Raw genomic sequence first — 57,671 nt, 5'->3', positions numbered from 1 at the left:
GTCACGCCGCCCCACACCACCTGGCCCGCCGCGGGGAGCAGCGCGCCGTCGTAGCTCCAGCCGCCGCCGTCGAAGTCGCCCTGCGCCGAGTCGGCCACGGTCGCCGCCCCGTCGTGGTTGCGCTCGCGCGCCAGGTCCACCGCGCACTGCCCGTCGACCACGGTCGCGCAGCTGCCCGCGGCCTTGATCTCGATGGTGGCCATCCGGGTCACGGTGCCCGCGGTGGCCTGCACCCGGTAGGTGCCCGCCGCGGTGTTGGCGGGCACGGTGACCGGCACCGTGACGGTCTTCTGCACGGGCAGCCGCTTCGACTCGATCAGCAGCGGCGCGCGTTGCACCGTCACGCCCCAGCCCTTGGGCACGGTGACCTTCAGCGGCACCGACAGCGTGCCGGGGGACTGGCCGAGCACGTCGACGTTCAGCGTCACGGTCTGCGCGGCGGCCTTGGTCGGCACGATCACCGACGCGGGCCGCAGCGAGGCGTCCACGTGCTCGCGGCCGTCGGCGGGGGCGGAGTTGACCGACGGCGGCTCGTCACCGGACCTGGTGCCCCACGCGGACGGCTTGGAGCCGACCTGGTGGGCGAGCGTGCCGCCGCGGGCGAGCGCCTTCCAGTCCAGCCACGTCCTGGACTGGTCGGCACCGTTGAACTTCAGGCTCTGCACGTACCGGTTGGTGTCGCTGACGCCGGGCGCGGTCACGGTGAGCGTGCCGCCCTGCGACGACTTGTACGACCCGATGCGGACGGTCGCCGACTCGAACTGCGGGCTGGACAGCGCCATGAAGTCGCCGCCGCTCATCGTCGGGTACAGCCCGAGCGAGGAGAACACGTACCAGGCCGACATCGTGCCCAGGTCGTCGTTGCCGGTCATGCCGTCCGGGCCGGTGGTGAACAGCGTCATCGCGGCCCGCACGACGGTCGCGGTCTTCGCGGGCGCGCCCGCCCACAGGTAGACGTAGGGCGCGAGCAGGTCGGGCTCGTTGTTCGGGTTGTAGGTGGGCTTGCCGTAGTAGTCGTAGGGCTGGGTGATCCAGTCGGTCCGCGCGGTGCCCGCGGGGTCGGTGAGCAGCTTGTCGTAGACGAAGAAGTCGTCCAGCCGCTTCTCGGTGGCGGCCTTGCCGCCCATCAGCCCGACGAGTCCCTTCGGGTCCTGCGGGACGAGCCACTGGTACTGGTAGGCGCCACCCTCGTGGAACTGGTGGGAGGCCTCGACGGGGTTGTACGGCGCGAGCCAGGTGCCTTCCTTGGTGCGCGGCCGGAACTGGGAGATCGAGGAGTCCCACAGGTTGCGGTACCACTGGCCGCGACCGGCGAACATGGTCGCGTCGGCGGTGTGCCCCAGGCCCTTGGCCATCAGCGCCAGCGCGGCGTCGGCGGCGGAGTACTCCAGCGTGGCCGAGGCCGGGTGCACGCAGTCGTTGTCGCCGCCCTTGTGCGCGCAGTCGGTGCCGAGGGTCAGACCGGACGGGACGTAGCCGCGGTCGTTGTAGTAGGCGACACCGGACCGGCCGTTGTACGGCGAGTCGGCGGGCGGCAGGCTGGTCGCGTTCTTGCGCAGCAGCGCGTACGCCTCCTCCTCGTGCCCGGCCAGCAGCCCCTTGGACCAGGCCTCGACGAGGAACGGAGTGACCGGGTCGCCGGTCATGATGTTGGTCTCGCTGTTGGCGAGCGCCCAGCGCGGCAGCCACCCGCCGTCGCGGCCGCTGGCGACCAGCGACAGCGCGACGTCGCGCGCCACCTCGGGCCGCAGCATCTCCAGCAGCTGGTTCTGCGGCCGGTAGGTGTCCCACAGCGAGAAGTTCTGGTACGGCGTGTACCCGTCGGCGGTGTGCACGGCCCCGTCGAACCCGACGTACTTGCCGTCCACGTCACCGGCGACGTTCGGGTGCAGCAGCGAGTGGTAGAGCGCGGTGTAGAACGCCGTGCGCCGCTCGGTGGTGCCGCCGCCGATCCTGATGGAGCCGAGCTGTTCGACCCAGGAGTCGTGCAGGCGCTGCCGCACGGCGTCGAAGTCGTAGTCGGTCGTCTCGGCGGCGAGGTTCTTCCGCGCCCCCTCGGCGCCGGTGTAGGACAGCCCCACCTTCACCACGACGTCGCGGTCGGCGTTGGCGTCGAACGTGACCCACGCGCCGTTCCCGCCGGTGCCCGCGGCGTCCCGGCCGCCACCGGTCGTCGTGGAGCCGCGCCAGGTGCCGAACGACGCGAACGGCCGGTCGAACGTGGCCGTGAAGTACACCGTGTGCTCGTCGTGGCCCGCGCAGAACTGGCCCGCCCGGACGCGCCCCTCGACCGTCCGGTCACCGACGACGTGCACCTCGGAGTCGAACACGTTCTGGTTCGCCTTGCCGGTGTTGAACAGGATGTTCGCCGCGCCGGTGGCGGGGAAGGTGTGCCGCTGCCACCCGGTCCTGGCGGTCGCGGTCAGCTCGGAGCCCACGCCGTACTTCGACAGCCCGACCCGGTAGTAGCCGGGTGTGGCCTGCTCGTCGGAGTGCGAGTACGGGGACTTGTAGACGTTCGGGTCGACGCTGCTCACCGCGCCGGTCGTGGGCATCATGGGCAGCTCGCCCGCGACCCCGCAGCCCACGCCGGACAGGTGCGTCTGGCTGAACCCGTAGATCGTGCCCTGCTGGTAGTCGTACCCGCCCTGGCCGCCGGTGTCCGGGCTGACCTGCACCATCCCGAACGGCGCGCTGGCGCCGGGGAAGGTGTTGCCGAAGTTCTGCGTCCCGACGAACGGGTTCACCAGCGCCGTCGGGTCGTCCTCGGGCGCCGCCGACGCGGGCGGTGCGGCGAGCACTCCCGCCACCAGCGCTCCTGCGAGCACCGCCACGACACGGGTTCGTCTGCTGCGCACCAGGTCCTCCTAGCTGACATCGTTGTCATGCCCCACAGTTGCCGCCTAGAGACGCACCGTGTCAGGAGGACTGACCGGCTGTCAACGACAGACCGCAGACCCGACCGGACAAAAGCGGACAGCCGCCTGACCGTTCGTTTCGCGGCGAACGGGACCACCCGCGGCGCAGCAGGACCCCGACGAGGGCCCCGAAGGCGAGGTGGTCGGCGTACTGCGGCCACCTCGGCAGCGCCCGGACGGCCGGGTACCGCCGTCCGACCACCTCGAGGTCCAGCACCGCGATCGCCAGTCCCGCCGCGGCCCCGCCGAGCGCCCCGAACGGCCGCCGCCCGTGCACGGCGGCGAGCACCGCCGTCCACCCCGCGGTCAGCACGACGTGGGCGACGGCGCCGCGGGCGGTGCCGGGGCGGCCGCCGGGCAGCAGCGTCCCGGCCGCGCGCGTGGCGGCCAGGACGTCACCACCGGTCGCCAGCGCGTGCAGCGTGGACGGCGCCCCGCTCAGCACGCCCGCGACGGCCGCGGCCCGCGGGCCCCGTCTCACGAACCGCTGCCGTACGGCCTGGTGATGATCTCCAGCGCGTGCCCGTCCGGGTCGTCGAAGTACACGCCCCGCCCGCCGTCGTGGGTGTTGGTCCGGCCCTCGCCGCGGTGGCCGTGGTCGGACCAGTAGGTCACGCCGCGCTCCTTGACCCGTCCGAAGATGGCGTCGAAGTCGTCCTCGTCGACGAGGAACGCGTAGTGCTGCGAGGTGATCTCCCCGCGCACCTCCATGAAGTCGAGCGTGGTGTCACCGTCGGTCCGCACGGTGACGAACGGCCCGAACGGCACGGGTGCGGGCAGGCCCATCACCGACGCCAGGAACTCCGCCGAGGCCTGCGCGTCCCGAGCGGCCACGATCGTGTGGTTCAACCGCACTGCCATGCTGGTGGATCCCCCTTTTCCGGTCTGGTGGAACCGACGAGCGTAGAACCTCGAGCGCGCTGGAAGTCAACTCGGATCCGCCGTTGTCGGTGCCCCCTCGTAGGATCTGCGGGCATGGCGACTCCCGACATCGGAACCGATCCGAGCGAGGCCCGGCAGGTGCTCCACCGGGTCTTCGGCTACGACTCGTTCCGCGGCAGCCAGCAGGACGTCATCGAGCACGTGGTCGCGGGCGGCGACGCGCTGGTCCTGATGCCGACGGGTGGCGGCAAGTCCCTCTGCTACCAGATCCCGGCCCTGGTGCGGGCGGGCGTCGGTGTGGTCGTCTCGCCGCTGATCGCGCTCATGCAGGACCAGGTCGACGCGCTGCGCAACGTGGGCGTGCGCGCGGGCTTCCTGAACTCCACGCAGAACCCGGACGAGCGCAGCATGGTCGAGTCCGAGTTCCTCGCGGGCGAGCTCGACCTGCTGTACCTGGCGCCGGAGCGGCTGCGCCTGGAGTCGACCATGCGCCTGCTCGACCGCGGCAAGGTGTCGCTGTTCGCGATCGACGAGGCGCACTGCGTGTCCCAGTGGGGCCACGACTTCCGGCCGGACTACCTGGCGCTGTCGGCCCTGCACGAGCGCTGGCCGGACGTGCCGCGGATCGCGCTGACGGCGACGGCCACCGAGGCCACCCACGCGGAGATCGCGACCCGGCTCAACCTCAAGGAGGCGCGGCACTTCGTCGCGAGCTTCGACCGCCCCAACATCCAGTACCGCATCGAGCCGAAGAACGAGCCGAAGCGGCAGCTGCTCGACCTGCTCAAGACCGAGCACGCCGGCGACGCGGGCATCGTGTACTGCCTGTCCCGCGCGTCCGTGGAGAAGACGGCCGAGTTCCTGGTGCAGAACGGGATTCCCGCGCTGCCCTACCACGCTGGGCTGGACTCGCGGGTGCGCGCGACCAACCAGTCGCGGTTCCTGCGCGAGGACGGCCTGGTGATGGTCGCGACCATCGCGTTCGGCATGGGCATCGACAAGCCGGACGTCCGGTTCGTCGCCCACCTCGACCTGCCGAAGTCCGTGGAGGGCTACTACCAGGAGACCGGCCGCGCGGGTCGGGACGGACTGCCGTCCACGGCCTGGCTTGCCTACGGGCTCCAGGACGTGGTGCAGCAGCGGAAGATGATCGACACCTCCGAGGGCGACCAGGCGCACCGGCGCATGCTCGGCATGCACCTCGACGCCATGCTGGCCCTGTGCGAGACGGTCGACTGCCGCCGCACCCGCCTGCTCGCCTACTTCGGCCAGCAGGGCGAGCCCTGCGGCAACTGCGACACCTGCCTGTCGCCGCCCGAGTCGTGGGACGGGACCGTGCCCGCGCAGAAGCTGCTGTCGACCGTGGTGCGGCTGCAGAACGAGCGGCGGCAGAAGTTCGGCGCGGGCCAGCTGATCGACATCCTGCTGGGCAAGAAGACCGCGAAGGTCATCCAGCACGACCACGACTCGCTGACCGTGTTCGGCATCGGCACGGACCTGCGGGAGGCCGAGTGGCGAGGGGTCGTCCGGCAGCTGCTGGCCCAGGGCCTGCTGGCCGTGGAGGGCGACTACGGGACGCTGGTGCTGACCGAGGCGAGCGCCGAGGTGCTGTCGCGGCGGCGCGAGGTGATGCTCCGCCGCGAGCCGGAGAAGGCCCGCGCGGCCCGTCCCGCGAAGGCGTCGAAGGCCGCCGCGGTCGTCGACCTGCCCACCGAGGCCGTGCCGGTGTTCGAACGCCTGCGGGCCTGGCGGGGCGCGGTGGCCAAGGAGCAGGGCGTGCCCGCCTACGTGGTGTTCCACGACGCGACGCTGCGCCAGATCGCCACGCTGGAGCCGTCGACGCTCGCGGAGCTGGGGACCGTGAACGGGGTGGGCGAGAACAAGCTCGCCAAGTACGGGCAGGGGATCCTGGACACGCTGGCGGAGTAAGGCCGTGGGGTCGGGCGTGACCCCGCCCGCGGTGGCCGGGCCGCCCACCGCCTCGACGCCGGCCGCGCCACCCTTCGGGTCTCGTGGCCCTGCCGCCGGCGGGTGAAGGTGCAACCGGTTCACTTAGTGCTCGGTGCACCTTCCGGTTATGCTCCGGCCATGACCCAGCCCCCGGTCGGTCGACGCGAGCGCAAGAAGGCCGCCACCCGGCAGGCGATCGCCGACGCGGCGCTGCGGCTGTTCCTGGAGCGCGGCTACGACCAGGTGAGCATCCGCGACATCGCCGACGAGGCCGACGTGTCGACGACGACGCTGTTCAAGCACTTCACCGGCAAGGAAGCGCTGGTGTTCGACGAGGAGGCGGACAAGGAGGCGCGGCTGGTCGCCGTGGTGCGCGACCGGGCCGAGGGGCAGAGCGTCGTGGAGGCCTTGCGCGAGCACGTCCTCGCCACCTGGCTGCCGCTCACGGCGCACCCGCAGCTGGCGGAGTTCACCGCCCTCGTCGACACCACGCCGGCGCTGCGGGACTACGCCGAACGCATGTGGACGCGGCACACCGACGCCCTCGGCGCCGCCATCGCCGAAGCTTCGGGCGTGGACCGCGACGACCTGGCGTGCGTCACCCTGGCCCGGTTCGTGCTCGAGGTGCCCGCGCTCACCCGCGGCAGGCAGGACCGCCGCGCCGCCGTCGAGACGGTCTTCGACGTCCTCGCGCACGGCTGGTCCCCGCCCACCGCGTGACCTGCCCGCGGGTCCGGACGGAGTCGGCTACCCGGCGATCCGGCGGATCGTGTTGATCGGCCCGATGTCGTCGATGTTGGCGATCTTCACCGGCACGCCCTCGGTGGACGCGTGCACGGCCCGCACGTTGTCCACGGCCATCGCCACGTGCGACTGCCCCGAGTAGTAGATGATCAGGTCACCGGCCTTGACCTCGCCGCGCGACACCGCCCGCCCGGTCGTCGCCTGCGTGTAGGTGGTGCGCGGGATGCTCACCCCGGCCGCCCGGTAGGAGGCCTGCGTCAGGCTGGAGCAGTCCCAGGAGTTCGGCCCGTTCGACCCGAACACGTACGGCTTCCCGCGCTGCGCCAACGCGAAGTCCAACGCCGCGCCCGCCGCGCCCGAGGGCGTGTCGACCGACGTCGTGTCGCCGCGGTCGGCCAGCACGGCCCGGTCCGCCGAGCTGAGCGAGTTGTACTGCGTCCGGGCCGCGTTCACCTGCGACACCAGCGCCACCCGCCGGTCCTCGATGTCCGTCACCAGCTTCGTGGCCGCCGCGGAGGCCTCGTCGGCGCGCTTCTGCGCGTCCACCGCCCCGGCCCGCGCCGCGGAGGCGTCCGCCAGCGCCCCGGACAGCGCGTCCAGCGCGGCGGCCTGGTCGGCCGCCATCACGGTCATCGCCGACATCCGGCTGAGGAAGTCCTGCTGCGAGGAGGCGGTCAGCATCGCCGACAGGCCGGTGAACCTGGCCCCCTCGAACGACGCCTCGGTCAGCAGGTCGACCTTGCCGCGGAACTCCCGCTCCGCGGCGGACGCCTTCTCCAGCGCCGATCCGGTCGTGGCGAGGTCCTGGTTGGCGCGGTCGAGCTCGCCCTGCTTCTTCTGCCGGTCCTCCTGCGCGCGCAGGTGCTCCTCGTTGAGGGCCTCCGCGTCGTGGGTCAGGTCGGTGTACCGCTTGAGCGCCTCGGACGCGTTCGCCGGCAGCACGGGATCGGCCAGGGCCTGCGTCGGGGTGACGATCAAAGCGGCCACGACGACCGCGGCCGCCAATGCCGCGCGAGTGGTCCGCCTACCGGGGAACGACGTCATACCCGGCCCTACGGGATGCGGGGGCTCCCGGTTCAGTATTCGTGTGGAAGGTTTCCCAAATGCTTGACCGTTATGTCCGAGGTCGCTAACGTGGCTGGTCTAGACCACAGGAACAAGTGACGACCTGGATCCGCTGACCAGCGGAAACTCGTGTCCGACCTGCCCGTGTCGATTCCGCCGCGTCGACACGGAGGACCACGTACCGCTGCACCGGGTTCCCAACCCTGCGGTGGGAGGCGCTCCCGAATTGCTTCCCACCTGGGAACAGCCGTTCATTCCAGAGGAGCTGTCATGAGTTTGAGGAGCAAGCTGGCCGCGGCGGCGGTCGCCATCGGTGTCGCGCCCCTGATCGTCGTCGTCGCACCCGCGGCCACGGCGAGCGCGCACGGCTACATCTCGTCCCCACCCAGCAGGCAGGCGAACTGCGCCCAGGGCAAGGTGCAGAACTGCGGTGACATCGTGTGGGAGCCGCAGAGCGTGGAAGGCCCGAAGGGCGCGACCAACTGCCACGGCAACAACGGGCGGTTCGCGCAGCTCAGCGACGAGAGCAAGGGCTGGCCCGCGACGTCGGTCGGCGGCACGGTCACCTTCAACTGGGTGCTGACGGCCCGCCACGCCACCAGCACGTGGCAGTACTTCATCGGCGGCACCCGCATCGCCGAGTTCAACGACGGCGGCAGGCAGCCGGGGGCGACCGTGAGCCACACGGTCAACCTCGGCGGGCGCAGCGGCAGGCAGAAGCTCCTCGCCGTCTGGAACATCGCCGACACGGCGAACGCGTTCTACTCGTGCGTCGACCTCCAGGTGAACGGCTTCGCGGGGGGCACCCCGAACGCGCTGGCTGCTGTCTAGTGCGGTGGCCACGAACCCTTGCCGGGGAGTTCCGTCGTCCAGTCGGTCCCTCGGTTCTCCGCCCCCGCGCCCTCGTACTGGCAGTACGGGGGTGCGGGGGCGGAGAAGCGAGCGAGCGGCTGGGCCCGGAAATGCCCGCCGAGGATCGTGGTCACCGCACTAGCCGGTGGGAGGGGCCCGCGTTCCGCGCCGGAGCGCGGGCCTTCCGCCGTCCGTTCCCCTTGCCGTGGAGGACTTCCCGCCCATGAAGCGCCACCCGTTCGCCGCCGTCGCGGCGGTCGTCCTGCTGCTCTCCGGCTGCGGTGCGGCCGCTCGACCGTCCGGGGCCGCCGAGTACAACGCGGCCGACGTGATGTTCCTGCAGATGATGCTGCCGCTGCACGCCCAGGGGCTCGAACTGACCCGGATCGCCAAGGAGCGCACCACCAGGGCCGAGGTGCGCGACATCGCGGACGAGCTCGACACCGCGCAGCGCGACGAGACCGCGAAGATGACCGGGTGGCTGACCGACTGGTCCCAGCCGACGGCGATGGACGGCGACCCGGCCGCGCACGAGCACCACGGCGGCCTGCACCAGACGAGCCCCGCCGAGATCGACGCGCTGGCCAAGGCGCCCGACGCGGACTTCGACACCACGTTCCTGAACCTGATGACCGGGCACCTGCACAACTCCGTGGAGCTGACCAGGTCCGAGATCGAGGGCGGCACCAACCAGCCGGCCAAGGACCTGGCGACCACGATCCGCGAGTCGCGCACCAAGGAGATCGCCAGGCTGCTCAGCCTGGTGGGAGCCGGGTAGCCACCGGACCGGCCAGCCACCGCTCCCGAGACTCCCACGCCAGCAACGTCGACGGGCTCTCGAACCGGCGCGGCCGCCCGCTGACCGGGTCGGTGAACGACAGCACCTTCGCCAGCAGCTGCAACGGCTTGCGGTAGTCGTCCAGCGCGGTCTCGGTGAGCACGGGGTAGAAGTCGTCACCCAGGATCGGCACGCCGAGCCCGTTCATGTGCAGCCGCAGCTGGTGCGTGCGACCGGTCCTGGGCAGCAGCCGGTAGCGCCCCAGCCCGTCGCGGTGCTCGACCAGCTCCACCAGGGTCTCGCTGTTGGGCGGCGCGTCCAGCTCCCGCGCGGTGATGACGCCCTTCTCCTTCACGATGTGGCTGCGCACCGTGCGGGGCAGCTCCAGCGCGGGGTCGTGCGGCGCGATCGCCTCGTACTCCTTGTGCACCACCCGATCCCGGAACATCGTCTGGTAAGCCCCGCGCCGGGCTGGGTTCACGATGAACATGATCAGCCCCGCGGTCACCCGGTCCAACCGGTGCGCGGGCACGAGGTCCGGCAGGTCCAGCTCGCGCCGCAGCCGCACCAGCGCCGTCTCCACCACGTGCTTGCCGCGCGGGATCGTGGCCAGGAAGTGCGGCTTGTCCACGACCAGCAGGTCGTCGTCGCGGTGCACGACCCCGATCTCGAACGGCACCGCCACCTCGTCGGGCAGGTCCCGGTGGAACCACACCGATGAGTTCGGCACGAACGGCGCGCCCGGCGCCAGCGGGCCGTCCATGTCCACGATCCGGCTCTCGCGCAGCATCGTGTCGATCCGCGCCGGGTCCACCTTCGGCAGCCGGTCCACGAGGTGGTCCCGCAGCGTCGTCCACGGCCCCTCGGCGGGCATCCGCAGCCGCGCGGGGTCGAGCCCGTGCCGCTGGGGCAACGGGGGCTTCTGCTTGCGTCTCATCAGGATGGCAGCGTAGGCGGCCGTCCTCGCGCGACGCGCGGCGGCGTCCCGCACGCCTTCCCCGCCCGGCGCACCGTCCTGTGTGACCCTGACGCGCATGCCGGACTGGACCTACCACCCCCTCAGCGGCCCGGCCGCCGCGCTCCTGGGCGAGCGGCGGTCCCGCCACGCGGCACTGCACGCCCTGGCCGTCCTCACGGGCCTCCCCGGCGGCAGGCGCCTCGTGACCGGGGTCTTCGGCCACCCGCCCGTGCCGGGGGTCGGCGCGGTGGTGCCCCCGCACCTGGCCGAGGACGCCCGCCGCGCCCTCCCCCCGCTGGGCGCGAGCGTCGTGCGGGTGGGGCCGCCCGAGCCGCACGAGGTGGTCCTGCACGACCCCTCGACGGCCGCCGCCACCGCCCTGCTGGCGGACCGGGGGACCACCGTCCTGGCGTCCCCGGCGCTCCTGCTCGAAGCGGGACCCGGCTGGTTCCAGCGCGTGGCCGAGGCGACCACCCCGACCACCGCGCCACCACCCGTGCGCGACCTGCCGCGCAACCCCCTGAGGTGGCCCGCCTGGTGCTGGGGCGCGCTGGTGGGCCTGGGCATGCTCGTCGCGGGCACGGGTGCCGCCGCGATCACGCTGGGCCCGGTCCTGCTCTGGTACGACCGCTCGTTCCTGGGCATGACCCTCGACGACCTGCACGCCGTCAACCACAACCTGGTGCACTTCCTCCAGCACGACCGCGTCACCATGGCGGGCACGATGGTGGCGATCGGATTCCTGTACACCGGGCTGTCGGCGGGCGGGATCCGGCACGGGTGGCCGTGGGCGCGCACCGCGCTCCTGGTGTCCGGCGCGATCGGCTTCCCGACCCTGTTCTTCTTCCTGTCCTACGGTTTCCTGGAACCGCTGCACATCCTGGCGACGGCCGTGCTGGTCCCGATGTTCGTCGTCGCCACCCGGCGCGCCCCGAGGAGCCCGCGGTGGACCGCCCTGCCGGACGGGCCGGAGGCCGTGCGCCGCCGCGCCCTCGTCGGCCAGCTGCTGATGATCGTGACCGGTGTCGGCCTGTTCGTCGGCGCGGTGGTGGTGACGGCGACCGGCCTGTCCGCCGTGTTCGTGCCCAGCGACCTGGGGTACCTGGTCACCGACGCGGACGCGCTGAGCGCGGTCAACCCCCGGCTCGTCCCGTTCGTGGCCCACGACCGGGCCGGGTTCGGCGGTGCGCTGATGGCGGCCGCGGCGGCCATCGCGCTGCTGGCCCTGTGGGGGTGGCGGCGCGGCGACTCCTGGGTCTGGTGGACGCTCGCCCTGGCCGCCGCCGCGGGGTTCGTGCCCGCGCTCGTCGTGCACGGCGTCATCGGGTACACGGACTTCTGGCACCTGGCACCGGTGTACGTCGGGGTGGTGCTCACCGCGGTCGCGTTGGTGTTGTCCAGGCCCTACCTGTGCGCGCGCGACGAGGTCTCCGCGAAGTCGACCGGTTGACGTGCGCGGTGGTTGGGCCGCTTGAACCGCGTTCCACTGCCGGGTGCGCGACCATTCCGGGCCGACGACCGGAAATCGCGGGATCGCGCTTCCTCCGGGGGATTCGGACGACGCCACGCGGGCGGCCGACCGCCGGAGGACGGTTCCCGCGGTCGTTCCCGACCCCGCGTCGGTCCGCGCCTGCGAAGACCCGGACGCCGGTTCGGAACATGCTGAACGGGTGTTCCGGAAAACGCTCTCCGGGTGTTCCCGCGCGGTGCGGGGCCCCGGTTCACAAACTACCGGTGGTCGCCGGCGGGAATTCGCGGACCGGACGGCAAGATCATTCGGCGGAGCCGTTCTCGGGGTCCTTCTCCTCGCCGCGCTTGCGCAGGAAGTTGAATCCCGGAATACCGAGGATCGCCTGGCGCACGTCGTTCGTCACCTCCAGCAGCTGGTGGACGTCGGGGCCGACCTTGTCGAGCGTGGCGAGGATCGGCAGCACGTCGGAGATGATGTGCTCGGTCAGCACGGGGAGCTGGTCGACCAGCCGGATGGCGGCCTCGATCTCCTGCGGGGACAGCTCGTCGACGAACCGCTTCAGCAGCGGCACGGCCTTGCGGGCCAACGGCGAGTAGGCCTCCAGCAGCTCGTGCGCCGTGCGGGCGGTGGACTCGGCGGTGGCGACGACCCCGGTGGCCTGGTTGGTGACGTCCACGACCTCGGTGACGACGGCCTCGGCGGCGGTGGAGACCCGTCGCGCGTCGGCGACCACGACCTGGGCGGCGGAGGAGACCACCCTGGCCTGGGCGACGACCGCCTCGACCTCGCCGACGAGCGCACCGGTGCGCTGGATGAGGTCGTCGGCGCGGGTGACGACGCCGTCGACCCGCGCGACCAGTGCTTCGGCCGAGTCCAGCAGGCCCAGCACCCGGCCGGGGACGGCGGCGACCGCGACGGCGGAGTCGACCGCCCAGCCGACGGTCGACTTCGCCAGGCCGAACAGCTCACCGGGGGCGGGCAGACGCATTTCCATGCGACCACTCTGCCCTACCCGGCGCCGATGTTCAGTTCTTGATCGCGAAGACGGTGCGGACGCCGGTGTCGGGCGGTGGCGCGGCGGCCCGGTGGCGCGGCTGGTCCGGGTCGGTGCGCCACGGGTGGTGGATGTGTTGTCGGACGTGCGCGGCGGGTAGTCGGGCGTCGTGGAATATGCGGCTCGGATGTTGTTCCCGGAGGTGTTGTGCGGTTCGGCCGCCGCGCCTTGGCCGGTTGCCGGTTCCGGGTGGAGTCGATGCTGGTCCTCGGGGTCGCGGGTCTGGTGGGCGTCCGGTGGCGGGGTGAGTCGATAGGTGCGGTAGGGGCACCGGATGCCGGTGTTCCAACTGGGAAAAGCGGGGCGGTCGGGTGAGGTGCGGACGGCCGCGGATATCCGTCCGGTGCGCGGTGGTGCGGGGTGTGGTCGGTGTTCCGCCAATTGGCGTTGTCATTCGTGCGGCGGGTGTCGTCCGTTGTTCGCGGATTCAGGTCGTTCGTTGTTCTGGGATTGCCGGATAGGCGGCTCTTTCCGGTGCGGGTTCTCCGGGAGTCGGAGTGGTCGCCGTGATCCGGCCGTCCACGGGGTGGGAATCCTCCGTACGTCGGCGGGGCTTCGCAGGCGTGGTGGAGGGCGTGCGCGTGGTGGTCGCGTCGGGGGGAGTGCTGTTGGTGGACGGGTATCCGCACGTGTCGGAGTCGGTGGTGGGGGAGGGGCCGTCACCGCGCGGACCGGTGCCGCGGCGGTGGGTCGACGCCCGAGGTGCGGTGTCCGGAGCCCCTGCGACGGGGTCCGCTCGGCGCGAATAAATCGATCCGGCAAGGCTCCTGTGTCATTTGCGCCGCCATACCGGTCGGACTTCTCGGCGGGATTTCCGCACGGGTGCCCGACGTTTCGTCGGGCGGGGAAAAATGGTCCGGGGAAGTGGTCCACCGTTCCTCGCGGCGGTACTCACCGGTTCCGGTGTGCCGGCTCCGCGCCCTCGATTTCGAGGCGGATTGGTAGGGGAGTGGTCCACACCGGAGGCCGCCGCGGCGTTGGGCCGGTCGGGTGGCGCTGGTGCGGCGGCGTCTCCCGTGGTGCGGACGGGCGCCGGGATAACGGTTGCCCTCGAACGGGTGACGTTTGGAGCGACTCCAAACTCCGAGTGGTGCGGTCGTTGACTTTTTTCCGGTACCGGACTATTAACTGCGTTTGGTTTGGTATTGTCGTGACATTCCGCCCGTTCGACTCGTTGTGAGGTTCGACCCATGGCCCAGAAGGTTCTCGTCCAGCTGATCGACGACCTGGACGGCACGAGCAGTGAAGACATTTCCACGGTGCAGTTTTCACTGGATGGTGTTACCTACGAGATCGACCTGAATGAAGCCAACGGCGCGAAGCTGCGTGACGGACTGGCCAGTTTCGTGGCCGCCGCACGGCGCACCGGCGGTCGCGCCAAGCGCGGAACCGCCGCCATCGTGGGGGGCAAGCCCGCCGGTGAGGGGCGGAGCAAGGAGCAGACGCGGGCCATCCGCGACTGGGCCAAGGCCAACGGGCACGAGCTCGCGGACCGGGGTCGGATCCCGGCGAGCGTCGTGGACGCGTTCGAGTCCGCCCACCGCTGAGGGGGCTGTTGGATCTGTGTGCGCGGGAGTCCCGGGGCGTGTCGGCCTCGGGGCTCTTGTGTGTCTGGGGGTGGGTGTGGGGGTGTGTCCGGGGTCTTCGGGAATCCGAAGGTGTGGGGGCTGGGAGGCTGTGGGTTTGCTGTGAATGGGCGGGGGTTCGGATGGCTTGGTTCCCGCCCCTGGTGAAGCCCGGCCCCCGGCGCGCGATTGTCTCAATGCCCTGCCCCAGTTTGTCAAGACGATAGAGCTGTCTTGACAAACTGGGGCAGGGCAGGAGGGCGCTGTGTATCGGGGGCGGGAGGGGATCTGGCTTCGCCAGACATCGAGCTGCGCTCGACTCAAGCATCAGGCTTCGCCTGACTCGGGCATCCTCGGCTTCGCCGTCGGACCAGGCATCGGCTGGCGCCGACAGGGCCCCAGGCGCTCCGCGCCGGATGCGCGCCGGCGGGCTTCGCCCATTGGCGGTCCGTGCTCGCTGCGCGTCGGAAAGCGGGGGCGCTTCGCGCCGGATGCGTGCTGGCGGGCTGCGCCCGACGACGGATCCTCGGCTGCGCCGTCGGACTGGCGGTCGGCGTTTCGTGCCGGTGGTTTAGGTGGGGGTTGGTTTGTCCGAGTGTTTTGCGAGGGTGGTGAGGACGGCGTCCGCGGCGTCCTGGAGGGTGTCCAGGCGTTCTGGGCCCACTGCTTCGATGAACCAGGCGCGGACGTTGGCGGCGTGGGAGGGGGCGGCTTCGGTGATGGCGTTGCGGCCCTCGTCGGTGAGGACGATGTCGGCGTAGCGGGTGTCGTCGGGGCAGGGTTCGCGGCGGACCAGGCCGCGTTGGGCCATTCTGGTGAGGTGGTGGGACATGCGGCTTTTCTCCCAGTCGGTGACCTCGCCCAGTTCGAACGCGCGCATGCGGCCGGTGGGGGACTCCGAGAGGATGACGAGGATCTCGTAGTCGGAGGAGGAGAGGCCGAACTCGCGCTGCAGGTGCCGGTACAGGTGCGTGCTCAGCTGTCTCTGCATCGCCAGGAAGCTGCGCCAGGCGCGCTGCTCGGTCTCGTTCAGCCACGGGTCGTCGCTCACGAACCGAATACTACGCTTTAGGTTGACATATCATCCGGTAATGGAAAGCCCGGTGCGGTCGTGACCGGATCCGGTCGAACCGGTTGGCGTCCCGCCGACGAACGTGGGGTGTACCCCGAGCCCCACACTCGGGGTACACCTCGTTCGTCAGGCGCCGCTCTCGGCGGCCTTGACCTCGCGGAAGCCGTCCTCGGTGAGGCCGCGGCGCCAGTAGCCGGAGATGGACAGGCGGTCCTTGGTGACGCCGCGCTCGTCGAGCAGGTGGCGGCGCAGCTCCTTGACCATCGACGCCTCGCCGTGCACGAACGCCTGGGGTTCGCCGGTGGGGAACTCCATGGCGCGGACGACGTCGACCAGGGAGCCGCCCGCGGAGCGGTGGACCCACTGGAGGTCGACGGAGCCGGGGCTGTCGATCTTCTGCTCCTCGTCGGGGCCGTCGACCTCGACGACGACCTTGGCGACGGCACCTGCGGGGAGGTGCTCGACGGCGGCGCTGATGGCGGGCAGTGCGGCTGCGTCGCCGAGCAGGAGGTGCCAGTCGGACTCCGGCTGGGGCGCGTAGGCGCCGCCGGGGCCGAGCAGCGAGAACTCGGTGCCCGGCTGGACGGTGGCCGCCCAGGGGCCCGCCACGCCGACGTCGCCGTGGTGGACGAAGTCGATGGCCAGCTCCTGTGCGACGGGGTCGTGGTAGCGGACGGTGTAGGTCCTGACGGCGGGCCACTGGTCGCGCGGGAAGTCGCGGCGGACTGCCTGCATGTCCAGCGGGCTGGGGTAGTCGACGCCCTCGAGGGGGAACAGCACCTTCACGTAGGCGTCGGTGTGGTCGTTGCCTTCGAAGTCCCGCAGTCCGGGGCCTCCCGCCACGACGCGGATCATGTGCGGGGTGACGCGTTCGGTCCGCAGCACTCGTAGAGTGGTGACCTGGCGGCGGTCCCGCTTGGGCGCGTCGCTCGCAGGGGCGTTGCTCATCCGACCTCCCGGTGGTGGTTCATTCTTTTAGGGTAGCCTAAGTAGGCCGATCGGGTAGGGCGGCCGAATGCGAGGCCCCCTGAATGTGTGCTAGGGGCTCCCCTAGATCCGTGCTCAGCTGCTGTGGCGAAACCGATACAGCCCTAGCGTTTCCCGGCATGAGAGCAGACGGGCCCGCGATCGTCGTGAGCGACATTCGCAAGTCCTACGGCGACTTGCGTGCCGTCGACGGTGTGTCGTTCACCGTCGCGGAAGGAGAGTTCTTCGGTCTTCTCGGCCCCAACGGGGCAGGGAAGAGCACCACCCTGGAGATCATCGAGGGGCTGCGGAAGCCGGACTCCGGTTCCGTGCGCATCCTCGGTGAGAGCCCTTGGCCGCGGAATCCCGCGCTACTGCCCAAGATGGGCGTGCAGCTGCAGGCGTCGTCGTTCTTCGAGCGGCTCACGTCCAAGGAGCAGCTGCAGACCTTCGGATCGCTCTACGGCGTCAGCCGGGCTGCCGCCGTCGACATGCTGGAACTGGTCGGCCTGACCGACAAGGCCGACGTCCAGGAGAACAACCTCTCGGGCGGGCAGCGGCAACGCCTCTCCATCGCGTGCGCGCTGGCGCACGACCCCGAGATCGTGTTCCTGGACGAACCGACCGCGGCGCTCGACCCCCAGGCGCGCCGCAACCTCTGGGACGTGCTGCGGGCCATCCAGGCGCGCGGCAAGACGATCGTCTACACCACCCACCACCTCGACGAGGCCGAGATCCTCTGCGACCGGGTGGCGGTCGTCGACAAAGGACGGGTCATGGCGATGGGCGCGCCGGCGTGGCTGGTGCGCAAGCTCGACGCGCAGACCCAGGTCATCGTCGAGCACGGCACGGTCACCGTCGAGATCGCCAGGAACCTCCCCGGTGCCGACAAGGTCATCGACGACGGCGTCTCGGTCATCATCGCGACCAACGACGCGGGCCTCACGATCAAGGCGTTGGGGGAGCTCGACGCGTTGAACAAGGCGCAGGTCCGGACGGCCACCCTCGAGGACGTCTTCCTGCACCTGACCGGCCGCGCGTACCGCGAGTGACCCACCAACCCCCTGGCGTCGCAACGGTGCTCGTGCCCCGGACGTCGTCAGCACTTCGAGCGGAGACGGCGACATGAACGCCTTTACCAGCCTGTCCGTGGCCATGTTCAAGGCCTCGATCCGGGACAAGGCAGCACTCTTCTTCACCTTCATGTTCCCCTTGATGTTCCTCGTCGTGTTCGCCCTGCTCTCCGGTGTGAAGCTGGCCAGCAACGTCGAGATCGCGGTGGTCGGCGACAGCCGCGTGGTCGCCGCGCTGCAGAACTCCGAGGGCGTCAACATCCAGCGGATCAAGGAGTCGAGCAGCGCGATCGACATGCTGCGCGACGGCAAGGTGGCGGCGATCGTCGTGTCGCAGGGCGACACGATCGACGTCCGCTACGCCAACGGCGACCGCGCCGAGACCGGGCCCGCGCTGGCCAAGATCTCCGACGCGATCGCGAGCGCGAACCTCGGCGCGGGCACCACCCCGCCGAAGTACGCGGTGCGGCAGAAACCCATCGAGGAGACGGCTTTCGAGCCGATCCAGTACCTCACCCCCGGTATCCTCTCCTGGGGTGTCTCCACCGCCGCGGTGTTCAGCTCCGCGCTCACCCTGGTGGCGTGGCGCCGCAAGCAGGTCCTGCGGCGCATCCAGCTCGCCCCCATCGGCCGCGGCTCGGTGCTCTCGTCCAGGCTGCTGCTCTCGGTCGTGATCGCGCTGCTGCAGGCGGTCCTGTTCGTGGCGGTGGCGACCCTCCCGGTGTTCGGTCTCAAGCTGTCCAACCAGTGGTGGCTCGCGATCCCGCTGCTCATACTCGGGACGCTGGCGTTCTTCTCGGTCGGCATGCTGCTGGGCGCCATCTGCAAGACCGAGGACTCGGTGACCGGCGCGGCGAACCTCGTCGTGCTCCCGATGGCCCTGCTGGCGGGCAGCTTCTTCCCGATCGACAAGGCCCCGGACTGGGTCAAGCTCATCACCAACGCGCTTCCCCTGCGGCACATGAACGAGGGCATGCTCGACGTCCTGGTGCGCGGCAAGGGTTTTGACGCGCTCGTCCTGCCCGGCTCGGTGCTCATCGGCTTCACCCTGGTGGTCAGCGCCATCGCCGCGGTGTCGTTCCGCTGGGAAGACAAGTGATCGCCGGTGCGGGCGTTCGGTGACGGGATTCGGATGCCGAGGCGCGTCGTCGTCGGCATGACCGGTGCCACCGGTGCCGCGATCGGCATCCGGATCCTGGAGACCTTGAGCGCGGTCGGTGTGGAGACGCACCTCGTGCTCAGCAAGTGGGCGCGGGCCACGATCGAGATGGAGACCGACTACACGGTCCGCCAGGTGCAGTCGTTGGCGGACCACGTGTACGGCTCGCACGACCAGGCCGCGGCCATCTCCAGCGGCTCGTTCCGCACCGACGGGATGGTCGTGGCCCCGTGCAGCATGAAGACCCTGGCCGCGATCAGGGTCGGGTACGGCGAGGGCCTGATCGCGCGGGCCGCCGACGTGACCCTCAAGGAGCACCGCAAGCTGGTGCTCGTGCCGAGGGAGACCCCGCTCAGCGAGATCCACCTCGAGAACATGTTGGTGCTGGCCAGGATGGGCGTCGTCATGTTGCCCCCGATGCCGGCCTTCTACAACCACCCCAGGGGTGTGCCCGACATCGTCGACCACGTGACCAGTCGCGTGCTCGACCAGTTCGGCGTGGACAACGACCTCACGACACGGTGGGACGGCGGGAAGGCAGCACGCCAGCACCGGAAGGAGAACGGCGATGAAGCACTTCACTGATCTGCGCGGCTACCTCGACGCGTTGGCGGACATCGGGGACCTGGTGACGATCGACCGGGAGGTCGACGGCGACATGGAGCCCGCCGCGATCACGAGGCGGAGCTACGAGATCCGCTCCCCGGCACCGCTGTTCACCAACATCCGGGGCGCCCGCGAGGGTTTCCGGATACTCGGCGCCCCCGCGGCCATGTCGTCGCGCAAGGACATGCCCTACGCCAGGATCGCGCTGTCGCTGGGCCTGCAGCCCGACAGCACGGGGCAGCAGATCGTCGACGCGCTGGCCGACGCCCAGACCCGCGAGCCGATCCCGCCGGTGATCGTCGAGAGCGGACCGTGCCAGGAGAACGTCCTGCTCGGCGACGACGCCACCCTCGACTCGTTCCCGATCCCGATCGTGCACGAGAAGGACGGCGGCCGGTACGCGAACACCTGGGGCGCCCTGATCGTGCAGACCCCGGACGGCGAGTGGACGAACTGGTCCATCGCGCGGGTGATGAAGATCGACGGCAAGCGGATGGCGGGACTGGTCGCCGACGGCCAGCACATCGGGCACGTCTGGAACCAGTGGGTGGAGATCGGCAAGCCGATGCCCTACGCGCTGGTGCAGGGCGCCGAGCCGGGGATCCCGTACGTGTCGGGCTTCCCGCTGCCCGACGGCGCGTTCGACGCGGGCTTCCTCGGCGCTCTGGTGGGCGAGCCCATCGAGCTCGTCAAGGCGCAGACCGTGGACCTGCTCGTGCCCGCCACGGCCGAGGTCGTGATCGAGGGGCACGTGTCCCTGGAGCGCGACGCGCTGGAGGGCCCGTTCGGCGAGGCCGCCGGCTACCACCCGATGGACGTCACCAAGCAGCCGACCTTCCACGTCGAGGCCATCACGCACCGCGACGACCCCATCTGGCCGCTGGTGGCCGAGGGCCGCCCGCCGGACGAGTACCACACCGTCACCTGCGTCGGCGCCGCCAGCCAGTGCCTGGCCCGGCTGCGCGAGGTCCAGCTGCCGGTCAGCACAGTGTGGTCGCCGATGGACTCCGCGGGCATGTGGCTCGTGGTGACCGTGCCGCCGGACTGGCGCGACATGATGGACCCCGACACGACCAGCGACACGCTCGCGCAGTACATCGGGCAGACGCTGTTCTGGAACAAGGCGGGCCTGTACTTCCCGCAGATCTTCCTGCTCGACGACGACATCGACCCCACCGACCTCGCCGAGGTCACCTGGGCGATCGCCACCCGCGTCCACCCCGTCTCCAAGCGGGTGCAGATGGACAGCGTGGTGCTGCCGCTCTTCGTCAGCCACACCGACATCGAGTACAAGCGCGGCTGGGGCCCCAGGGTCGTCTTCGACGGCCTGCTGCCCCCGATCGGGGAGCGGATGGCGCACACGTCGTTCGCGGCCTCCTACCCGGTCGAGCTGCAGAAGCAGGTGGTCGACAACTGGGTCTGAGAGCTCCTCTGCCGAACGGGAAGGGCGGGTCCGGGGTGGTCACCCCGGACCCGCCCTTCCCGTCGTCCTGGGGCCTGTCGAAAAGTGAATGGCCAGGTGTACAAGCGTGCAGAGTTGCACCGGAGCCCCCGTGGCGCGTTGCGGCACGGGGGCTCCGACGACAGGGTTGGGAGTGATGCGACTCACTCAGAACTCCGGCAGCTCCAGGGGGGCGATCTCGCTGAAGACGTCACCGGGACCGGGGTTGCCGCGATGAGTGCGGCCCCCGAGGTGGTGCAGGACGCCCCACACCGCGTTGAGCGCCGTCGTGACGGCGCCCTCGGCGAACCCGCCGCACCAGGAGATGTCGTCGCCCGCCAGGAAGAGCCCGCGCTGCGCGTCGGTCAGGTCGTCCTGCATGAAGTGCGTGTACAGCTTGCGCTGGTAGCGGTAGTGCCCCGGCAGGTTCGACTTGAACGCGCCCATGAAGTGCGGCTCGGTCTCCCAGGTGATGGTCACCGGGTCGCCGATGATGTGCGTGCGGATGTCCACGCCGGGGTAGATCTCGGCCAGCGAGCCGAGCACGACCTCCAGCCGCTCCTGGAGGGTGAGCGTCGCGAGCTTCAGCGAGTCGTCGTTCCACGTGTAGGACAGGCACATCACGCCCGGCTTGTCCGGCCCGTCGTCGAACAGGTAGACGCCGCGCGGCATCCGGTCGGTGAGCGTCATGCTCATGACGTGCCTGCCGGTGCGCGGGTCGACGTCCAGCCAGAACGGCCTGTCGGTCACCACGAACAGCTTCGACGAACCCATGTAGTGCGTGCGCTCCACCGCGGTCCACAGCGGTTGCGGCAGCAGGGCCTCGTCGCACTTCACCTTCGACAGCAGCGCCCAGCTCTGCGCGGTGAACACCGCGGCCGGGTAGGTGCGGATGCCGTGGTCGACGTCCTCGACGGTGATGCCGTGCCCGGTGCGGCGCATCCACTTCACCGCGTTCCTCGGCACGCCGCCGGTGTGCAGCGACGCCAGCGTCGTGCCCTCCGGCCAGTGGTCGAGGAACTCCGGCTCGTGCGTCCACAGCCTGGTCGGCAGCTGCTGGCTGCCGCCGATGATGCGCTGCTGGTCGACGTCCGCGCCGTTGTAGACGACCCGGAGGATCTCCAGCATGGAGTTGGGGAAGTCGGTGTCCCAGCCGCCGGTGCCGAAGCCCACCTGGCCGAAGATCTCGCGGTGCTGGAACGAGGCGAACGCGGGCGAGGCGGTGAGGAAGCCGTAGAACGACACGTCGTCCAGCCGCGGCACGAGCCGGTTCCAGATCGCCTTGATGGTCGCGACGTCGCGGCTGCGGACCGCGTCCTCCATCGCGGAGACCTCCGCGGTCTCCTGCAGCGCCTTGTCCCACGCGTCGGCGACCTGCTGGTAGATCATCGGCAGGTCGGTCATCGTGTGCGCGAAGTGGCTGACCCCCTTGAGGTCCACCACCGTGCTCGGGGTGTCGGTGGACAGCGGGTTGGGGAACGGCGTGGTCTTCAGCCCCACCTTGTCGATGTAGTGGAACAACGTCGTCGCGGCGACCGGGAAGCGCATGGCGCCCATCTCCGCGACCGACTCCGGGTGCTCCCGGAACGGCACCGACCGCATCCGCCCGCCGAGCTGCTCGGCCTCGTACACCACCGGCCGCAGCCCGAGCTTCATCAGCTCGTAGGCCGCGACCAGCCCGGCTATGCCGCCGCCGACGACGGCGACCTCGGTGCCGTGCGCCGAGGCGGGCACGGCACCGAGGCCCGCGGGGTGGGTGAGCCAGTCGTCGTAGGCGAACGGGAAGTCGGGGCCGAACATCGTGACCGGGGCCCGCAGGCCCCGGAGGTCGTCGATCGGGCTGTGCTGGTCCATGTGCGCTACCCCCGTGTGGCGGTGGAGGCCTGTGATCAGGCGGTGTCGGTGGAAGGGGGTCCGAAGAGCTCGGGTCGTCGGTCGGCCAGGTAGTCGTTGACCTGCTTGGCCTTCGTGATCCGGGTGGCGTCGAGGTCGGCCAGCACGAGCTGCTCGCCGTGGACGTCGTCGTGCAGGGCGTGGCCCGAGGGGCCGACGACGCGGGTGAGTCCGCAGTACTCCAGCTCGCGTTCGGCGCCCGCCCAGTTGACGTAGGCGATGTAGAGCTGGCTCTCCAGCGCGCGGGTGTGCACGAGGGTCCTGGCGACGATGTCCCACGGCTTCATCAACGCGGTCGGCACCACCAGCAGCTGCGTGCCCGCCAGGGCGTGCGCGCGCACCGTCTCCGGGAACTCGACGTCGTAGCAGATGACCATCCCGACGGTGAAGCCGCCGAGCTCGGCCTGGACGACACCCACGTCGCCGGGCTCGAAGATGGCCCGGTCGATGTCGCCGAACAGGTGCGTCTTGCGGTAGGTGGCCAGCGCCCGCCCGGTGCCGTCGACCATGCGGACGGTGTTGTAGACCTTTCCGCCGGACGACTCCGGCCAGCCGAAGACGATGGCGACACCGGTTTCCTCGGCTATTTCCGAGGCCTCCTCGCACATCGGGCCGTCATCGGGCTCGGCCAGTTCGCGGAGGCGGCGCGGGCCGAGGTGGTAACCGGTGAGGGAGATCTCGGGCGTGACCAGCAACTGGGCGCCGGCCTCGGCCGCGCCGCGGGCCGCGGCTCTGAGCCGCGTGCGGGGCGGCTCACCACCGGCGACCGTCTGCCAGCAAGCGATCCTCATGCGCGTCGGTCCTTACTCCGCCGATCGTCGTGGGGCGGCGGCTCGTGAAGGCGCTCGGTAATGTCCGTAGTGATAACGTCATTATGAAACGGCATTATGATTCAATTCCGAGAAACTTCGAGTACGCCGACGCTATGTAGTGCGCTTGTTCTGCGGCAACCCCTGTCGTGCCCCAGTACGCCCCTAGGGGGCTTGATACCCCTTATTAGGCCTGGTAGCAATGACCCGGCGGGTAAGTAGCCAGCGTTGCTGTTTCGCCTGGCTAAACAACCGGCCCTGGTCCAAACGCTAGCGAAGGGGTGTTCAATCGGGCAATGATTACTGCCCTTGTCTCAACAGGGGAGTTACCGACCGTAATCAATTCATGAAAACCTTACGGGTTTCTGACCGGCTTGACCTGTGGTTTTGCCGGCCGGAGCGGGGCATTCGCCCCATGTAGGACGGGGTGCAACCTACGAAAGTAGGGTTTTATCACTCCCGTGTTTCATGCAATTCTCACGATCCTTCACGAGACTTGTCCGCAGTTGTGCCGGGAACTTCGTAACACCCACGTTGCAAGTGCGACGGGTTACCGATCAGTTCTCGCCGACGTTATCGACAAGGTTCTTATTGTCCTGATACTGTCGTTGTGTGTTACCAGGACAGCCTGGTGGGACAACCCGACTTGAGTTGGCCACTGTTTGTTCACCGCGGGCTCGTGTGCGGGACAGGTGACCACACCGGGAAAGGAACGCGGTCTTAGATGTTGGTCGAACGGACTAGAGAACTGGCCACCCTCCAGCACGTGCTGGAGGACTGCCTCCGAGGTCGGTCCGGCGTGGCCATGATCACCGGTGCCAGAGCCACCGGGAAGACCGCGCTGCTGCACGCCTTCGGCGAGGAAGTCCAGCGTTCGGGAGCGCTGTTGCTCAACGCCTCCTGCACCGCGGGAGAGCGCTCTCTGCCGCTGGGCGTCCTCAGCCAGCTCCAGCGCAACATCCCCCTCGAGCTCTGCTCGGGGGATCGCGCCGCCTACCTGGCGGGGCTGCTGGAGGAAGCCGCGAGTCCTATCAGGACCGGCGAGAGCGATGCGGACGGCGCGGAGGTCAAGCGCGGACACGTGCTGCACCAGCTCGGTGCGGCGCTGCTGAACATCGCCGAACAGCGCCCGATCGTCGTCGTGGTCGACGACGCGCAGTACATGGACGACCTGTCGAAGGAGACCCTCCGGCACGTGCTGGGCAGGCTGCGGTCGGCGAGCGTCGCCGTGGTGTTCACCGAGTGCGTCGGCTCCCGCGAGCCGCGCTCGTTGTTCCACACGGAGTTCCTGCGCCACCCGCACTGCCACAGCATCCGCCTGACGCTGCTGTCGCCCGCGGGCGTCGGCGAGATGGTCGCCTCCGAGCTGGACGCCCGCATCGCCGACGCGTTCGGCGCGCAGTACTACGAGGTCACCGGCGGCAACCCGCTGCTGGTGCGCGCGCTGCTGGAGGACCAGCAGCGGGTGCGGCTCGGCCACGGCGACGCCCCGGTCGCGGAACCCGTTGTGGGGGAGGGGTTCGCCGAGGCGGTCATGAGCTGCCTGCACCGCGGCGACCCGGCCGTCCGCGAGGCCGCGTACGCGCTCGCCGTGCTGGACGCGCAGTCCGACCGGCCGAAGCTGTTCGGCCGCATGACCGACCGCTGCGCCAAGACGGCCGCCAAGGACATCGAGAGCCTCGTGGTCATGGGCCTGCTGCGCGGCGACAGCTACCGCCACCCGGCGATCCGCGAGGCCGTCATGGACGACGCGCTGGCCAACGCCGACCTGCCCGACCTGCACCTGAAGGCCGCGTGGCTGCTGGCCCAGGACGGCGCCGAGCCGCGCACGGTCGCGAGCCACCTGGTCGCCGCGGGCACCGACTGCCCGGAGTGGGCGCAGCCGCTGCTCCGCGAGGCCGCCGAGGCCGCGCTCCTGGACGACGAGGTCGAGGAGGCCGTCGAGTACCTCGAGCTGGCCGTCCGCGACCAGGCCGACGAGGAGACGCCCATCGAGCTGGTGATGATGCTGGTGCGCCTCAAGCTCCGGCTCAGCCCGGCCTCGGCGTTGCAGCACGTCCCCGCGTTGGGCGAGGCGATGCGCGAGGGCAAGCTCCTCGGCCGCGGCCTGCTCTGGTTCGTCCGCTTCCTCGTCGTGCACGGCCGCGTCGACGACGTGACCGAGGGCCTGTCGCGGCTCGTCGAGCGGATGGACGAGCTGGACGAGCACAGCAAGGCCGAGATCACGATCACCAGGATGTGGGCGCTCGGCTCGTACCCGGAGATCGTCAGCGGACTGCCCGCCGAGGTGTCCGACGCCGACCGGGTGTCGGTCGACCTGGACATGCGGGTGCAGGCCGCCACCGCGTTGACGAAGGTCATCGGCGGCCACTTCGACGACGGCGTCGTGATGACCGCCGAACGCGTGCTGCAGAGCGCGAACCTCGCGGAGGAGCCGACCGAGGAGGTCAGCGCCGCCCTGCGCACGCTGCTGTACCTGGAGAAGCTCGACAGCGCCAAGTCCTGGTGCGACACCCTGATGACCGACCGCCACGAGTCGTCCAGCCCTCCCGGCTGGCGCGGCGAGCTGGCGATGATCCGCGCGGAGGTCGCGCTGCGGATGGGTGACCTGGGTGCCGCCCGCCAGTACGCGAGGTTCGCCATGGACAAGGTCGACCCGCGCACGTGGGGCGCCAGCGTCGGGATGGCGCTCGGCACGCTGCTGCAGGCGACGACCGCGATGGGCAAGTTCGACGAGGCCGCCGAGGCGCTGGCGCAGCGCGTGCCGCAGCACATCTACCGCGGTCGCTACGGTCTGCACTACCTGTTCGCCAAGGGCCACCACCACCTCTCGACCCGGCAGCTGCCCGCGGCGCTGGGCGACTTCCTGTCCTGCGGCGAGCTGATGGTCAAGTGGCACCTGGACTCGCCCGGCCTGCTGCCGTGGCGCACCGGTGCCGCCGAGGTCTACCTGCGGCTGGGCAACCAGGCGAAGGCCCGCGAGCTCGTCGACCAGCAGCTGGCGCTGCCGGTGATGGGACCGTCGTTGTCGCGCGGGATGGCCATGCGGGTCAAGGCCGCGACGCTCGACCTGCGGCAGCGCTCCCAGCTGCTGCACGGTGCGCTGGACGAGGTGCAGGCGGCGGGCGGGCAGCTGGAGGTGGCCCGCGTGCTGGCCGACCTGAGCCACACGCACCACCAGCTCGGCGAACCCGACCGGGCCAGGATGATGGTGAGGAGGGCTTGGCGAGTGGCCAAGGACTGCCAGGCGGAACCGTTGTGCGCGCAGCTGATCCCGGACCAGAACCGGTCCGCGGGATCGTCCGGTGAGGGTGCCGCCGAGGTCGGCGCGGCGACGTTGTCGGACGCCGAGCGCCGGGTGGCCGGGCTGGCCGCGCTGGGGCACACGAACCGCGAGATCGCGAACAAGCTGTACGTCACGATCAGCACGGTGGAGCAGCACCTGACGAAGGCCTACCGCAAGCTGAACGTCACGCAGCGCAAGGACCTGCCCGCGGACCTGTGGAGCGACGCCGCCTCCATCGCCTGATCCCTGGATCCGCGCGGCGCACGCCGCGCGCGTCCAGGGGCCGGGCGGTGGGAGCGGCGCTCCCCGGTAGTTGCCAGTCCCCCTCGGCGAGGGGGACTTCTTCGTGTCCGGGGGCTTTTCCATGTCGATCGCGAATGGACCGGTGCCCCTGGGGCATTTCCCATCGGGATAACGGAAGCGGCGCGGAATTCATCTTCCCGTAAAGGCGGACACGTTCTACGATCAGCGCGATCCGGAATGGACTTCCGGGCAGTCGCCGTTGTGCGCCAGGGCATCCCCGCACAGCCGAACGCCCTGTCCGCGGTGCCACGCGGACAGGGCGTTCGGGGTCTCGGAGACCTCGGGGGTCAGCCGGTCTGACGGCGGTACCCGCCGACGCCCTCGTCGTCGGCGCCGTGCCAGAGATCGGGGTTGTACGGGGCGTCCGGGATCATCACGACCTCCGCCAGCTGGGCGTCGCGGCGGGGGCGCGAGGCGTTGCCGCGCAGCTCGGTGATGTCGATGTCCAGGCGTTCCACGTCGTTGAGGAGCCTGCGCACGTCGGGAACGTCGCCGAAGTGGAACCGCAGCGAGGCTACCTTCCTGCGGAGCACGCTCACGAGCCGCTGCACCTCGGTGATCTCACTGTTCGGCACGCCTACCTCCTGATGTGCGCAACTGCTTGCACGACACGGGCTTCCGGTCCGGTGCGTCCTGGCGAATGGCCACCGTATGCGGGTGTGATCTGGACTACAACCCCTAGAAGGCCCCAGTTCCGGGGCGCCCCCTGGTGGTCCACCGGTTCCCCGTGAACGGATCGCGGGCTGTCCGGAATTCGGGACCGAACCGGGAACGGGCGGTCGCGTTCCACTGTAGACCGACGGCTTTCGCACATGGCAACCCCGGTTGTGCACGCAAGGGGCCTTAGGGGGCCGCTAGGGGTTTCTGCGCCTCTGCGCGGAGGAAACGATGAGCCGACGGTCGCACATTCTGCCTGCGGATAGTGGAGCGCAATGTTGAACGAGTCCGAGCACAACACGTCCGCCACGTCCACCAGCAGCGACGGGGCGGAGCAGCCTTCGTCGTGGCAGCTTCTCGTGCAGGCGCCCGAGGCGGAGCAGGAACAGCTGCTGGTGGAACTGGTCGGACGGGCTGCTGCCGCGGTCTTGCGCCGTGCCGCGGGCGAGGTGGTGGCGGCCGACCGGCCGTTCCTCGAGCTGGGCTTCGACTCCATCGCCGCGGTGGACCTGCACGCGAAGCTGACCGAGGCGACCGGTCTGCACCTGCCGATCACGCTCGTGTTCGACTACCCCACACCGGCTGCCGTCGCCCGGTACCTGCGCGCGGAGGCGCTGGGGCTGTCCGCCGCCCCGATCCTGCCGCCCAGCGCCAACACCGCCTCGGACGAGCCGATCGCGATCGTCTCGATGGCCTGCCGGTTCCCCGGCGGCCTCAGCTCGCCCGAGGACCTGTGGCGCTTCGTCGCCGACGGCGGCGACGCGATCAGCGGACTGCCCACCAACCGAGGCTGGGACCTGGACGGGCTCTACGACCCCGATCCCGAGCACCAGGGCACGACCTACACCCGCGAAGGCGGGTTCCTGCACGACGCCGACCTGTTCGACCCCACGTTCTTCGGGATCTCGCCGCGGGAAGCGGTCGCGATGGACCCGCAGCAGCGGCTGCTGCTGGAGACCTCGTGGGAGGTGCTGGAGCGCGCGGGCATCGACCCCGGAACCCTGCGCGGCAGCGCGACCGCCGTCTACGTCGGCGCCGAGCAGCAGGAGTACGGGCCGCGGCTGGCCGAGGCGCAGGGCCACGAGGGCTCGCTGCTGACCGGCAACACCGCCAGCGTCGCGTCCGGCCGCATCGCCTACACGCTCGGCCTGGAAGGCCCGGCGCTCACCGTCGACACCGCGTGCTCCGCGTCGCTGGTCGCCCTGCACCTGGCCGTGCAGACGCTGCGCCGCGGCGAGTCCTCGCTCGCGTTCGCGGGCGGCGCGGCCGTGATGGCCAGCCCCGGCTCGCTGGTCGCGTTCAGCCGCCAGCGCGGTCTCGCACCCGACGGCCGCTGCAAGGCGTTCTCCTCCTCCGCCGACGGCACCGGCTGGTCCGAGGGCGTCGGCATGGTGCTGCTGGAGAGGCTGTCCGACGCCCAGCGCAACGGCCACCCGGTGCTCGCGCTCATCCGCGGCTCCGCGATCAACCAGGACGGCGCCTCCAACGGCCTGACCGCGCCGAACGGCCCCGCGCAGCAGCGGGTCATCCACCAGGCGCTGGTCGACGCCGAGCTCACCACCTCCGACGTCGACGTGGTCGAGGCGCACGGCACCGGCACGGTGCTCGGCGACCCGATCGAGGCGCAGGCCATCCTGGCGACCTACGGCCAGGAGCGCGAGGCGCCGCTGCTGCTCGGCTCGCTCAAGTCCAACCTCGGCCACACCCAGGCGGCCGCTGGTGTCGCGGGCGTCATCAAGATGGTCATGGCCCTGCGCAACGAGATGCTGCCGCGGACCCTGCACGTCGAGCGCCCGTCGCCGCACGTCGACTGGTCCGCCGGGTCGGTGCGGCTGCTCACCGAGGCGACGCCGTGGCCCGCGGGCGACCGGACCCGCCGAGCGGGCGTGTCCGCCTTCGGCATCAGCGGCACCAACGCGCACACCATCATCGAGGAGTACCGGGGCGAGACCGTCGAGGTCCCCGCCCCGACCCGCACGCCCGGCGTGCTGCCGTGGGTGCTGTCCGCCAAGTCCCCCGAGGCGCTGGCCGACCAGGCCCGGCACCTGCTGGCGCACCTCGACGAGCGGCCGGAGCTGTCCGAAGTGGACATCGGCTTCTCGCTCGCCACCTCCCGCGTCGCGTTCGACCACCGGGCCGCCGTCGTCGGCTCCACCCCCGAGGACCTCCGCGAGGCGCTCACCGCGCTCGCCGGCGGGACCTCGTCCCCCGCCGTGCTCAGCGGCACCGCCGTGCCCGGCAAGGTCGCGTTCCTGTTCACCGGCCAGGGCAGCCAGCGGCTGGCCATGGGACGCGAGCTGCACCGGGAGCTCCCGGTGTTCGCGGCCGCGTTCGACGACGCCTGCCGCCACCTCGACGTGCACCTGGACCTGCCGCTGCGCGACGTCGTGTTCGGCGACGACGCGGACCTGCTGGACCGCACCGAGTACACCCAGCCCGCGCTGTTCGCGATCGAGGTCGCGCTGTTCCGCGCGCTGGAGTCGTGGGGCGTGCGCCAGGACTACCTGGCGGGCCACTCCGTCGGCGAGATCGCCGCCGCGCACGTCGCGGGCGTGCTGTCGCTGGACGACGCGTGCGCGCTGGTCGCGGCGCGTGGCCGGATGATGCGGGCGCTGCCGGGCGGTGGCGCGATGGTCGCGTTGCAGGCCTCCGAGGACGAGGTCCGGCCGCTGCTCGACGACACCGTGTCGCTCGCCGCGGTCAACGGGCCGACGTCGGTCGTCGTCGCCGGTGACGAGGCCGCGGTGGACCGGGTCGTCGCGCACTTCGCCGATCGGAAGTCCAAGCGGCTGGCGGTGTCGCACGCGTTCCACTCGCCGCACATGGACGCGATGCTGGAGGAGTTCAGCTGGATCACCGAGGTCCTGAAGTACTCGCCGCCGCGCACCCCGATCGTCTCCACCGTCACCGGCGCGGTCGTGTCGGCCGAGGAGCTGTGCTCGCCACGGTACTGGGTGCGGCACGTGCGCGAGGCCGTGCGGTTCGCCGACGCCGTCACCACGCTGGTGGGCCTGGGGGTGTCCACGTTCGTCGAGCTGGGCCCCGACGCCGTGCTCACCGCGATGGCCGCCGAGACCGCGCCCGGCGCCGAGCTGGTGCCGACGGTCCGCAAGGGTCGCCCCGAGACCGAGGGCCTGGTCCGCGCGGTCGGCAGGCTGCACGTGTCCGGTGTCCGGGTCGACTGGGGCAGGCTGTTCGACGGGACCGGTGCCCGCCGGGTCGACCTGCCGACGTACGCGTTCCAGCGCGAGGGCTTCTGGCTCAGCGCGGGTTCCGCGCCCGCCGCCGTCGACCGGCACGAGGCCGACTTCTGGGCCGCGGTCGACCGCGGCGACCTGGACTCGCTGGCCTCGGAGCTGTCGCTGGACGACTCCGGGGCTCTCGCCGATCTGCTGCCTACGCTGGCCAAGTGGCGTCGCGGCCGTGCGGACGCGTCCACTGTGGACGGCTGGCGCTACCGCGTGACGTGGAGCAGGCTGCCGGAGTCCGGTGGCCGGATCACCGGTCGGTGGCTCGTCGTCGCGGCCGAGAACTTCACCTGGCTGGCCGAGCGCGGGGTCGACGTCGTGCGGGTCGAGCCGTCCACCGACCGCGCCGCGCTCGCGGAAGCGCTCGCGGCGGCCGGACACGTCGACGGGGTGCTGTCGCTGTCCGCCGACGTGGTCGAGACCGTCGTGCTGGTGCAGGCACTGGGTGACGCCGGGGTCGCCGCACCGCTGTGGTGCGCGACCAGGGGCGCTGTGTCGACCGGTCGCGGTGACGAGGTCGACCCGGCGCTGACCCAGATCTGGGGCGTCGGCAAGGTCGTCGCCCTGGAGCACCCCGAGCGCTGGGGCGGCCTGGTCGACCTGCCCGCCGACGTGGACGACCGCGTGCTCGACCGGCTCGTGTCGGTGCTCGCGGGCACCGAGGACCAGGTCGCGATCCGCGGCACCCGCGTGTTCGGCCGCAGGCTGGCGCAGGCACCCGCGAAGAGCGGTTCGACCGAGTGGACTCCCCGCGGCACGGTTCTCGTGACCGGTGGCACGGGCGCGCTCGGCACGCAGGTGGCCCGTTGGTTGGCCGGTGCCGGTGCTGAACGCCTGGTGCTCACCTCGCGTCGGGGCTTGGACGCGCCTGGTGCGGAAGCGTTGCTGGAGCTGGGGATTCCTGTCGTCGTCGCCGCGTGCGACGTGGCCGACCGGGACGCGGTGGCCGAGCTGCTGGCGGAGTACCCGCCGGACGCCGTCGTGCACGCCGCGGGTGTCGACTCGCTGGTGTCGCTGGCCGAGCAGGACCTCGACGAGTTCCGGAGCGTCGTCGCGGCGAAGGTCGCGGGCGCGGCGAACCTGGACGAGCTGCTGGGCGACCGCGAGCTGGACGCGTTCGTGCTGTTCTCCTCCATCGCCAGCACGTGGGGCAGTGGCGGACAGGCCGCCTACGGCGCGGCCAACGCCTACCTGGACGGGCTGGCCGAGTCGCGCCGGGCACGCGGGCTGACCGCGCTGTCGGTGGCCTGGGGCGCCTGGGCGGGCGCGGGCATGGCGACCGTCGAGGACGTCGAGGAGCACCTGCGGCTGCGCGGTGTCCGGGCGATGGCGCCCGAGCTGGCGATGGCCGCGCTGCGCCAGGCGATCAAGCTCGACGAGGGCCTGGTCACCGTCGCGGACGTGGACTGGGCGCGGTTCGTGCCGATCTTCACCTCCGAGCGGCTCAGCCCGCTGCTGCGCGACCTGCCGCAGGCCCGTGACGCGCTCGCCGCCGCGCCCGGTGAGGCCGGCACCGGGCTGCTGGCGCGGCTGACCGGGCTGGCCGAACCGGAGCAGCGCCACCTCGTGCTGGACCTGGTGCGCACGCACGCCGCCACCGTCCTCGGGCACTCGTCCGATGACGCGATCGAGCCGAGCAAGGCGTTCAAGGAGCTGGGTTTCGACTCGCTGACGGCCGTGGAGTTCCGCGGCGTGGTCGCGGCCGAGACCGGGCTCGCGCTGCCCGCGACGCTGGTGTTCGACTACCCGACCCCGGTCGCGCTGGCCGAGCACCTGCGCTCCGAGCTCGTCGGCTCGCGGCCCGTCGCACTGGCCACGGCCGCGACCGCCGCGAGCGTGGACGAGCCGATCGCGATCGTGGCGATGGCCTGCCGCTTCCCCGGTGGGGTCGCGTCGCCGGAACAGCTGTGGGACCTGGTGTTCGAGGGCACCGACACGGTCGGCGGCTTCCCCACCGACCGCGGTTGGGACCTGGCGGACCTCTACGACGCCGACCCCGACGCGGCGGGCAAGTCCTACGCCCGTGAAGGCGCGTTCCTCTACGAGGCTGGGGAGTTCGACCCGGCGTTCTTCGGGATCTCGCCCCGCGAGGCGCTGGCGATGGACCCGCAGCAGCGGTTGCTGCTGGAGACCTCGTGGGAGGTGTTCGAACGCGCGGGCATCGACCCGGACTCCCTGCGGGGCGGTCCGGTCGGCGTGTTCGCGGGCAGCAACGGCCAGGACTACGGCACGCAGCTGCGGTCGCTGCCCGCCGAGCTGGAGGGCTACTTCGGCACCGGCAACGCGGCGAGCGTCGCGTCCGGCCGCATCTCCTACACGTTCGGCTTCGAGGGCCCCGCGGTCACGGTCGACACGGCGTGCTCGTCGTCGTTGGTGGCCCTGCACCTGGCGGTGCAGGCGCTGAGGTCGGGTGAGTGCTCGCTGGCGCTGGCCGGCGGTGTGACGATCATGTCGACCCCCGCCGCGTTCGTGGACTTCTCCCGTCAGCGCGGTCTCGCCCCCGACGGGCGCTGCAAGGCGTTCGCCGCGGGTGCCGACGGCACGGCGTGGGGCGAGGGTGTCGGCATGCTCCTGGTGGAGCGGCTGTCCGACGCCCAGCGCAACGGCCACCAGGTCCTCGCCGTGGTGCGGGGTTCCGCGATCAACCAGGACGGCGCGTCCAACGGTCTCACCGCTCCGAACGGGCCGTCGCAGCAACGCGTGATCCGCAAGGCGCTGGCCAACGCCGGACTGTCCTCTTCGGACGTCGACGTGGTCGAGGCGCACGGCACCGGAACGGCTCTGGGTGACCCGATCGAGGCCCAGGCGCTGCTCGCGACCTACGGCCAGGGCCGGGAGCACCCGCTGCTGCTCGGGTCGGTCAAGACCAACATCGGCCACACGCAGGCCGCGGCCGGTGTCGCCGCCGTGATCAAGATGGTCATGGCGATGCGGCACGGCGTGGTGCCCAGGACGCTGCACGTCGACGCGCCCTCGCCGCAGGTCGACTGGTCGGCGGGGGCGATCGACCTGGTCACCGAGCGGGTGTCCTGGCCGGAGACCGACCGGCCGCGTCGCGTCGGCGTGTCGTCGTTCGGCTTCAGCGGCACCAACGCGCACGCGATCCTGGAGCAGGCCCCGGTCGTCGAGGAGCCCGCGCGGCCGCGGACCACGCCGGTCGTGGTGCCGGTGGTGCTCTCGGCGAAGTCGCCGGAAGCCCTGCGGGCGCAGGCGACCGCGCTGCTGGAGGCCGACCTGGCGGACGCGGCCGACCTCGGGTACACGCTCACCACCGGCCGGGCACTGCTGGAGCACCGCGCGGTGCTCGCCGTGTCCGACCAGGAGGACCTGCACCGGGGTCTGGAGGCCTTGGCCTACGCCGAGTCCACGCCCGCGACGGTCGGTCGGCTCGCGTTCCTGTTCACCGGGCAGGGCTCGCAGCGGCTCGGCATGGGCCGCGACCTCTACGGGACGTTCCCGGTGTTCGCGGACTCGTTCGACGACGTCTGCGACGCGCTCGACGTGCCGCTGCGGGACGTGGTCTTCGGTGACGACCCCGACGTGCTCGACCGCACCGAGTTCACCCAACCCGCGCTGTTCGCGCTGGAAGTGGCGCTCTACCGGCTGGTCGAGTCCTGGGGTGTCCGGCCGGACTTCCTGGCGGGGCACTCGATCGGCGAGATCGCCGCGGCCCACGTCTCCGGCCTGCTGTCGTTGGCCGACGCCGCGAAGCTCGTCCGGGCGCGCGGCAGGCTGATGCAGGCACTGCCCTCCGGTGGCGCGATGGTGGCCTTGCAGGCCTCGGAGGACGAGGTTCTGCCCCTGCTGGACGACACGGTGTCCATCGCCGCGGTCAACGGGCCGAGCTCGGTCGTGGTCGCGGGCGACGAGGACTCCGTCGAGCTGGTCGTGGCGGAGTTCCCGGACCGCAAGTCCAAGCGGCTCACCGTGTCGCACGCGTTCCACTCGCCCCTCATGGAGCCGATGCTCGACGAGTTCCGCGCGGTGGTCGCGACGCTGGAGTTCGACGAGTCGCGCATCCCGATCGTGTCGACCGTGGGCACCGAGCTGCCGATGACCGACCCGGAGTACTGGGTGCGGCACGTGCGCGAGACCGTCCGGTTCGCCGACGCGGTGCGCACGCTGGAGACCCAGGGCGTGCGGACGTTCGTGGAGCTGGGCCCCGACGGCGTGCTGACCGCGATGGGCGCGGACAGCGTCGTGGACGCCGAGCTGATCTCGGCGCTGCGCCGGGACCGGGTGGAGACGCGGCAGCTGGTCGAGGCGATCGGTGCCGCGCACACCCGCGGTGTGCCGGTCGACTGGTCGGTGTTCTTCGCGGGGACGGGTGCGCGGCGGGTCGACCTGCCGACGTACGCGTTCCAGCGCGAGCGGTTCTGGCTGACCGGCGACGACGTGCCGGTGGTCGACGGCGACGAGGCCGAGTTCTGGGCCGCCGTCGAGAGCCAGGACCTGACCGCGCTGAGCTCCTCGCTGTCGCTGGCGGACTCGGAGGCCTTCGCCTCGGCCCTGCCGGTGCTGGCCAAGTGGCGCAGGGCCCGCCGCGGCTCGTCCACTGTGGACAACTGGCGCTACCGGGTCGAGTGGCAGCGGGTGTCGGAGTCCGGGACCCGCGCGACCGGCCGCTGGCTGCTGGTCGGCCCCGCCGCCACCGAGCTGGTCGACGGGCTGGCGGCCCGCGGCCTCGACCTGGTGCGGGTCGACGCGTCGACCGACCGGGTCGCGCTGGCCGCCGAGCTGGTCACCGTCGGCGCGCTGGACGGCGTGCTGTCGGTGTCCGACGACGTCGTCGAGACCGCCGTCCTGGTGCAGGCACTGGGTGACGCGGGGATCGACGCCCGCCTCTGGTGCGCCACCAGCGCCGCGGTGTCGACGGGACCCGACGACGCCGTCGTGGTGCCGGAGCGGACCGCGGTCTGGGGCTTCGGCCGCACGGCCGCGTTGGAGCACCCCGACCGGTGGGGCGGTCTCGTCGACCTGCCGCCGGAGCTGGACGACAAGGCGCTGGACCGGCTGGTGAAGGTGCTCGCCGGTGGCGAGGACCAGGTCGCGATCCGCGCGTCCCGCGTGGTCGGCCGTCGGCTCACCCAGGCCCCGGCCGGGGTCGGGACCGAGTGGTCGCCGCGCGGCACGGTGCTGGTCACCGGCGGTACCGGCGCGCTGGGCGGGCAGGTGTCGCGCTGGCTGGCCGGTGCCGGTGCCGAGCACCTGGTGCTGACCTCGCGCCGGGGCATGGACGCTCCCGGCGCGGTCGAGCTGGTGGCCGAGCTGACCGGGCTGGGCGCCCGCGTCTCCGTGGAGGCGTGCGACGTCGCCGACCGCGAGGCGCTCGCGGCGCTGCTGGAGGCCTACCCGCCGGACGCCGTCGTGCACACCGCGGGCATCGAGGCGCTGACGCCGCTCGCCGAGCACGACATGGCCGACTTCCGCCGGGTGCTCGCCGCCAAGGTCACCGGCGCGGCGAACCTGGACGAGCTGCTGGGCGACCGCGAGCTGGACGCGTTCGTGCTGTACTCCTCGATCGCCAGCACGTGGGGCAGCGGCGGCCAGACCTCCTACGCCGCCGCCAACGCCTACCTGGACGGTCTCGCCGAGTCCCGTCGCGCCCGCGGGCTGACCGCGCTGTCGGTGGCCTGGGGTGCCTGGGCCGGTGGCGGCATGGCCGCCGAGGACGAGGTCGAGGAACACCTGAGGCTGCGCGGTGTCCGGCTGATGGCGCCGGAGCTGGCCGTGTTCGCGCTGCGCCAGGCGGTTGGGCTCGACGAGGGCCTGGTCACCGTCGCCGACGTGGAGTGGGGGCGGTTCGCGCCGCTGTTCACCTCGGCGCGGCCGAGCCCGCTGCTGCGCGACCTCCCGCCGGTCCGCCAAGCCCTTGCGCAGACCCCGGCCGCCGGCGCCTCGGCGCTGGTGGCGAAGCTGACCCCGCTGGGCGAGGCCGAGCAGCGCCACGAGGTGCTGGAGCTGGTGCGCTCGCAGGTCGCCACCGTGCTCGGGCACGCGTCCGTGGACGCGGTGGAGCCGACGCGGGCGTTCAAGGAGCTGGGTTTCGACTCGCTGACCGCCGTGGAGCTGCGCGGCTCGATCGCGAAGGTCACCGGCCTGCGGCTGCCCGCGACGCTGATCTTCGACTACCCGACGCCGCTCGTGCTCGCCGAGCACCTGCGCGGCGAGCTGGTCGGCTCGCGCCCGGAGGCGTTGGCGGCGCACGACATCGCGCTGCGCGCCGACGAGCCGATCGCGATCGTCGCGATGGCCTGCCGCTTCCCCGGCGGCGTCGCGTCACCCGAACAGCTGTGGGACCTCGTCGCGGGCGGTGTCGACACCATCGGTGGCTTCCCGACCGACCGCGGCTGGGACCTGGAGAACCTCTACGACCCGGACCCCGACCACGAGGGCAAGTCCTACGTGCTCCAGGGCGCTTTCCTGGACGACGTCAGCAGGTTCGACCCGGCGTTCTTCGGGATCAGCCCCCGCGAGGCGTTGGCGATGGACCCGCAGCAACGACTGCTGCTGGAGACCTCGTGGGAGGCCTTCGAACGCGCGGGCATCGACCCGGACTCCCTGCGGGGCAGCCAGGTCGGCGTGTTCGCGGGCACCAACGGCCAGGACTACCTCGACCTGGTGCCGGGCATCCCGACCGGGCTCGAAGGCCACGTCGGGACGGGCAACGCGGCCAGCGTGTTCTCCGGCCGCATCTCCTACACGTTCGGGCTGGAAGGCCCGGCCGTCACCGTCGACACGGCGTGCTCGTCGTCGTTGGTGGCACTGCACCTCGCTGTGCAGGCGCTGAGGGCCGGTGAGTGTTCACTGGCGCTGGCTGGTGGTGTGACCGTCATGTCCACGCCGATCGCGTTCATCGACTTCTCCCGCCAGCGCGGTCTTGCCGCCGACGGACGCTGCAAGGCGTTCGCGGCGGGTGCGGATGGCACGGCGTGGGGCGAGGGTGTCGGCATGCTGCTCGTCGAGCGGTTGTCCGACGCGCAGCGCAACGGCCACGAGGTCCTTGCCGTGGTCCGCGGCAGCGCGATCAACCAGGACGGCGCGTCCAACGGTCTCACCGCCCCCAACGGTCCGTCGCAGCAACGCGTGATCCGCAAGGCGCTGGCCAACGCCGGTCTGTCCACTTCGGACGTCGACGTGGTCGAGGCGCACGGCACCGGCACCGCGCTGGGCGACCCGATCGAGGCCCAGGCCCTGCTGGCGACCTACGGCCAGGACCGCGAACGGCCGCTGCTGCTGGGATCCCTGAAGTCCAACATCGGGCACACGCAGGCCGCCGCCGGTGTCGCCGCGGTGATCAAGTCGGTCATGGCGATGCGGCACGGGATCGTGCCCAAGACGCTGCACGTGGACGAGCCGTCGCACGAGGTCGAGTGGGCGGCCGGGTCGGTCGACCTGGTCACCGAGGCCGTCGCGTGGCCGGAGACCGGGCGGGTGCGCCGGGTGGGTGTGTCGTCGTTCGGCTTCAGCGGCACCAACGCGCACGCCATCCTGGAGCAGGCCCCGGTCGTGGTGTCCGCGGGTGAGCGGGTCGCGCCGCCGGTCGTGCCGGTGGTGCTCTCGGGCAAGACCCCGGAGGCGTTGCGAGCGCAGGCCCTCGCGCTGCTGGAGACCGACGCCGACCTGCACGACCTGGGCTTCTCGCTGGCCACCGGCCGGTCGCGCCTGGCACACCGGGCCGTGCTCGCGGTCTCGGACCACGACGAGCTGCGCCGGGGCCTGGAAGCCCTGGCCACGGCCGAGTCGACCGAGGCGTCGGCCGGACGGCTGGCGTTCCTGTTCACCGGTCAGGGCTCGCAGCGCGCGGGCATGGGCCGTGGGCTGCACGCGGCGTTCCCGGTGTTCGCGAAGGCGTTCGACGAGGTCGCGGCCTTGGTGGATGTGCGGATCGACGACCAGGAGACGTTGGACCGCACGGAGTTCACCCAGCCTGCGTTGTTCGCGTTGGAGGTGGCGCTGTATCGACTTGTCGAGTCGTGGGGTGTGCGGCCGGACTTCCTGGCGGGGCACTCGATCGGCGAGATCGCCGCGGCCCACGTGGCCGGGGTGCTGTCGCTGGAAGACGCGGCGACGCTGGTCAACGCCCGTGCCCGCCTGATGCAGGCACTGCCCGCCGGTGGCGCGATGGTCGCGTTGCAGGCAGGTGAGGACGAAGTCCTCCCACTGCTCGACGACACCGTGTCGCTCGCCGCGGTCAACGGGCCGACGTCGGTCGTCGTCGCCGGTGACGAGGCCGCGGTGGACCGGGTCGTCGCGCACTTCGCCGATCGGAAGTCCAAGCGGCTCAGCGTCTCGCATGCGTTCCACTCGCCGCTGATGGAGCCGATGCTGGACGAGTTCCGAGCGGTGGTGTCGACGCTGGCGTTCCACGAGCCCAAGATCCCGCTGCTGGGCGAGGTCACGGACCCGGAGTACTGGGTGCGGCACGTCCGCGGCACGGTCCGCTTCGCCGACGCCGTCACGACCCTGGAAGCGCAGGGCGTGCGGACGTTCCTGGAGCTGGGCCCCGACGGTGTGCTCACCGCGATGGGCGCCGACAGTGCCACCGACGCGGTGCTGATCGCCGGCCTGCGCAAGGACCGGGACGAGGCCAAGAACCTGGTCACGGCGGTCGGTGCTGCGCACAGCCGCGGCGTGCCGGTGGACTGGGCGGCGTTCTTCGCCGGGTCCGGTGCCCAGCGGGTCGACCTGCCGACCTACCGGTTCCAGCGCGAGCGGTTCTGGCTGGAGAGCGACGGTGTCGCCGGTGACGTCACGTCGGCGGGCCTCGGCTCGGCCGACCACCCGCTGCTCGCCGCGGTGCTGCGCACCCCCGACGGCGGTGTGCTCGGCACGACCCGGCTGGCCGCGGCCACCCACCGCTGGCTGGCCGACCACGTCGTGGCGGGCGCGGTCGTCGTGCCCGGCACCGCGCTGGTCGAGCTGGCCATCCGCACCGGTGACGAGGTCGGCTCCGGGCACGTGGAGGAACTGCTCCTCCAGGCCCCGCTGATCCTGCCCGAGGGCGGTGCGGTCAACGTGCACATCGTGCTCGACCCCGCCGACACCTCCGGTCGGCGCGCCATCACGTTGTCGGCGCAGCCGGACGGCGGCGAGTGGACGACGCACGCGGTCGGTGTGCTCGCGGAAGTGCTGCAGGCACCCGACTTCGACCTCACGACCTGGCCGCCCGCGGGCGCCGAGGTCGACCTCGGCTCGGTGTACGAGGACCTGGCCCGCGCCGGACTCGCCTACGGGCCGGTGTTCCAGGGCCTCAGGGCCGCCTGGCGCGACGGCGACGACGTGCTCGTGGAGGCCGCGCTGCCCGAGGCGGAGCACAAGGCCGCCACCGGGTTCGGCGTGCACCCCGCCCTGCTGGACTCGGTGCTGCACGGCATCGGCGTCGGCGGCGCGCAGTCCGCCGCGCTCCCGTTCTCCTGGAACGGCGTCAGCCTCTTCGCCGCCGGTGCCTCCGTCGTGCGAGCCCGGATCTCCCCGTCCGGCCACGGCGACGCGGTGTCCGTGCGCGTCGCGGACGGCGCGGGCAGCCCGGTCGCGCACGTCGAGTCCCTGGCGCTGCGGCCGATCTCCGGCGAGCGGTTCGCCACGACCGGCGGCGACTCGCTGTTCCGCGTCGACTGGGTCCCCGCCCCGAACGCGGGAGAGTCCTCTGTGGACGACGTCACCGTGCTGGTCGTGCCGGACGGCACGACGCGCGAGGTGACCGGCCACGTGCTGGTGGAGATCCAGTCGTTCCTCGCCACCGGCGACGGCACGCTGGTGCTGGTGACGGGGGAGACCCCCGGCCAGGCCGGTGTCCCCGGCCTGGTGCGGTCGGCGCAGGCCGAGCACCCGGACCGGATCGTGCTGGTGTACGCGGAGTCGTGCGCCGAGATCCACGCGGCCCTGTCGCAGGTCCTGGCGACCGGCGAGCCCGAGGTCGCCCTGCGCGACGGCGTGGCGCTCGTGCCGCGCCTGGCGCGGGCCACCGCGGACGCCGAGCCGGTCGCGCTCGACCCCGACGGCACCGTGCTGATCACCGGCGGCACCGGTGGTCTCGGCGCGGCGCTGGCCCGCCACCTGGTGGCCGTGCACGGCGTGCGGCACCTGCTGCTCACCTCCCGCCGCGGTCCGGCCGCGCCCGGCGCCGCCGAGCTGGTGGCCGAGCTGGACGCGCGGGTGGACGTGGTGGCCTGTGATGTGGCCGACCGCGACGCACTGGCCGCTGTGTTGGCCTCCGTCGATCCCGCCCACCCGCTGACCGGCGTCGTGCACACCGCCGGTGTGCTGGACGACGGCGTCCTGGAGTCCCTGACGCCCCAACGCCTCGACGCGGTGTTCGCGCCCAAGGTCGACGCCGCGTGGCACCTGCACGACCTCACCGGCGACCTGGCGCTGTTCGCCCTGTTCTCCTCGACCTCGGGTGTGCTCGGGTCGCCGGGGCAGGCGAACTACGGCGCCGCCAACACCGCGCTCGACGCGCTCGCCGTGCACCGGCACTCGCTCGGCCTGCCCGCGGTGTCGCTGGCCTGGGGCCTGTGGGACCAGCACTCCGGCATGGGCGCGGGGCTCTCCGACGCCGACCTGGCCCGGATCGCCCGTTCCGGCATGCCCGCGCTGGGCATCGACGAGGGCATGGCGCTGTTCGACCGCGCCCTGCTCGTCGGCGAGCCCGTCGTGGTGCCCGCGAAGCTCGACCTCGCCGCCCTGCGCGCCACCGGCCACGTCCAGCACGCGCTGCGCGGCCTGGTCCCGATGCCGCGTCGGCGGATCGCCGCCGGTGCTTCCGGTGCCGCGGCGGCACCCTGGGTGGCCAAGCTCGCCGGACTGCCGAGCACCGACCAGGAACGGCTGCTCGTCGACCTGGTGCGGGCGCAGGTCGCGACCGTGCTGGGCTTCGGCTCGGCCGACGACATCAACCCCGCGCGCGGCTTGGTCGAGCTCGGCCTGGACTCGCTGTCCGCGGTGGAACTGCGCAACGCGGTCAGCGCGGCCACCGGCCTCCGACTGCCCGCCACCCTGGTCTTCGACTACCCGACGGCCACCGCGCTCGGCGCGCACCTGCGTACCGAACTTGTGGGTGACGAGGAATCCACCGAGGAGTTCACCGCGGCCTCGATCGGCACCGACGAGCCGATCGCGATCGTCGGCATGGCCTGCCGCTACCCCGGCGGGGTCGCCTCGCCCGAGGACCTGTGGCGGCTGGTCGACTCCGGCACCGACGCCATCTCCTGGTTCCCGACCAACCGCGGCTGGGACGTGGAAGGCCTGTACGACCCGGACCCCGACGCGGTCGGCAAGACCTACACCCGCTCCGGCGGCTTCCTGCACGACGCGGGCCGGTTCGACCCCGCGCTGTTCGGCATCTCGCAGCGCGAGGCGCTGGCGATGGACCCGCAGCAGCGGCTGCTGCTGGAGACGTCCTGGGAGGCCGTGGAACGGGCGGGCATCGACGTGGCGTCGTTGCGCGGCAGCAGGACCGGGGTGTTCGCCGGTCTGATGTACCACGACTACGCCACCGGTCTGACCGCGATCCCCGAGGAGGTCAGCGGTTACGTCGGTACCGGCATCTCCGGCAGCGTGCTGTCCGGTCGGGTGTCCTACACGTTCGGGCTGGAAGGTCCGGCCGTCACGGTCGACACGGCGTGTTCGTCGTCGTTGGTGGCACTGCACCTGGCGGTGCAGGCGCTGCGGTCCGGTGAGTGCTCGCTGGCGTTGGCCGGTGGTGTCACCGTCATGGCGACCCCCGAGACGTTCGTCGACTTCTCCCGCCAGCGCGGCCTGTCCGCCGACGGCCGGTCGAAGGCCTTCTCCGCCTCGGCGGACGGCGTCGGCTGGGCCGAGGGCGTCGGCATGGTGCTCGTCGAGCGGCTGTCCGACGCGCAGCGCAACGGCCACGAGGTGCTCGCGGTCGTCCGCGGCTCCGCGGTGAACCAGGACGGCGCGTCGAGCACGCTGACCGCGCCGAACGGTCCGTCGCAGCAGCGGGTGATCCGCCAGGCGCTGGCCAACGCCGGACTGTCCACTTCGGACATCGACGTCATCGAGGCGCACGGCACCGGCACGAAGCTGGGCGACCCCATCGAGGCGCAGGCGGTGCTCGCGACCTACGGCCAGGACCGCGAACGCCCGGTGCTGCTGGGCGCGCTGAAGTCCAACGTCGGCCACACGCAGGCCGCCGCCGGTGTCGGTGGTGTGATCAAGATGGTGGAGGCGATCCGCCGCGGCATCGCGCCGAGGACGCTGCACGCCGACGAGCCGTCACCGCACGTCGACTGGGCCTCCGGGTCCGTCGCGCTGCTGACCGAGGCCACCGCGTGGCCCGAGACCGGGCGTCCGCGCCGGGCCGCGGTGTCCGCGTTCGGCATCGGCGGCACCAACGCGCACACGATCATCGAGCAGGCGCCTGCACCGCTTGTCGGGACCGGCCAGGTACGCAAGCCGCTGCCCGCCGTTCCCGTGGTGCTGTCCGGCAAGACGGCCGCCGCCGTGCGCGGTCAGGCCGACCGGCTGCTGGCGGCGCTGGACCCGTCCGTCGAGCTGGCCGACCTCGGCTTCTCGTCGGTGACCACGCGGACCTCCCTCGACCACCGCGCTGTCGTGGTCGCCACCGACCACACCGAGCTGCGGCAGGGCCTCGAAGCGCTCACGTCGGGCTCGGTCGTGGGCGGGCGGCTCGCGGTCTTGTTCACCGGACAGGGTTCGCAGCGCATCGGGATGGGACGTGAGCTCTACCAGGCGTTCCCGGTGTTCGCCGAGGCGTTCGACGCCGTGGCGGCACTGGTGGACGTCCGGCTGGACGAGTCCCTGGAGCGGACGGAGTTCGCGCAGCCCTCGCTGTTCGCCCTCGAAGTGGCGCTCTACCGCCTGGTCGAGTCCTGGGGCGTGCGACCGGACTTCCTGGCCGGGCACTCCATCGGTGAGATCGCCGCGGCCCACGTGGCCGGGGTGCTCTCCCTCGAAGACGCGACCACGCTCGTGGGCGAGCGTGGCCGGTTGATGCAGGCACTGCCCGCCGGTGGCGCGATGGTCGCGTTGCAGGCGACCGAGGACGAGGTCGCGCCGCACCTGACCGACCTCGTGTCGATCGCCGCGGTCAACGGGCCGACGTCCGTGGTCGTCGCGGGTGCGGAGGACGCCGTCGCCCAGGTGGTCGCGGAGTTCGCCGACCGCAAGTCCAAGCGCCTGGCCGTGTCGCATGCTTTCCACTCGCCGCTGATGGACCCGATGCTGGACGAGTTCCGCGCGGTCGTGTCGACGCTGACGTTCCACCAGCCGAAGATCCCGCTGCTCGGCGAGGTCACCGACCCCGAGTACTGGGTGCGGCACGTCCGCGACGCGGTGCGCTTCGCGGACGCGGTGACCACGTTGGAGGACAAGGGCGTCACGACGTTCCTGGAGCTGGGCCCCGACGGTGTGCTCACCGCGATGGGCCAGGACTCCGTGCGCGAGGCCGAGCTGGTGTCGGCGCTGCGCAAGGACCGCTCAGAGGTCACCTCGCTGCTGCGGGCGCTGGGCGCGCTGCACGTGCGCGGCCAGGCCGTCGACTGGACCGCGTACTTCGCTGGCTCCGGCGCGCGCAAGACCGCACTGCCGACGTACGCCTTCCAGCACGAGTGGTTCTGGCTCAGCTCGCAGGTCGCGCCCGTGGTCGACGAGGCCGAGTTCTGGTCCATCGTCGACAACGGCGATCTGGCGGCGGCTGTGGACGCGCTGCCCGAACTGGTGGAACGGCGTGCCGGTTCGGCCTGGACGTACCGGGTCGAGTGGCAGCCCGTCACCCCGACGGGCCGGGCGACCGGTCGCTGGCTGGTGGTGTCGCCGGACGACGAGTCCGCGCTGGTCGACGGACTGACCGCGCGCGGCCTGGACGTCGTGGTGGCCGAGCCGACCGCAGTGCCGGTGGGGGAGTTCGACGGTGTCCTTTCGCTGGTCACCGACGTGCTCGCCGCCGTGGACCTGGTGCGGAACGTCGACGCCCCGCTGTGGTTCGCGACCCGCGGCGCGGTGACGACCGGCCGGGACGACGTCGTGGTGACGCCCGAACTCGCGCAGCTCTGGGGTCTCGGTCGGGTCGTCGCGCTGGAGCACTCCGCCCGCTGGGGCGGTCTGGTCGACCTCCCGGAACTGGACGCGCAGGCGTTGGACCGACTGGTCGCCGTGCTGGCGGGCACTGAGGACCAGGTCGCCGTCCGACCGTCCGGCGTCTTCGGTCGACGGCTGGTGCCGACCCGAGGTGGCACGACGGACTGGACGCCTCGCGGCACGGTCCTGGTGACCGGTGGCACGGGCGCCCTGGGCGGTCGGGTGGCCCGCTGGCTGGCCGAGGCCGGTGCCGAGCAGCTGGTGCTGACGTCCCGTCGTGGCCTGGACGCGCCAGGTGCCCAAGAGCTGTTGGAGCTGGGGATCCCCGTGGTGGTGGCCGCGTGCGACGTGGCCGACCGGGACGCGCTGAAGGCATTGCTGGACGAGTACCCGCCGGACGCCGTCGTACACGCCGCGGGCATCGAGGCCTTCTCGCCGTTGGCGGAGCAGGACCTGGCCGAGTTCGAGGGTGTGCTGGCGGCCAAGGTCGCGGGCGCGAAGAACCTGGACGAACTGGTCGGTGACGTCGACGCGTTCGTGCTGTTCTCCTCCATCGCGGGCACCTGGGGCGCGGGCGGGCAGGCGGCCTACGCCGCGGCCAACGCCTACCTCGACGGGCTCGCCGACTCGCGGCGCTCCCGCGGTCTCGCCGCCACGTCGATCGCCTGGGGTGCCTGGGCCGACGGCGGCATGGCCACCGAGGGTGATGCCGAGGAACACCTGCGGGCACAGGGGATCCGCCCGATGGCACCGGAGCGCGCGCTGACGGCATTGCGCCGGGCCGTCGGTTCGGACGTCGGGGTGCTGACCGTGGCCGACGTCGACTGGGAGCGGTTCGCGCCGCTGTTCACGTCCGTGCGGCCGAGCCCGCTGCTGGCCGACCTCCCGCAGGTGCGGCAGGCGCTGTCGTCCGCGCCGGTGGGCGACTCGGGTGTGGTGGCCCGGCTGACCGGGCTGTCGGAGGCCGAGCAGCGGCACGTGCTGCTGGAGCTGGTCCGCGACCAGGTCGTGGCCGTCCTCGGTGGCGACGCGGTCGTGGAGTCGGGGCTGGCGTTCAAGGAGCTGGGCTTCGACTCGCTGACCGCCGTGGAGTTCCGCGGCGCGATCGGCACCGCGACCGGGCTGAAGCTGCCCGCGACGCTGGTGTTCGACTACCCGACCCCGGCCGTGCTGGCCGAGCACCTGCGGGCCGAGCTGGTCGGCACCAGGCCGGAAGCCCTGGCCACGGCCGGGGTCGCGGGCCGGGTCGACGAGCCGATCGCGATCGTGGCGATGGCCTGCCGCCTCCCCGGTGGCGTGGCGTCGCCGGAACAGCTGTGGGAGCTGCTGGAGCAGGGCCGGGACGCGATGACCGGGTTCCCGACCGACCGCGGCTGGGACCTGGCGAACATCTACGACCCGGACCCCGACCACGAGGGCACGTCCTACGTCGTCGAGGGCGCTTTCGTCGACCGCGTCAGCGAGTTCGACCCGGCGTTCTTCGGGATCTCGCCGCGCGAGGCGACCGCGATGGACCCGCAGCAACGACTGCTGCTGGAGACCTCGTGGGAGGCCTTCGAACGCGCGGGCATCGACCCGACGTCCGTGCGCGGCGGCCAGGTCGGCGTGTTCGCCGGTACCAACGGCCAGGACTACCTGGACCTGCTGCCCCGGATCCCCGACGGCCTCGAAGGCCACGTCGGCACCGGCAACGCGGCGAGCGTGGTGTCCGGCCGCGTCTCCTACACCTTCGGGCTGGAGGGCCCGGCCGTCACGGTCGACACCGCGTGCTCCTCTTCGCTGGTGGCACTGCACCTGGCGGTCCAGGCACTGCGCTCCGGTGAGTGCTCGCTGGCGCTGGCGGGCGGTGTGACGATCATGTCGACGCCCGCGGCGTTCGTGGACTTCTCCCGGCAGCGCGGTCTCGCGGTCGATGGTCGTTGCAAGGCGTTCGCGGCGGGTGCGGACGGTACGGCGTGGGGTGAGGGTGTCGGCATGCTGCTCGTGGAGCGGTTGTCCGACGCGCAGCGCAACGGGCACGAGGTGCTCGCGGTGGTGCGGGGGAGTGCGATCAACCAGGACGGCGCGTCCAACGGGTTGACCGCTCCGAACGGGCCGTCGCAGCAACGCGTGATCCGCAAGGCGCTCGCCGGTGCCGGACTGTCCTCTTCGGACGTCGACGTCGTGGAGGCGCACGGCACCGGAACGGCTTTGGGTGACCCGATCGAGGCGCAGGCGCTGCTGGCCACCTACGGCCAGGACCGGACCACCCCGTTGCTGCTGGGCTCGGTCAAGTCGAACATCGGGCACACGCAGGCCGCCGCCGGTGTCGCCGCGGTGATCAAGTCGGTCATGGCGATGCGGCACGGGGTCGTGCCGAAGACGCTGCACGTGGACGAGCCGACGCACGAGGTCGAGTGGTCCGCCGGGATGGTCGACCTCGTCACCGAGTCGGTGCCGTGGCCGGAGACCGGCCGGGTCCGCCGGGTGGGTGTGTCGTCGTTCGGCTTCAGCGGCACGAACGCCCACGCGATCCTGGAGCAGGCCCCGGTCGTCGAGGCGCCGGTCGTGGAACGGGTCGAGCCGCCGGTCGTCCCGGTGGTGCTGTCCGGCAAGACCCCGGAGGCGTTGCGGGCGCAGGCCTCCGCGCTGCTCGACACCACGGCCGACCTGACCGACCTCGGCTTCTCCCTGGCCACCGGCCGGGCGCGGCTGGAGCACCGGGCGGTGCTCGCTTTGACCTCCGCGGACGACCTGCGGCACGGCCTGGAAGCCGTTGTCGCGGGCGAGTCCACGGCCGCCACCGAGGGACGGCTCGCGTTCCTGTTCACCGGTCAGGGCAGTCAGCGGGCCGGGATGGGTCGCGAGCTGCACGCGGCGTTCCCGGTGTTCGCGAAGGCGTTCGACGAGGTCGCGGCACTGGTGGACGTCCGGATCGACGACCAGGAGACGTTGGACCGTACCGAGTTCACCCAGCCCGCGTTGTTCGCGTTGGAGGTGGCGCTGTATCGACTTGTCGAGTCGTGGGGTGTGCGGCCGGACTTCCTGGCGGGGCACTCGATCGGCGAGATCGCGGCCGCGCACGTCTCCGGCGTGCTGTCGCTGGAAGACGCGGCGACGCTGGTCAACGCCCGTGCCCGCCTGATGCAGGCATTGCCCGCGGGTGGCGCGATGGTCGCGTTGCAGGTGACCGAGGACGAGGTCACGCCGCTCCTGACGGACCTGGTGTCCATCGCGGCGATCAACGGGCCGTCGTCGGTCGTCGTCGCCGGTGACGAGGACGCCGTGGACCGGGTGGTCGCGCACTTCGCCGATCGGAAGTCCAAGCGGCTCAGCGTGTCGCACGCGTTCCACTCGCCGTTGATGGAGCCGATGCTGGACGAGTTCCGCGCGGTGGTCTCGACGTTGGCGTTCCACGAGCCCAAGATCCCACTGCTGGGCGACGTGACCGACCCGGAGTACTGGGTGCGGCACGTCCGCGGCACGGTCCGCTTCGCCGATGCCGTGACGGGTCTGGAGGCCAAGGGCGTCACGACGTTCCTGGAGCTGGGCCCGGACGGTGTGCTGACCGCGATGGGCGCCGAGAGCGCCGTGGACGCGGTGCTGATCGCCGGGCAGCGCAAGGACCGCGACGAGGTCACCACCCTGGTCCAGGCCGTCGGCGCGGCGCACAGCCGCGGCGTGCCGGTCGACTGGGCGGCCTACTTCGCCGGGTCCGGTGCGCGGCGGGTCGACCTGCCGACCTACGCGTTCCAGCGCGAGCGCTTCTGGATGGAGGGCTCAGGCTCGGTCGGCGACGTGTCGTCGGCTGGCCTGGACTCGGCCGGACACCCGTTGCTGGGCGCGGTGCTGCCGATGCCCGACGGCGGAGTCCTCGCCACCGCAAGGCTCTCGGTGACCACGCACGGCTGGCTCGGCGACCACGTCGTGGCCGGTGCCGTCGTGGTGCCGGGGACCGCGCTGGTCGAGCTGGTCGTCCGCGCGGGTGACGAGGTCGGCTGCGGCCACCTGGAGGAGCTGCTGCTCCAGGAACCCCTCGTCCTGCCCGAGCGCGGCGGCGTCAGCCTGCACGTGGCGGTCGGCGAGGACGAGGACGGCCGTCGCGCCGTCACCGTGCTCTCCCGACCGGACGGCGAGGACGTGCGCTGGACGACCCACGTCACCGGTTTCGTCACCGACGAGGCCGGGACACCGGACTTCGACCTGTCGACCTGGCCTCCGACCGGTGCGACCGCGCTGGACGTGACCGACCTCTACACCGAGCTGGCCCAAGGCGGACTGGCCTACGGGCCGGTGTTCCAGGGCCTGACGGCCGCGTGGCGCGACGGTGAAGACGTGTACACCGAGGTCGCCCTGCCCGAGTCCGAACAGCGCCACGCCGCCGGGTTCGGCGTGCACCCGGCGCTGCTGGACTCCGTGCTGCACGCGATCGGGATCGGCCAGACCGGGCCCGGCGCGCTGCCGTTCTCCTGGGGCGGCGTGAGCCTGTTCGCCGCGGGCGCCTCGGTACTGCGGGCCAGGATCTCGCCGACCGGTCGCAGCGGCGCGGTGTCGGTCTCGGCCGCGGACGGCACCGGGTCGCCGGTGGTCCGGATCGACTCGTTGGTGCTGCGCGAGATCAGTGCCGACCGGATCGACCGCAAGGCCGCGGACCCGTTGTACGGCGTCGAGTGGACGCCCGCGCCCGCCGACGACGTGGCGCCCGACCCGGACGCCCAGGTGCTGGTCGTGCCGACCGGCGACCTGCACGACGTCGTGGCCGGTGTGCTGGCCGACCTCCAGGAGTTCCTGGCGGGCGAGCGGGACAGCCTGCTCGTCGTCACGTCCGGCGCGGTGTCGGTGTCCGGCGAGGACGTCGACCCGACGCAGGCAGCCGTGTCCGGCCTGGTGCGCTCGGCGCAGTCGGAGCACCCGGACCGGATCGTGCTGCTGGACATCGACGAGCCCGCGCTCGCGGGCGTGGTCGGAGCGGTCGAGCCCGAGATGGCGGTCCGCGGCGGCACGGTGTTCGTGCCGCGGCTGGTGCCGCTCGCCTTGGGGGCCGGGAAGACCCTCGACGGCACGGTGCTGGTCACCGGCGGCACCGGTGGTCTGGGCGCGGAGCTGGCCCGGCACCTGGTGGCCGAGTACGGCGTCCGGCACCTGGTCCTCACCTCGCGGCGGGGCCCGGACGCGCCCGGCGCGGCCGAGCTGGTCGCCGAGCTGGACGCCCACGTCGACGTCGTCGCCTGCGACGTGTCAGACCGCGAAGCGCTTGCCGCCGTGCTGGCGGGCATCGACGACCTGACCGGCGTCGTGCACACCGCGGGTGTGCTGGACGACGGGGTGTTCGAATCCCTTGACGCGCGGCGCTTCGACACCGTGCTGGCCCCGAAGGCCGACGCGGCACGGCACCTGCACGAGCTCACCGGCGACCTGGAGCTGTTCGCGCTGTTCTCCTCGGCCTCCGGTGTGCTCGGCGCGCCCGGCCAGGCGAACTACGCCGCCGCCAACACCTTCCTGGACGGCCTCGCCGCCCACCGGCGGGCCAACGGCCAGACCGCGGTGTCGCTGGCCTGGGGCGTGTGGGAGCAGAGCACCGGGATGGGAGCGGGGCTCTCGCCCGCCGACCTCGCCCGGATGGCGCGGGCGGGCATGCCGGTGCTGCCCGTCGCCGACGGCCTCGCGCTGTTCGACGCCGCGCTGCGCGCCGACACGGCCCTGGTGCTGCCGATGAAGCTCGACACGGCCGTGCTGCGCACGAGCGCCGACGTGCCCGCGCTGCTGCGCGGTCTGGTCCGCACTCCCAAGCGCCGCAACGCCGCCAAGGCCTCGGCCGAGTCGGCGTCGTGGTCGCGCAGGCTGCTCGGCCTGCCGACCGAGGAGCAGGACCGGCTGCTGCTGGACTTGGTGCGCGGCCGGGTCGCCGCCGTCCTGGGCTACCGGGACTCCGGTGTCGTCGAACCGGGCCGCGGCCTGGTCGAGATGGGGCTGGACTCGCTGTCCGCCGTGGAGCTGCGCAACGCGCTCGGCTCCGCGACCGGCCTGCGGCTGCCCGCGACCGTGGTGTTCGACTACCCGACGTCGATCGCCCTGGCGACGCACCTGCGCACCCAGCTGGTCGACGAGGACGAGGTGGTCGACGCGGTCGCCTCCGTGAAGGTCGCCGACGGCGACCCGATCGCGATCGTCGCGATGGCCTGCCGGTTCCCCGGCGGGGTCAGCTCGCCGGAGGACCTGTGGCAGCTCGTGGCCGAGGGCCGCGACGCGGTCACCGGCTTCCCGACCGGTCGTGGCTGGGACCTCGACGGCCTGTACGACCCGAACCCCGACGCCATCGGCAAGACCTACACCCGTGAAGGCGGCTTCCTGCACGAGGCCGGCGACTTCGACCCGGCGTTCTTCGGGATCTCGCCCCGCGAGGCGCTGGCGATGGACCCGCAGCAACGACTGCTGCTGGAGACGTCGTGGGAGGCGTTCGAGCGGGCGGGCATCGACCCGGCGAAGGTGCGCGGCACCAGGACCGGTGTGTTCGCGGGCCTGATGTACCACGACTACGCGACGAACCTGTCGGCCATCCCGGACGAGGTCGAGGGCTACCTCGGCACCGGCACCTCCGGCAGCGTCGTTTCCGGCCGCGTGTCCTACACGTTCGGCCTGGAAGGCCCGGCGGTCACGGTCGACACGGCCTGCTCGTCCTCGCTCGTGGCGCTGCACTGGGCCGTGCAGGCCCTGCGCAGCGGTGAGTGCGACCTCGCGCTGGCAGGCGGTGTGACCGTGATGGCCACGCCCGACACGTTCGTCGACTTCTCCCGCCAGCGCGGCCTGTCCGCCGACGGCCGGTCGAAGGCCTACTCCGCCGGTGCGGACGGCACGGGCTGGTCGGAGGGCGTGGGCGTGCTGCTGGTCGAGCGGCTGTCCGACGCGCGGCGCAACGGGCACCAGGTGCTCGCCGTCGTCAAGGGCAGCGCGATCAACCAGGACGGCGCGTCCAGCACGCTGACCGCCCCGAACGGCCCGTCGCAGCAGCGGGTGATCCGCCAGGCGCTGGCCAACGCCGGACTGTCCACTTCGGACGTCGACGTGGTCGAGGGCCACGGCACGGGAACCCCGCTGGGCGACCCGATCGAGGTGCAGGCGCTGCTCGCCACCTACGGGCAGGACCGCGAGACCCCGCTGCTGCTGGGCTCGCTCAAGTCGAACATCGGCCACGCCCAGGCGGCGGCGGGTGTCGGCGGTGTGATCAAGATGGTGATGGCGCTGCGGCACGGGACGGCGCCGAAGACGCTGCACGTGAGCGAGCCGACACCGCACGTGGACTGGGCCTCCGGGGCCGTGGAGCTGCTCACCGAGCAGCGCGCGTGGCCCGAGGTGGACCGGCCGCGGCGGGCCGCGGTGTCGTCGTTCGGCATCAGCGGGACGAACGCGCACACGATCATCGAGCAGGCCCCCGAAGCGGACCTGCCGGTCGTCGAGCGGACCCCGTTGCCGCTGGTGCCGGTCGTGCTGTCGGCCCGGACGCCGGAGGCGCTGCGGGCGCAGGCCGACCAGCTCGCCGCGCTGCCGCCGACCGACCTCGCGGACCTCGGCTTCTCGCTGGCCACCACGCGGGCCCGGATGGAGCACCGCGCGGTGCTGCTGGCCGCGGACCAGGAGGAGCTGCGGCGGGAGCTGGCCGCGCTGGAGCCGTCGTCGGCGGTGTCCGGCGGCAGGCTGGCCGTGCTGTTCACCGGTCAGGGCAGCCAGCGGGTCGGGATGGGCCGCGAGCTGCACGCGGCGTTCCCGGTGTTCGCCAAGGCGTTCGACGAGGTCGCCGCGCTGCTGGACGTCCGGCTGGACGACCAGGAGGTGCTGGACCGCACGGAGTTCGCCCAGCCCGCGCTGTTCGCGTTCGAGGTCGCGCTGTTCCGGCTCGTCGAGTCGTGGGGCGTCCGCCCGGACTTCCTGGCGGGGCACTCGATCGGCGAGCTGGCCGCCGCCCACGTCTCCGGCGTGCTGACGCTGGAGGACGCGGCGGTCCTGGTCGGCGCTCGCGGTCGGCTCATGCAGGCCCTGCCCGCCGGTGGTGCGATGGTCGCGTTGCAGGCCACCGAGGACGAGGTGTTGCCGCACCTCGCCGTCGGCGGAGCCGACGATCTGGCGAAATCCCTGGTTTCCATCGCGGCGGTCAACGGGCCGACCTCCGTCGTCATCTCCGGTGCCGAGGACGAGGTCGAGCGGGTGTTGAGGCACTTCCCCGACCGGAAGTCCAAGCGGCTGGCCGTGTCGCACGCGTTCCACTCGCCGCTGATGGACGACATGCTCGACGAGTTCCTGGTGGCGGCCAAGGGCATGGCCTTCGCCGCGCCCAGGATCCCCATCGTGTCGACGTCGACCGGGAAGCTCGCCACCACCGAGGAGCTGTGCTCGCCCGAGTACTGGGTGCGGCACGTCCGCGAGGCCGTCCGGTTCGCCGACGCGGTGCGGACGCTGGAGTCCGAGGGCGTGTCGACGTTCCTGGAGCTGGGTCCGGACGGCGTGCTCACCGCGATGGGCGCGGAGACCGCGACCGACGCCGAGCTGGTCGCCGGGCAGCGCAAGGACCGCCCCGAGGTCGCCACCCTGCTCCAGGCGCTGGGCAAGGCGCACGAGCGCGGGGTGCCGGTCGACTGGGCCGCCTACTTCGCGGGCAGCGGCGCCCAGCGGGTCGACCTGCCGACGTACGCGTTCCAGCACGAGAGGTTCTGGCTGGCGGGCGACCCGGCGGCGATCGCCGTCGACGAGGTGGACGCCCGCTTCTGGGAGGCCGTCGAACGCGGGGACCTGGAGTCGTTCAGCGCGGCCCTGGACCTCGACGGCGACCGCCCGCTCAGCGAGGTGCTGCCCGCGCTGTCGTCGTGGCGGCGCTCCCGGCGTGACCGGTCCACAGTGGACGGCTGGCGCTACCGGGTCCGCTGGGAGCCGGTCACTACCGGCCCGGCGACCGCGTCCGGACGCTGGCTCGTCGTCGCCCCCGAGGGCGGCCACGACGCCGCGCTGCTGGCCGGGCTCACCGCCCGCGGCCTCGAGGTCGTGCCGGTCGACGCGTCGACCGACCGCGAGCTGCTGGCCGAGGTGCTCGTCACCGCGGGCGAGGTGGACGGGGTGCTGTCCCTGGTGGGTGACGCCCTGTCGACCGTGGTCCTGGTGCAGGCTCTCGGCGACGCCGTGGTCGACGCGCCGCTGTGGTGCCTGACCCGCGGCGGCGTGGCGACCGCGACCGAGGACGTGGACCCGGTGCAGGCCGGGCTCTGGGGCCTCGGCCGGGTCGTGGCGCTGGAGCACCCCCACCGCTGGGGTGGCCTGGTCGACGTCCCGTCCACTGTGGACGACCACGTCCTGGACGGGGTCACCGCCGTGCTGGCGGGCACCGAGGACCAGGTGGCCGTCCGCGAGAACGGCGTGTTCGGCCGACGGCTCGTGCACGCACCGGCGACCGACGGCGCGACCGAGTGGACGCCGCGCGGCACGGTCCTGGTCACCGGCGGCACCGGCGCGCTCGGCGGGCACGTGGCCCGCTGGCTGGCCGGTGTGGGCGTCGAGCACCTGGTGCTCACCTCGCGCCGCGGCCAGGACGCGCCGGGCGCGGCCGAGCTGACCGCCGAGCTGGAAGCCCTCGGCGCGCGGGTCACCGTGGTGGCCTGCGACGTCGCCGACCGCGCCGCGGTGCGGGCGCTGCTGGCCGAGTACCCGCCGACGTCGGTGGTGCACGCGGCCGGTGCCGAGCTGTTCCAGCCGATCGAGGAGCACGGCCTCGCGGAGTTCGACGCGGTCCTCGCGGCGAAGGTCGCGGGCGCCCGGCACCTCGACGAGCTGCTCGGCGACCGCGAGCTGGACGCGTTCGTGCTGTTCTCCTCCATCGCGGGCACGTGGGGCAGCGGCGGCCAGTCCGCCTACTCCACGGCGAACGCCGCGCTGGACGGCCTGGCCGAGTCGCGCCGGGCACGGGGGCTGGCGGCGCTGTCGGTCGCCTGGGGCCCGTGGGCCGACGGCGGCATGGCCGACGGCGACGCGGCGGAGCAGCTGCGCCGCCGGGGCGTGACCGCGATGCCCGCCGCACGGGCGGTCGCCGCGCTGCGCGAGTCGTTGGCGCAGCGCGACACGACGGTCACGCTGGCCGACGTGGACTGGGAGCTGTTCGCGGCGGTGTTCACCGCGGCCAGGCCCAGCCCGCTGCTGGCCGACCTGCCGGAGGTGCGCGAGGCGATGGCACCGGCCCCCGCCGAGCCCGAGCAGTCGGAGCTGGTGGGCCGCCTGGCCGCGCTGACCCCGATGGAACGGGACCGGCTGCTGCTCGACGTGGTGCGGGCACGGGTGGCCGCGGTGCTGGGCCACAGCGGGATCGACGCGGTCCAGCCGAACCGGGCGTTCAGCGAGCTCGGGTTCGACTCGCTGTCCGCGGTCGAGCTGCGCAACACGCTCGGCGCGGCGACCGGTCTGGCGCTGCCCGCGACGCTCATCTTCGACTACCCGACGTCCGCCGCGCTGGTCGACTTCCTGCGCGACCGGCTGGAGCTCGACGAGCGGGCACCCGAGCCCGTCCTGGACGAGCTGGGACTCCTGGAGAGCGCCGCGGCACGCACCGACCTGGACTCCGAGGCGCGCACCGCGGTGGTCGCCAGGCTCCAGGCGCTGCTGGCCCGCTACGCGCCCGCGGGAGGCGTCCAGAGCGTCGCCGACCAGCTCAACACCGCCGATGACGACGAGATCTTCGACTTCATCGACAAGGAGTTCGGCGTCTAGAGGAATGCGTTCACACCCGATAAGGGTCGCGTATTTCCCCTTGTTCTCGGGGTGAATGCGTAGGGGGCGCCTAGGGGGCCGTCAGGGGTGTCATCCCTGACGGCCCCTCGTTAGTTTTCGAATCAGTGGTCTGTCGGAAGTGCCGGGACGTGCTGGTTTCTGTGAAGAGGTGGCGTTGAATGTCCAACGAGCAGAAGCTTCGTGATTACCTCAAGCGGGTGACTGCGGACCTGCACAACACACGCCACCGTTTGCAGGAGGTGGAGGAGAAAGGGCAGGAGCCCATCGCGATCGTGGCGATGGACTGCCGATTCGCGGGGGGAATCGGCTCACCCGAGCAGCTCTGGGATTTCATCGTCGAGGGCCGCGACGCCATCGTCCCGTTCCCGGCCGACCGCGGTTGGGACCTGGAGAACCTGTACCACCCCGACCCCGACAACGAGGGCACCTCCTATGTCATGGAGGGCGGCTTCGTCGACGGCGCCGCCGAGTTCGACCCCGGCTTCTTCGGCATCTCGCCGCGCGAGGCGATCACGATGGACCCGCAGCAGCGCCTGCTGCTGGAGACCGCGTGGCGCACCTTCGAGCGCGCGGGCATCGACCCCCAGTCGCTGCGGGGCAGCCGCACCGGTGTGTTCACCTCCACCAACGGCCAGGACTACTTCACCGTCCTCATCGAGGGCGACGCCGACGGCATGGAAGGCCACATCGGCACCGGTACCGCGGCCAGCATGATCTCCGGCCGGGTCTCCTACACGTTCGGTCTCGAAGGCCCCGCCGTCACCGTCGACACCGCGTGCTCCGGCTCGCTGGTGACCCTGCACCTGGCCGTCCAGGCGCTGCGCAACGGCGAGTGCGACCTGGCGCTGGCCGGTGGCGCGACCGTCATGGCCACGCCCGGCGCGTTCATCGACTTCAGCCGCGCCCGCGGCCTGTCCTGGGACTCCCGCTGCAAGTCCTTCGCCGACGGCGCGGACGGCACGGTCTGGGGCGACGGCGTCGGCCTCGTGCTCGTCGAGCGGCTGTCCGACGCGCGCCGCAACGGCCACCAGGTGCTCGCGGTCGTCCGCGGCTCCGCGGTGAACCAGGACGGCGCCTCGAACGGCCTGACCGCGCCGAACGGCCCGTCGCAGCAGAAGGTCATCCGCAAGGCGCTCGCCAACGCCGGTCTGTCGCCGATGGACGTGGACGCCATCGAGGCGCACGGCACCGGCACGAAGCTGGGCGACCCGATCGAGGCGCAGGCCCTGATCGCCGCCTACGGACCTGAGCGCGCCACGCCGCTGCTGCTCGGTTCGGTGAAGTCGAACATCGGCCACACGCAGGCCGCCGCCGGTGTCGCCGCCATCATCAAGACCGTCCTCTCGCTGCAGCACGGCATCGTGCCGAAGACGCTGCACGTGGACGCGCCCTCGAAGCAGATCGACTGGAGCTCGGGCGCGGCCAAGCTGGTCACCGAGACGCAGCCGTGGCCCGAGACCGGCCACCCGCGCCGCATGGGCGTCTCGTCCTTCGGTTACAGCGGAACGAACGCGCACGCGATCCTGGAGCAGGCGCCCGAAGGCGCGAACAGCGCCTTCGGAAGTTCTTCGTCTTCCCAGGTTGTCGGTGGGATCACCCAAGAGCGGCACGAACTCCCTGTTGTGCCGGTGGTGCTGTCGGGCAAGAGCGAAGAGGCGCTGCGGGCCCAGGCGGCGAACCTGCTCCCGCTGGTGGAGCAGGGGATCGACCTCACCGACCTCGCGTTCTCGGCCGCCACCACGCGGGCCAACCTGGAGCACCGCGCGGTGGTCGTCGCCGACGGCCGTGAGGACCTGCTCGCGGGACTCCAGGCCCTCGCCGGTGGTTCCGGCGCGCCCGGACTGGTCGTCGGGGAGGCCGTCACCGGCCGCACGGCGGTGCTGTTCACCGGTCAGGGCAGCCAGCGGATCGCGATGGGTCAGGAGCTGTACGGCGCTTTCCCGGTGTACGCCGAGGCGTTCGACGCCGTGTGCGCGCACCTGGACCCGCGGCTGTCCGAGGCGCTGGCCGACCAGGACCTGTTGAACCGGACGGAGTTCACCCAGCCCGCGTTGTTCGCGGTGGAGGTGGCGTTGTACCGGTTGGTGGAGTCGTGGGGTGTGCGGCCGGACTTCCTG

23 protein-coding genes and 1 pseudogene (1 of these 24 running past the window's edge) are annotated in these 57,671 nt (G+C 72.0%); 13 read left to right on the top strand and 11 right to left on the bottom strand.

Features of this window, described 5'->3' with window-relative positions; genetic code table 11:
• The 3 genes in view from CLV43_RS43980 to CLV43_RS43970 are tightly spaced (at most 58 nt apart) and all read right to left on the bottom strand, a layout consistent with a single transcriptional unit that may run on beyond the window.
• Positions 1–2,861: the 5' portion of a GH92 family glycosyl hydrolase gene (locus tag CLV43_RS43980; RefSeq protein ID WP_425445808.1), read on the bottom strand. It extends 388 nt beyond the left edge of the window; only the first 2,861 of its 3,249 coding nucleotides appear in the window; its start codon is at positions 2,859–2,861; its stop codon lies beyond the left edge, outside the window.
• Positions 2,862–2,919: 58 nt separating this feature from the next.
• Entirely contained in the window at positions 2,920–3,399 is a 480-nt protein-coding gene (locus CLV43_RS43975; protein WP_245887481.1) for a hypothetical protein, read from the bottom strand.
• Entirely contained in the window at positions 3,396–3,779 is a 384-nt protein-coding gene (locus CLV43_RS43970; protein WP_106196475.1) for a VOC family protein, read from the bottom strand. Before CLV43_RS43970 ends, CLV43_RS43975 begins: the two co-directional genes overlap by 4 nt.
• A 114-nt stretch (positions 3,780–3,893) precedes the next feature.
• Here CLV43_RS43970 and recQ point away from each other — a divergent pair, with 114 nt between their 5' ends.
• Complete coding sequence (gene recQ / locus CLV43_RS43965) at positions 3,894–5,729, top strand: DNA helicase RecQ (RefSeq protein ID WP_106196473.1); 1,836 nt, start codon at positions 3,894–3,896, stop codon at positions 5,727–5,729.
• Positions 5,730–5,888: 159 nt separating this feature from the next.
• The gene (locus CLV43_RS43960; protein WP_106196472.1) at positions 5,889–6,470 is read left to right on the top strand and encodes a TetR/AcrR family transcriptional regulator; all 582 of its coding nucleotides are present in this window, start codon (positions 5,889–5,891) and stop codon (positions 6,468–6,470) included.
• A gap of 27 nt (positions 6,471–6,497) precedes the next feature.
• Here CLV43_RS43960 and CLV43_RS43955 read toward each other — a convergent pair whose 3' ends face one another.
• Positions 6,498–7,538 (bottom strand): C40 family peptidase, encoded by a 1,041-nt coding sequence (locus CLV43_RS43955; RefSeq protein ID WP_106196470.1) that lies wholly within the window; start codon positions 7,536–7,538, stop codon positions 6,498–6,500.
• 291 nt (positions 7,539–7,829) lie between these two features.
• On the opposite strand from CLV43_RS43955, the gene CLV43_RS43950 reads away from it, so the two are divergent.
• Positions 7,830–8,390: a lytic polysaccharide monooxygenase auxiliary activity family 9 protein gene (locus tag CLV43_RS43950; protein WP_106196469.1), complete on the top strand. Its 561-nt coding sequence runs from the start codon at positions 7,830–7,832 to the stop codon at positions 8,388–8,390.
• A 244-nt stretch (positions 8,391–8,634) separates the two neighbouring features.
• Positions 8,635–9,189 carry a DUF305 domain-containing protein gene (locus CLV43_RS43945; protein WP_106196467.1) on the top strand — a complete coding sequence of 185 codons (555 nt, stop codon included), beginning with the start codon at positions 8,635–8,637 and terminating at the stop codon, positions 9,187–9,189.
• On the opposite strand, the gene CLV43_RS43940 is transcribed toward CLV43_RS43945, so the two are convergent.
• Entirely contained in the window at positions 9,167–10,126 is a 960-nt protein-coding gene (locus CLV43_RS43940; RefSeq protein WP_106196573.1) for an RluA family pseudouridine synthase, read from the bottom strand. The genes CLV43_RS43945 and CLV43_RS43940 overlap by 23 nt on opposite strands.
• Before the next feature lie 97 nt (positions 10,127–10,223).
• Here CLV43_RS43940 and CLV43_RS43935 point away from each other — a divergent pair, with 97 nt between their 5' ends.
• Positions 10,224–11,597, top strand: coding sequence for a hypothetical protein (locus CLV43_RS43935; RefSeq protein ID WP_106196572.1), 1,374 nt, complete (start codon positions 10,224–10,226; stop codon positions 11,595–11,597).
• Between the two features lie 322 nt (positions 11,598–11,919).
• On the opposite strand, the gene CLV43_RS48305 is transcribed toward CLV43_RS43935, so the two are convergent.
• Positions 11,920–12,612 (bottom strand): hypothetical protein, encoded by a 693-nt coding sequence (locus CLV43_RS48305; protein WP_170156286.1) that lies wholly within the window; start codon positions 12,610–12,612, stop codon positions 11,920–11,922.
• Positions 12,613–13,862: 1,250 nt separating this feature from the next.
• Here CLV43_RS48305 and CLV43_RS43920 point away from each other — a divergent pair.
• Positions 13,863–14,219, top strand: a complete 357-nt coding sequence (locus tag CLV43_RS43920; protein WP_106196461.1) for a histone-like nucleoid-structuring protein Lsr2 — start codon at positions 13,863–13,865, stop codon at positions 14,217–14,219.
• Positions 14,220–14,808: 589 nt separating this feature from the next.
• Here CLV43_RS43920 and CLV43_RS43915 read toward each other — a convergent pair.
• Both CLV43_RS43915 and CLV43_RS43910 read right to left on the bottom strand, forming a co-directional pair.
• A complete protein-coding gene (locus tag CLV43_RS43915; protein WP_106196460.1) occupies positions 14,809–15,288 on the bottom strand; it encodes a MarR family winged helix-turn-helix transcriptional regulator in 480 nt (159 codons plus the stop codon).
• 147 nt (positions 15,289–15,435) lie between these two features.
• Positions 15,436–16,257: a siderophore-interacting protein gene (locus CLV43_RS43910; RefSeq protein ID WP_106196458.1), complete on the bottom strand. Its 822-nt coding sequence runs from the start codon at positions 16,255–16,257 to the stop codon at positions 15,436–15,438.
• 158 nt (positions 16,258–16,415) lie between these two features.
• Between CLV43_RS43910 and CLV43_RS43905 the strand changes: the two genes are divergently transcribed.
• From CLV43_RS43905 to CLV43_RS43890, 4 genes are all read left to right on the top strand, one after another.
• The gene (locus tag CLV43_RS43905; protein WP_106196457.1) at positions 16,416–17,327 is read left to right on the top strand and encodes an ABC transporter ATP-binding protein; all 912 of its coding nucleotides are present in this window, start codon (positions 16,416–16,418) and stop codon (positions 17,325–17,327) included.
• A 73-nt stretch (positions 17,328–17,400) separates the two neighbouring features.
• Positions 17,401–18,447, top strand: a complete 1,047-nt coding sequence (locus CLV43_RS43900) for an ABC transporter permease (protein ID WP_106196455.1) — start codon at positions 17,401–17,403, stop codon at positions 18,445–18,447.
• A 33-nt stretch (positions 18,448–18,480) separates the two neighbouring features.
• Positions 18,481–19,092 (top strand): UbiX family flavin prenyltransferase, encoded by a 612-nt coding sequence (locus CLV43_RS43895; protein WP_106196571.1) that lies wholly within the window; start codon positions 18,481–18,483, stop codon positions 19,090–19,092.
• The gene (locus CLV43_RS43890; protein WP_106196453.1) at positions 19,076–20,536 is read left to right on the top strand and encodes a UbiD family decarboxylase; all 1,461 of its coding nucleotides are present in this window, start codon (positions 19,076–19,078) and stop codon (positions 20,534–20,536) included. Before CLV43_RS43895 ends, CLV43_RS43890 begins: the two co-directional genes overlap by 17 nt.
• 186 nt (positions 20,537–20,722) lie before the next feature.
• On the opposite strand, the gene CLV43_RS43885 is transcribed toward CLV43_RS43890, so the two are convergent.
• Together CLV43_RS43885 and CLV43_RS43880 are read right to left on the bottom strand one after the other, a co-directional pair.
• Entirely contained in the window at positions 20,723–22,408 is a 1,686-nt protein-coding gene (locus CLV43_RS43885; RefSeq protein ID WP_211304851.1) for a flavin monoamine oxidase family protein, read from the bottom strand.
• Positions 22,409–22,443: 35 nt separating this feature from the next.
• Positions 22,444–23,238 carry a carbon-nitrogen hydrolase family protein gene (locus tag CLV43_RS43880; RefSeq protein ID WP_106196451.1) on the bottom strand — a complete coding sequence of 265 codons (795 nt, stop codon included), beginning with the start codon at positions 23,236–23,238 and terminating at the stop codon, positions 22,444–22,446.
• Positions 23,239–23,980: 742 nt separating this feature from the next.
• Here CLV43_RS43880 and CLV43_RS43875 point away from each other — a divergent pair.
• Complete coding sequence (locus CLV43_RS43875) at positions 23,981–26,785, top strand: helix-turn-helix transcriptional regulator (protein ID WP_106196449.1); 2,805 nt, start codon at positions 23,981–23,983, stop codon at positions 26,783–26,785.
• A gap of 347 nt (positions 26,786–27,132) precedes the next feature.
• On the opposite strand, the gene CLV43_RS43870 is transcribed toward CLV43_RS43875, so the two are convergent.
• A complete protein-coding gene (locus tag CLV43_RS43870) occupies positions 27,133–27,420 on the bottom strand; it encodes a hypothetical protein (protein WP_106196447.1) in 288 nt (95 codons plus the stop codon).
• A gap of 357 nt (positions 27,421–27,777) precedes the next feature.
• Here CLV43_RS43870 and CLV43_RS43865 point away from each other — a divergent pair, with 357 nt between their 5' ends.
• Both CLV43_RS43865 and CLV43_RS43860 read left to right on the top strand, forming a co-directional pair.
• Entirely contained in the window at positions 27,778–55,533 is a 27,756-nt protein-coding gene (locus tag CLV43_RS43865; protein WP_106196445.1) for a type I polyketide synthase, read from the top strand.
• A 179-nt stretch (positions 55,534–55,712) separates the two neighbouring features.
• Positions 55,713–57,671 (top strand): annotated as a pseudogene (locus CLV43_RS43860) (type I polyketide synthase); the annotation flags it as partial.

This window comes from Umezawaea tangerina, assembly GCF_003002815.1.
Classification (GTDB): Bacteria; Actinomycetota; Actinomycetes; order Mycobacteriales; family Pseudonocardiaceae; genus Umezawaea; species Umezawaea tangerina.
This window is presented reverse-complemented; position numbering and strand designations above follow the sequence as displayed.

What these genes read in the sequence shown, in the direction of transcription:
- CLV43_RS43900 (WP_106196455.1), top strand. Translation starts at nt 17,401, where the DNA reads ATGAACGCCTTTACCAGCCTGTCCGTGGCCATGTTCAAGGCCTCGATC.
- CLV43_RS43910 (WP_106196458.1), bottom strand. Translation starts at nt 16,257, where the DNA reads ATGAGCAACGCCCCTGCGAGCGACGCGCCCAAGCGGGACCGCCGCCAG.
- CLV43_RS43950 (WP_106196469.1), top strand. Translation starts at nt 7,830, where the DNA reads ATGAGTTTGAGGAGCAAGCTGGCCGCGGCGGCGGTCGCCATCGGTGTC.
- CLV43_RS43885 (WP_211304851.1), bottom strand. Translation starts at nt 22,408, where the DNA reads ATGGACCAGCACAGCCCGATCGACGACCTCCGGGGCCTGCGGGCCCCG.
- CLV43_RS43935 (WP_106196572.1), top strand. Translation starts at nt 10,224, where the DNA reads ATGCCGGACTGGACCTACCACCCCCTCAGCGGCCCGGCCGCCGCGCTC.
- CLV43_RS43890 (WP_106196453.1), top strand. Translation starts at nt 19,076, where the DNA reads ATGAAGCACTTCACTGATCTGCGCGGCTACCTCGACGCGTTGGCGGAC.
- CLV43_RS43905 (WP_106196457.1), top strand. Translation starts at nt 16,416, where the DNA reads ATGAGAGCAGACGGGCCCGCGATCGTCGTGAGCGACATTCGCAAGTCC.
- CLV43_RS43880 (WP_106196451.1), bottom strand. Translation starts at nt 23,238, where the DNA reads ATGAGGATCGCTTGCTGGCAGACGGTCGCCGGTGGTGAGCCGCCCCGC.
- CLV43_RS43865 (WP_106196445.1), top strand. Translation starts at nt 27,778, where the DNA reads ATGTTGAACGAGTCCGAGCACAACACGTCCGCCACGTCCACCAGCAGC.
- CLV43_RS43970 (WP_106196475.1), bottom strand. Translation starts at nt 3,779, where the DNA reads ATGGCAGTGCGGTTGAACCACACGATCGTGGCCGCTCGGGACGCGCAG.
- CLV43_RS43945 (WP_106196467.1), top strand. Translation starts at nt 8,635, where the DNA reads ATGAAGCGCCACCCGTTCGCCGCCGTCGCGGCGGTCGTCCTGCTGCTC.
- CLV43_RS43960 (WP_106196472.1), top strand. Translation starts at nt 5,889, where the DNA reads ATGACCCAGCCCCCGGTCGGTCGACGCGAGCGCAAGAAGGCCGCCACC.
- recQ (WP_106196473.1), top strand. Translation starts at nt 3,894, where the DNA reads ATGGCGACTCCCGACATCGGAACCGATCCGAGCGAGGCCCGGCAGGTG.
- CLV43_RS43940 (WP_106196573.1), bottom strand. Translation starts at nt 10,126, where the DNA reads ATGAGACGCAAGCAGAAGCCCCCGTTGCCCCAGCGGCACGGGCTCGAC.
- CLV43_RS43955 (WP_106196470.1), bottom strand. Translation starts at nt 7,538, where the DNA reads ATGACGTCGTTCCCCGGTAGGCGGACCACTCGCGCGGCATTGGCGGCC.
- CLV43_RS48305 (WP_170156286.1), bottom strand. Translation starts at nt 12,612, where the DNA reads ATGGAAATGCGTCTGCCCGCCCCCGGTGAGCTGTTCGGCCTGGCGAAG.
- CLV43_RS43920 (WP_106196461.1), top strand. Translation starts at nt 13,863, where the DNA reads ATGGCCCAGAAGGTTCTCGTCCAGCTGATCGACGACCTGGACGGCACG.
- CLV43_RS43895 (WP_106196571.1), top strand. Translation starts at nt 18,481, where the DNA reads ATGCCGAGGCGCGTCGTCGTCGGCATGACCGGTGCCACCGGTGCCGCG.
- CLV43_RS43875 (WP_106196449.1), top strand. Translation starts at nt 23,981, where the DNA reads ATGTTGGTCGAACGGACTAGAGAACTGGCCACCCTCCAGCACGTGCTG.